This window comes from Blautia massiliensis (ex Durand et al. 2017) (assembly GCF_051861785.1).
GTDB lineage: Bacteria > Bacillota > Clostridia > Lachnospirales > Lachnospiraceae > Blautia_A > Blautia_A luti_A.
In genome coordinates, this window is record NZ_CP146725.1 from 2,787,397 (window position 1) to 2,845,067 (window position 57,671).

The 57,671-nt window shown below is 40.4% G+C and carries 44 protein-coding genes and 3 pseudogenes (2 of these 47 only partly in view); 43 read left to right on the top strand and 4 right to left on the bottom strand.

Features of this window, described 5'->3' with window-relative positions:
* The 13 genes and pseudogenes from V9W66_RS13090 to V9W66_RS13150 all read left to right on the top strand — a co-directional run.
* On the top strand, positions 1-592 hold the 3' portion of the coding sequence (locus tag V9W66_RS13090) for a 4'-phosphopantetheinyl transferase family protein (RefSeq protein WP_173681810.1). Its footprint begins 95 nt before the window's first position; only the last 592 of its 687 coding nucleotides appear in the window; its start codon lies off the left edge, out of view; the stop codon is at positions 590-592.
* Positions 593-598: 6 nt separating this feature from the next.
* Positions 599-2,212 (top strand): (2,3-dihydroxybenzoyl)adenylate synthase, encoded by a 1,614-nt coding sequence (locus tag V9W66_RS13095; protein WP_144094958.1) that lies wholly within the window; start codon positions 599-601, stop codon positions 2,210-2,212.
* Positions 2,199-6,929, top strand: a complete 4,731-nt coding sequence (locus V9W66_RS13100; protein ID WP_144094960.1) for a non-ribosomal peptide synthetase — start codon at positions 2,199-2,201, stop codon at positions 6,927-6,929. Before V9W66_RS13095 ends, V9W66_RS13100 begins: the two co-directional genes overlap by 14 nt.
* A complete protein-coding gene (locus V9W66_RS13105; RefSeq protein ID WP_144094962.1) occupies positions 6,929-9,709 on the top strand; it encodes a methyltransferase in 2,781 nt (926 codons plus the stop codon). The genes V9W66_RS13100 and V9W66_RS13105 overlap by 1 nt, the downstream gene beginning before the upstream one ends.
* Before the next feature lie 3 nt (positions 9,710-9,712).
* Positions 9,713-10,810, top strand: coding sequence for a saccharopine dehydrogenase NADP-binding domain-containing protein (locus V9W66_RS13110; protein ID WP_144094964.1), 1,098 nt, complete (start codon positions 9,713-9,715; stop codon positions 10,808-10,810).
* Positions 10,811-11,144: 334 nt separating this feature from the next.
* The gene (locus tag V9W66_RS13115) at positions 11,145-11,846 is read left to right on the top strand and encodes an alpha/beta fold hydrolase (RefSeq protein ID WP_144094966.1); all 702 of its coding nucleotides are present in this window, start codon (positions 11,145-11,147) and stop codon (positions 11,844-11,846) included.
* A 27-nt stretch (positions 11,847-11,873) separates the two neighbouring features.
* Positions 11,874-12,944, top strand: a complete 1,071-nt coding sequence (locus V9W66_RS13120; protein ID WP_144094968.1) for a helix-turn-helix domain-containing protein — start codon at positions 11,874-11,876, stop codon at positions 12,942-12,944.
* Positions 12,945-13,051: 107 nt separating this feature from the next.
* A complete protein-coding gene (locus V9W66_RS13125) occupies positions 13,052-13,657 on the top strand; it encodes an MptD family putative ECF transporter S component (protein WP_144094970.1) in 606 nt (201 codons plus the stop codon).
* Between the two features lie 9 nt (positions 13,658-13,666).
* Positions 13,667-14,338: an energy-coupling factor transporter transmembrane component T family protein gene (locus tag V9W66_RS13130; protein WP_279230841.1), complete on the top strand. Its 672-nt coding sequence runs from the start codon at positions 13,667-13,669 to the stop codon at positions 14,336-14,338.
* Positions 14,338-15,819: an ABC transporter ATP-binding protein gene (locus V9W66_RS13135; protein WP_144094995.1), complete on the top strand. Its 1,482-nt coding sequence runs from the start codon at positions 14,338-14,340 to the stop codon at positions 15,817-15,819. Before V9W66_RS13130 ends, V9W66_RS13135 begins: the two co-directional genes overlap by 1 nt.
* Before the next feature lie 122 nt (positions 15,820-15,941).
* On the top strand, positions 15,942-17,750 hold the full coding sequence (locus V9W66_RS13140) for an ABC transporter ATP-binding protein (protein ID WP_144094974.1): 1,809 nt from the start codon (positions 15,942-15,944) through the stop codon (positions 17,748-17,750).
* A complete protein-coding gene (locus tag V9W66_RS13145; protein ID WP_144094976.1) occupies positions 17,743-19,491 on the top strand; it encodes an ABC transporter ATP-binding protein in 1,749 nt (582 codons plus the stop codon). The genes V9W66_RS13140 and V9W66_RS13145 overlap by 8 nt, the downstream gene beginning before the upstream one ends.
* A 20-nt stretch (positions 19,492-19,511) precedes the next feature.
* Positions 19,512-19,874 (top strand): annotated as a pseudogene (locus tag V9W66_RS13150) (metal-dependent transcriptional regulator).
* Positions 19,875-20,111: 237 nt separating this feature from the next.
* Here V9W66_RS13150 and V9W66_RS13155 read toward each other — a convergent pair.
* The gene (locus tag V9W66_RS13155; protein WP_144094978.1) at positions 20,112-20,474 is read right to left on the bottom strand and encodes a helix-turn-helix transcriptional regulator; all 363 of its coding nucleotides are present in this window, start codon (positions 20,472-20,474) and stop codon (positions 20,112-20,114) included.
* A gap of 219 nt (positions 20,475-20,693) precedes the next feature.
* Here V9W66_RS13155 and V9W66_RS13160 point away from each other — a divergent pair, with 219 nt between their 5' ends.
* The 7 genes and pseudogenes from V9W66_RS13160 (at position 20,694) to V9W66_RS13190 (ending at position 27,637) form a co-directional block, all read left to right on the top strand.
* Positions 20,694-21,032 carry a hypothetical protein gene (locus V9W66_RS13160; protein WP_262538996.1) on the top strand — a complete coding sequence of 113 codons (339 nt, stop codon included), beginning with the start codon at positions 20,694-20,696 and terminating at the stop codon, positions 21,030-21,032.
* 128 nt (positions 21,033-21,160) lie between these two features.
* Complete coding sequence (locus tag V9W66_RS13165) at positions 21,161-22,105, top strand: DUF6017 domain-containing protein (RefSeq protein ID WP_102365027.1); 945 nt, start codon at positions 21,161-21,163, stop codon at positions 22,103-22,105.
* A gap of 36 nt (positions 22,106-22,141) precedes the next feature.
* On the top strand, positions 22,142-22,615 hold the full coding sequence (locus V9W66_RS13170) for a PcfB family protein (RefSeq protein WP_002604484.1): 474 nt from the start codon (positions 22,142-22,144) through the stop codon (positions 22,613-22,615).
* Complete coding sequence (locus V9W66_RS13175) at positions 22,612-24,396, top strand: VirD4-like conjugal transfer protein, CD1115 family (protein ID WP_070087586.1); 1,785 nt, start codon at positions 22,612-22,614, stop codon at positions 24,394-24,396. Before V9W66_RS13170 ends, V9W66_RS13175 begins: the two co-directional genes overlap by 4 nt.
* Before the next feature lie 63 nt (positions 24,397-24,459).
* Positions 24,460-24,588 (top strand): annotated as a pseudogene (locus tag V9W66_RS13180) (Maff2 family mobile element protein); the annotation flags it as partial.
* 414 nt (positions 24,589-25,002) lie between these two features.
* The gene (locus tag V9W66_RS13185; RefSeq protein WP_144094980.1) at positions 25,003-27,204 is read left to right on the top strand and encodes a HelD family protein; all 2,202 of its coding nucleotides are present in this window, start codon (positions 25,003-25,005) and stop codon (positions 27,202-27,204) included.
* 100 nt (positions 27,205-27,304) lie between these two features.
* Positions 27,305-27,637: a winged helix-turn-helix domain-containing protein gene (locus V9W66_RS13190; RefSeq protein ID WP_227616378.1), complete on the top strand. Its 333-nt coding sequence runs from the start codon at positions 27,305-27,307 to the stop codon at positions 27,635-27,637.
* 354 nt (positions 27,638-27,991) lie between these two features.
* Here the strand turns inward: V9W66_RS13190 and V9W66_RS13195 are convergent, their stop codons facing one another.
* Entirely contained in the window at positions 27,992-28,306 is a 315-nt protein-coding gene (locus tag V9W66_RS13195; protein WP_306418649.1) for a helix-turn-helix domain-containing protein, read from the bottom strand.
* A gap of 397 nt (positions 28,307-28,703) precedes the next feature.
* On the opposite strand from V9W66_RS13195, the gene V9W66_RS13200 reads away from it, so the two are divergent.
* The 23 genes and pseudogenes from V9W66_RS13200 (at position 28,704) to V9W66_RS13310 (ending at position 56,134) form a co-directional block, all read left to right on the top strand.
* Positions 28,704-28,889, top strand: coding sequence for a cysteine-rich KTR domain-containing protein (locus V9W66_RS13200; RefSeq protein WP_003431289.1), 186 nt, complete (start codon positions 28,704-28,706; stop codon positions 28,887-28,889).
* A 16-nt stretch (positions 28,890-28,905) separates the two neighbouring features.
* Complete coding sequence (rlmN, locus tag V9W66_RS13205; RefSeq protein ID WP_006774449.1) at positions 28,906-29,892, top strand: 23S rRNA (adenine(2503)-C(2))-methyltransferase RlmN; 987 nt, start codon at positions 28,906-28,908, stop codon at positions 29,890-29,892.
* Between the two features lie 469 nt (positions 29,893-30,361).
* On the top strand, positions 30,362-30,799 hold the full coding sequence (locus V9W66_RS13210) for a sigma-70 family RNA polymerase sigma factor (RefSeq protein WP_002604474.1): 438 nt from the start codon (positions 30,362-30,364) through the stop codon (positions 30,797-30,799).
* Positions 30,783-31,025, top strand: coding sequence for a helix-turn-helix domain-containing protein (locus tag V9W66_RS13215; protein ID WP_002604473.1), 243 nt, complete (start codon positions 30,783-30,785; stop codon positions 31,023-31,025). Before V9W66_RS13210 ends, V9W66_RS13215 begins: the two co-directional genes overlap by 17 nt.
* A gap of 476 nt (positions 31,026-31,501) precedes the next feature.
* The gene (locus tag V9W66_RS13220) at positions 31,502-31,672 is read left to right on the top strand and encodes a transposon-encoded TnpW family protein (protein ID WP_102365005.1); all 171 of its coding nucleotides are present in this window, start codon (positions 31,502-31,504) and stop codon (positions 31,670-31,672) included.
* A gap of 92 nt (positions 31,673-31,764) precedes the next feature.
* The gene (locus V9W66_RS13225; protein WP_102365004.1) at positions 31,765-32,163 is read left to right on the top strand and encodes a recombinase family protein; all 399 of its coding nucleotides are present in this window, start codon (positions 31,765-31,767) and stop codon (positions 32,161-32,163) included.
* On the top strand, positions 32,160-33,929 hold the full coding sequence (locus V9W66_RS13230; protein WP_102365003.1) for a recombinase family protein: 1,770 nt from the start codon (positions 32,160-32,162) through the stop codon (positions 33,927-33,929). Before V9W66_RS13225 ends, V9W66_RS13230 begins: the two co-directional genes overlap by 4 nt.
* Before the next feature lie 520 nt (positions 33,930-34,449).
* On the top strand, positions 34,450-34,860 hold the full coding sequence (locus V9W66_RS13235) for an RNA polymerase sigma factor (RefSeq protein WP_144094982.1): 411 nt from the start codon (positions 34,450-34,452) through the stop codon (positions 34,858-34,860).
* 8 nt (positions 34,861-34,868) lie between these two features.
* Entirely contained in the window at positions 34,869-35,108 is a 240-nt protein-coding gene (locus V9W66_RS13240; RefSeq protein WP_144094984.1) for a helix-turn-helix domain-containing protein, read from the top strand.
* 382 nt (positions 35,109-35,490) lie between these two features.
* Positions 35,491-35,640, top strand: a complete 150-nt coding sequence (locus V9W66_RS13245; RefSeq protein WP_144094987.1) for an SHOCT domain-containing protein — start codon at positions 35,491-35,493, stop codon at positions 35,638-35,640.
* Between the two features lie 69 nt (positions 35,641-35,709).
* Positions 35,710-37,503, top strand: a complete 1,794-nt coding sequence (locus tag V9W66_RS13250) for a recombinase family protein (RefSeq protein ID WP_144094989.1) — start codon at positions 35,710-35,712, stop codon at positions 37,501-37,503.
* Positions 37,433-37,789, top strand: a pseudogene (locus V9W66_RS13255) (RNA methyltransferase); the annotation flags it as partial. The gene V9W66_RS13250 and the pseudogene V9W66_RS13255, both read left to right, overlap by 71 nt.
* Positions 37,790-37,857: 68 nt before the next feature.
* Entirely contained in the window at positions 37,858-39,249 is a 1,392-nt protein-coding gene (locus V9W66_RS13260) for an SAVED domain-containing protein (RefSeq protein WP_144094993.1), read from the top strand.
* A 132-nt stretch (positions 39,250-39,381) separates the two neighbouring features.
* On the top strand, positions 39,382-40,671 hold the full coding sequence (locus tag V9W66_RS13265) for an IS110 family transposase (RefSeq protein ID WP_144093630.1): 1,290 nt from the start codon (positions 39,382-39,384) through the stop codon (positions 40,669-40,671).
* Positions 40,672-41,191: 520 nt separating this feature from the next.
* Positions 41,192-42,301, top strand: a complete 1,110-nt coding sequence (locus V9W66_RS13270; protein ID WP_144100399.1) for an SMODS domain-containing nucleotidyltransferase — start codon at positions 41,192-41,194, stop codon at positions 42,299-42,301.
* Positions 42,302-44,122: a ThiF family adenylyltransferase gene (locus tag V9W66_RS13275; RefSeq protein WP_144096228.1), complete on the top strand. Its 1,821-nt coding sequence runs from the start codon at positions 42,302-42,304 to the stop codon at positions 44,120-44,122.
* A complete protein-coding gene (locus V9W66_RS13280; RefSeq protein WP_207705799.1) occupies positions 44,115-44,591 on the top strand; it encodes a Mov34/MPN/PAD-1 family protein in 477 nt (158 codons plus the stop codon). Before V9W66_RS13275 ends, V9W66_RS13280 begins: the two co-directional genes overlap by 8 nt.
* Positions 44,592-45,096: 505 nt before the next feature.
* Entirely contained in the window at positions 45,097-46,089 is a 993-nt protein-coding gene (locus V9W66_RS13285; RefSeq protein WP_144096226.1) for a virulence RhuM family protein, read from the top strand.
* A gap of 34 nt (positions 46,090-46,123) precedes the next feature.
* Positions 46,124-46,561 (top strand): helix-turn-helix domain-containing protein, encoded by a 438-nt coding sequence (locus V9W66_RS13290; protein ID WP_330575472.1) that lies wholly within the window; start codon positions 46,124-46,126, stop codon positions 46,559-46,561.
* A gap of 37 nt (positions 46,562-46,598) precedes the next feature.
* Entirely contained in the window at positions 46,599-49,364 is a 2,766-nt protein-coding gene (locus V9W66_RS13295) for a type I restriction-modification system subunit M (protein ID WP_144096224.1), read from the top strand.
* The gene (locus tag V9W66_RS13300) at positions 49,364-50,575 is read left to right on the top strand and encodes a restriction endonuclease subunit S (RefSeq protein WP_144096221.1); all 1,212 of its coding nucleotides are present in this window, start codon (positions 49,364-49,366) and stop codon (positions 50,573-50,575) included. Before V9W66_RS13295 ends, V9W66_RS13300 begins: the two co-directional genes overlap by 1 nt.
* A gap of 15 nt (positions 50,576-50,590) precedes the next feature.
* On the top strand, positions 50,591-54,583 hold the full coding sequence (locus tag V9W66_RS13305) for a type I restriction endonuclease subunit R, EcoR124 family (protein WP_144100397.1): 3,993 nt from the start codon (positions 50,591-50,593) through the stop codon (positions 54,581-54,583).
* Positions 54,584-55,009: 426 nt separating this feature from the next.
* Complete coding sequence (locus V9W66_RS13310; RefSeq protein ID WP_144096217.1) at positions 55,010-56,134, top strand: DUF2971 domain-containing protein; 1,125 nt, start codon at positions 55,010-55,012, stop codon at positions 56,132-56,134.
* A gap of 217 nt (positions 56,135-56,351) precedes the next feature.
* Here V9W66_RS13310 and ilvN read toward each other — a convergent pair whose 3' ends face one another.
* Both ilvN and ilvB read right to left on the bottom strand, forming a co-directional pair.
* The gene (gene ilvN / locus V9W66_RS13315; protein ID WP_015526065.1) at positions 56,352-56,861 is read right to left on the bottom strand and encodes an acetolactate synthase small subunit; all 510 of its coding nucleotides are present in this window, start codon (positions 56,859-56,861) and stop codon (positions 56,352-56,354) included.
* 12 nt (positions 56,862-56,873) lie between these two features.
* Positions 56,874-57,671, bottom strand: the final stretch of a protein-coding gene (gene ilvB, locus V9W66_RS13320; protein ID WP_015526064.1) for a biosynthetic-type acetolactate synthase large subunit. 921 nt of this gene lie beyond the right edge of the window; 798 of the gene's 1,719 nt are visible here — the last part of the coding sequence; its start codon lies beyond the right edge, outside the window; its stop codon occupies positions 56,874-56,876.

The following is a 57,671-nucleotide window of genomic DNA, read 5'->3' on the forward strand; positions in this document are numbered from 1 at the left end:
AGAACTGGAAACATTTTGGGAGTGGCATAAGCCTCTTTTGGAAAAGGAAGAATACCAGAAAGTGAAACATTATCATTTTTATGAAGATCAGATGCGTTACCTTACAGGAAAGATTGCTGTGAGAATGTTATTGAAAGAATATTCAGGCGTGGACAAGATTGTTTTGAGAAAAGGAAAATACGGGAAACTGTACTGGAAAGCGCCGCCTGGACAAAAGGAAATCACATTTAACCTTTCGCATTCTGGAGAATGGGTACTGACAATATTTGCTTGCCAACAGGCTGTGGGAATCGATGTGCAGAAAATAGGAGAAATTCCTGAATATATGGAAATTGCCGAAAAGTTTTTTGCAACAGAAGAAGCGGCGGAAATCCGGGAAGCGGGAAATTCCGAACGGTTCTATCATTACTGGGCAGCAAAAGAGGCATATCTCAAAGCGTTGGGAATCGGCTTAAATCGGGGAATGGGCTTCTTTTCTGTCAGGGGGAACAGGATTATAGAAAATGGAAAAGTAAAATCTGGATGGAAATTATATCCGATTCTGATAAAAGATTATGCCGCATATGCGGCGGTACAGGAGAAAGGAAGGTAATACAAAATGGCAGGCTACAAAAAGAATATGGCACAATATGAAAATCTAGAAGGCTGGGAAAAGTTAAGCCTAGGAATGCAACTTGATAAATGGGCAATACGATATGGAAACAGGATAGCGGTCACAGACAGCGAGGAGGAAATTACCTATTCGGAATTGAATCAGAAAGCAATCGGTACAGGCCAATATTTTATGGAGAAGGGGATTCAAAAAGGAGATAAAGTTCTGGTGCAGTTACCGAACCGGATTTCATTTGTCGTGGTTCTCTTTGCTCTTGCAAAGATTGGGGCAGTACCGATTATGATGTTGCCAGCCCACAGAGAAACAGAATTAGAAGGAATCATAGCGCTTGCAAAGCCGTCAGCATACATTGTAGCTGAAAGATACCTGGGTTTTTATTATGTGGAAATGGCAATGGCTATGCAGAAAAAATTCCCGTGCATACAAAATGTTTTTGTAGATGGAACGCAAAGGGGAGCATGGTATGAGGCGGAAACAGAGAGACAGGGAGTATTTCCGGAAGTAGACAGTTATAGCACGGCAGTATTGCTGTTGTCTGGCGGTACGACCGGTGTTCCCAAGCTGATTCCCCGAACCCATACAGACTATATGTACAATGCAAGAATGTCAGCAAAGCGCTGTCAGTTGGATGAAAGCAGTGTTTATCTTGCGGCGCTTCCGGTAGCGCATAATTTTCCACTTTGCTGTCCGGGGTTGTTGGGAACCTTTGATATAGGAGGAAAAGTTGTATTGGCGCCAACAACCAGTCCGGATGATATCCTGACGGCGATTACTGAGGAGAAAGTAACCATTACAGCCCTAGTTCCGGCCATGGTTACGGTGTGTATGGAAATGCTGGAATACGATGAGGACTATGATATTTCCAGCCTGAAGATTTTACAGGTGGGAGGAGCGATGCTTGAAGACTCCCTTGCAGATAAGATTATAGAAGAATGGCCGTGTACACTGATGCAGGTGTTTGGGACTGCGGAGGGGCTTCTATCTTTTACCAGCCCGGATGATGATGTGACCGTAATAGCAAGATGTCAGGGCACTCCGGTATCTCCTGCAGATGAAGTAAAAATCGTAGATGAAAACGATGAGGAAGTACCGACAGGAGTTTTTGGAGAATTGTTGTCGAGAGGGCCTTATACGATTGACGGATATTATATGGCGGAAGAAACCAATAGGACAAGTTTTACAGAAGATGGCTTCTACCGGACGGGGGACAAAGCCATGTGGACGGGAAAGGGGCACCTCCGCATGGGAGGAAGAATCAAAGAACAGATTAACAGGGCAGGAGAAAAGATCATGCCTGCGGAAATAGAAGCATATTTGTGTAAACACTCAGACATTAAGGAAGCCGCTGTTGTAGGCGTGCCGGATGAGACATTAGGAAACCGGATATGTGCGTTTATTTTGACGGAAAAAGGAAATGCGCTGGATGTACAGGCTGTACACCAGTTTTTGAAAGAAATTGGTGTTGCGTCTTATAAACTGCCGGATCAGGTAGAGATTATAGAAAAATGGCCGTTGACCAGTGTGGGAAAAGTAGATAAAAAAGTGTTAGTACAGATGGCACAGGAAAAACGAGGAGATTATAGAGATGGAATACAGTGAAGTAAAAGAACAGATCAAACAGAAATTGCCGGTACAGAAAGAATTTGGAGATTCTGAAAATCTTTTAGAGCTAGGACTTAGCTCTATCGTGATCATGAGGCTGGTCAACCAGTGGAGAAAACAGGGAGTAAAGGTTGCTTTTGGAACCCTGATGGAGCATCCAACCCTGAAAGAATGGTGGAAGATTATTCAGAAAGGTACGAAGAAAAAGGGAAAGAAAGCAAAAGCAGAAAAACGGGATATCATAATGGAAAGAGATATGCGGAAGCCATTTCCTTTAACAGATGTGCAGTACGCTTATTGGGTAGGAAGAGAGGATAACCAGGTATTAGGGGGAATTGGCTGCCATGCATATTTGGAATTTGATGGATATGGAGTTGTCCCTGAACGCCTTCAAGAAGCTTGGAGTCGGATACAGTATCATCATCCTATGTTGCGAGCTAGTTTTTCTGAAAATGGGATGCAAAAAATAGAGAGTAAACCATACTCTGAAAAGATAAAAATTAACGATTTTTCGTTATTAACAGAGACAGAAGCTGAACAAGAAGCACAGGCTGTAAGACGCCGTTTGTCACACCGGAAATTAAAGATAGAGGAAGGAGAAGTTGCGGGTCTAGAACTTACCTTGCTTCCAGGAAATAAGACAAGATTGCATATAGATTTGGACTTGTTAATTGCAGATGTGCAGAGTCTTCAAATATTATTGCGTGATTTGGCCATGGTTTACAGTGGAGTTGAATTACCGGAAGAATCCAAAGATTGGAATTTTGCTGCCTATTTAGAGCAACAAAATGTGGAAGATAGAGAAGAACGGAAAAAAGCGAAGGAGTACTGGTCTGCTCGTCTTAAAAATTTGCCTCAGGGACCAGATATGCCATTAGCGAAACGACCAGAAGAAGTAAAGAATCCGGTATTTCATAGAAGAGTCGTGAGGATTGGAAAAGAAGAATGGGATTGTTTACAGAGACGGGCAAAAGAGTATCAAACCACACCGGCAATGCTTTTGCTTACTGCATATTCTGCAATTTTAGAACGTTGGAGTAAAAATAAGAGTTTTTTGATTAACATACCATTTTTTAATAGGAAGACAGAATATAAGGGATTAGAGGATGTAATCGCAGATTTTACTACGCTACTACTTTTAGAAATTAATTGTGAGGGGAACCCTACTTTTCTTGAGCTTTTAGACAGGATACAGAAGCAATTACATGAAGATATGAAATATACCACTTATTCCGGCGTACAGGTTCAAAGAGATTTGACACAGATGTATGGGGACATTTCTGCTATTGCACCAATTGTATTTGCGTGTAATCTTGGAACTGAATTGGTAAATAGTACTTTTACGGAAAACTTTGGAAGCTTTTCGTACATGATTTCTCAGACACCACAGGTATGGAATGATTTCCAAAGTTATGAGGATGAAAATGGAGTACAGCTTACATGGGATACGATAGATGAACTTTTTCCAGAAGATATGATAGATGATATGCTGACAAGTTTTGAACAGCTCTTACATAATTTGAGGAAAGAAGATTGGAACCAAAGATTTGATGTACTACCAGAAAGACAGAAGAACTTTGTGAGAAAGGAATGTACAATACCAGCTGCTTCTGAACAGAAAGTATTATTTCAGGAATTTTTCGAAAATGTCGAACGTAGTCCAGAACGTATTGCAATAATAGATACTGGAAAAGAGTTAGAGATTTCCTACAGTAGATTAAAGGAAATGGCACAGAGAGTAGCAGCAGGAATTATTAAGCGGAATATAAAAGAAGAAAGTATAGCAATTACAATACCAAGAGGTTATGAACAGATTGTGGCTGTTCTTGCTGTTCTGATATCAGGAAATGTTTACGTGCCGGTTAGTTGCGAACAACCTTCTGAAAGACGGAAATTAATACATGAAAAAACAGATATTCATTATGTAATTACTACAGCAGAAAAAGAAAAGCAGATAGAATGGCCGGAGAATGTGGAGATTTGGTGTGTAGAAAAGCTGTTGGAAAATGAACTGTTGGAAAATTATCCGAAAATATATCCGGAAGATTCGGCCTATATTATTATGACTTCTGGATCTACGGGACAGCCCAAAGGGGTTGAAATGTCACATGCTAATGCTTGGAATACTATAGAGTATATAAATCGTAAATATTGTGTAGACCAGACAGACGCAATTTTAGCAGTTTCAGCTTTAGATTTTGATTTATCCGTATATGACCAATTTGGTTTATTAAGCGCAGGTGGGAAAATAATTTTAATTCCTGAATCAGAAAGTAAAAATCCCGATTATTGGTTAAAAATGATATTCGAATATCATATTACGCGTTGGAATTCAGTGCCGATTTTAGGAGAGATGTTATTTGAATGCTGGAAAGCTCAAAAAAAGGAAAAAATTCCTTTCCGTACGGCTTTTTATTCAGGTGATTGGACATTATTGTATATGGTTGATATGTTTTATGAGGCTGTAGAAGATGGGACATTGATTGTTTTAGGGGGAACGACAGAAACAGGCATTTGGTCAAATGAACAGATAGTGAAACTGCCACTTCCAGAAAACTGGAAAACTATTCCCTATGGAAGACCGTTAGAGAATCAGGCATATAGAGTAGTGGATGACTTCGGAAGAGATTGTCCGTTTTGGGTAGAAGGAGAATTATGGATTGGAGGTGAGGGAGTAGGAAAAGGTTATAGAGGGGATGAGGTATTAACAAAACAAAAGTATATTATGGATTGCTTTGGACGTTGGTATCGGACAGGTGATAATGGATGCTTCTGGAACGACGGAACAATAGAATATAGAGGAAGGCGGGATTTCCAGGTAAAGGTAAAAGGGCATAGGATTGAATTAGGAGAAATTGAAGCAATCTTAAATAAAATCGCTGGGGTTAAAAAAAGTATAGTGTGTGCAGTAGAACACAATAATCGAAAAAATATGTTGGTGGCAGTTGTTGTAAAAGAGAGCCCCAATATAAATGAGGAGTTCCTTATGCAAAATTTAAAAAGTAAGCTTCCTGTTTATATGCTCCCGACAAAAATAATATTTGAGGATAAACTTCCAGTTGGAAAAAATGCGAAACAAGATAGAAAGGAAGTAGTACGATGGATAAAAGCGCATGAGGATAGAAATATAGAAAATGAGGAGAAGCTTACACCATGCGAAACAAGGATGCTGAAGATATGGAAGCGGTTGCTTGGTAATGATAATATTACGAAAAAGGATAATTATTTTGTATGCGGTGGCGATTCCTTATTAGCGGTTAGAATGACTGCAGAAATAGAGGCAGAATTTGGTGTTAAAGTTAGTATTGGAATCATATTTGAAAATAATACAGTAGAATCCCTAGCAAAAAGAATTTCTAGTATAAAAGAGAAAAGAAAGCCTAATATAGAGGTAGTTCAGCACAACGAGCAGGAACGTTTTCAAGAATTTCTGACTACTGAAATGCAATATGCGTATTGGATAGGCCGGCAAAATGTATATGCATTAGGAAATGTGTCTTCTTATTGTTATTATGAAATAGTCAGCAAAAATCTTTCTATAGAACGATTAGAGAGGGCTTGGAATGAACTGATCATAGAGAACGATGCACTTAGATTGGTCTTTTCAAAAGATGGAAAGAGACAGAAGGTTTTGGAAAGCGTACCTTATTACAATTTAAAAGTATATAATACAGACCTGGATGGCAAAGAAACAGTTGAATCTATTAGGGACGATATGTCGCAACAAATAATGGAAGCATCTCAATGGCCTTTATTTGATATACGTGTTTCTATATGCCAGGATAAGAACATAGTACATGTCGGAATAGATAATTTGATTATGGACGCAAGAAGTGTTTTGTCAATTTTATATCAGTGGACACAGCGATATGTGGGAAATAATAAAAGCAAATTAGAATCCGTAAGTTTTAGAGACTATGTGTGTGCAATGAATGAGAGAAATATGTTGCTTAAAGACCAAGAATATTGGGAAAGCAGAATCAGCCACTTTCCGGCGTATCCGAAAATCCCGACTAAGAAAATGCCACAGGAAATTACTAAGCAAGTCTTTAAAAGGTATACAAAAGAAATGACAAAACATAAATGGGAGCTGCTGAAAAAGATCGGTGAAAAGCAAAACATTACAGCCTCAAATATACTTCTCACAGCATATGCACTTATGTTATGGGAAGAGAGTGGGAGTAATCATTTTGCTTTAAATATTACGATTGATAAAAGATGGAATTTGAGTAAGGAACTAAGACATACTATCGGAGACTTTACAGGAAACATACTGCTTGAAATAAAGATAGATGAGAAAAAGACTTTTATCGAATTGGCTCATGAAATACAGAATCAACTGATGAAAGATCTGGAACATTCTGATTTTAGCGGTATCAAATTCCAGAGGGAATTATCAAAATATGACGGAAAGAAATTCCGGTATGGTATTCCATTTGTGTATACCAGCACTCTAGGTATGGAAAATGAAAATGATAATCTTTTCGGAGAAATTTGTTACAATATTACACAAACGCCTCAAGTGTGGTTGGATTACCAAATCCAAGAGAGACAAGGTGCATTGTATTTAAATTGGGACTATTTGCAAGGATTACTTGATGAAACACAGATAGAAAATATGATATATAAGTATTCTAATCTTCTGGATTGGCTTATAGAAAATGGAGATTTTTTAATAAGTGAAGATAATAATTATCAGGAGGGAATTTTGTGATGCAAGAATTGATAGAAAAAATAAATGAAAGAAAAATAAAATTATGGATTGGTTTAGACGGAGAATTGCATTATAGAGCACCTAAAGGTGCATTATCGTCAGGACTGGCAGGAGAGATACGGCAAAATAAGGTCAAAATTGTAGAATTTTTAAAAAGAAAAGTGTGTGAACGCATAGTGGAGGTTGCGGAGAGAAATGATAAAATAAGAGTAGCAGAAGCTAAATGGGGAGAAGAAGGGCTTCTACTCCAGGTAGAACCAGAGCTGATACGACAGAATTATAAAATATATAATTTGGCTTTTTTGAATGAAAAAATGTCAGAAATTTGGAAAAGCGAAAATGCTGATATCGATGCTACTGTACTAAAGCAATGGATAGAAACGGCAGAAAGAGTAGCTCTTGGCGAAATGTGGAAGGTAATGCTGGAGCATGATTTTTTTGTAGCAGAGGGACAGCACTTCACGGTAGAAGAAATGGAGAGTAAGATAGGGGTTGCTGATAAATACAAACGCTTTTTTAGACGTTGGCTTAAAATTTTCGAAAACGAAAATTTTATCAAGGAAGAACAGGACGGTTTTTGTAGAACCTCTAAAAGTTGGAAAGTTGATGTGGCTGCGGAATGGGATTATTTATGGGGGGTGGAAAAACAACTAAATTATGGAGAAGGTTTTGTAAGGTATTTAGAAAAATGCAGTAAAAGCCTAACGCAATTATTTCGAAATGAAATTGCTCCATTAGAATTACTCTTTCCACATGGTGAAATGACGACGGCAGTTGATACATATCAGAAAACGTTGTCAAGTAAAATACTAAACCACATGGCTGAGTGTGCAGTTTTGGAAGCGTATTCTGAGAAGAAGGGTAAAGTTTTCCGGATTTTAGAAGTGGGGGCAGGGGTTGGTGGAACCAGTGATGGTATTATCGAAAGACTATCAGAGCAAAATGTAGAATATTATTATACAGACGTATCTACATATTTTTTGAATAAAGCGAAGGAACGGTATCGGGGAAAAAATTGGATTAAATATAAAATTTTTGATATTAATAAAGGTGGTATGGAAGAAAACAAGTTTGATCTAATTATCTGTGCCAATGTTCTGCATAATGCTAAAAACGGAATATCTGTGTTGCAACAGTTAAGGGGACTAATAAATGAAGAAGGGCTATTAGTTATTTTAGATGCAATAAAAGAACCTTATTATTTGTTGACATCTATTGAATTTAATGATGGACTGAGTGATTTTGATGATTTTAGGAATGAAGATGATAGTACCTTTTTTGAACGCAAGCAATGGGAGTATATGTTCGGACAGGTAGGGTTAGATATTGTTGCGGCGTATCCTGAAGAAGGAGAGGCTTTTTTCGGTCTGGGGCAGGGAATTTTTGTTTTGGGAGTCCAGAACCATCATATGGAGATAAATACAAAAGAATTGCGTGCGTATTTAAAGCAGCAACTAGAAGAATATGAGTTGCCAAATGAAATTAAAATAGTACCATTTTTAAATAATGGAAAATTAATGAATAAGCTTCCGAAAACAAAAGAGAAAACAGTAAGTGTTGAGCAACCAAAAACAGAACTTGAAATGCAACTAGAAGAAATATGGGGAGAAGTGTTAAATAAGGAAAGCATAGGACGCCATGAAAATTTTTTCGCAATAGGTGGTGATTCGTTATTATTATCTCAGATAATAGCAAAAATGTGGGATAGTCTTCCGGAGACGAAAGCTTGGAGTTGGGGCGACTTGATGAGAGAAATATTAGAAACACCTACAATTGCAGAGATGGCGGATAAAATTGAAACAAAAGAAAAGAGTCATGAGGCGATTACTACTCTCATTGAAGGGACATCTGAAAGCAGGATTGTTTATGTGATTTTTCATGCTGGAACAGGGTCTTTAGTACCCTATCTTGATATGATAAAAATTTTAAGGGAAAGGGAATTTAAGTATACGATACTGGGGATTCCTTGTATAGAACAGGATCAGTATTTGCAACTTCCAGTTGAACATCTATTTGTTGAATTAGGGAAAAAGTATGCTGAGTTGTTAATAAAATACAAGGATTATAAGTTATACTTTATTGGTCATTGTATTGGTGGACTGATTGCGATAGAGACAGCTAAGGAACTTTTAAAACAAGGTACAGAGGTTGATTTGGTTACTATGATTAGTACGAATATTTATGATGGAGATGATAAAAAGCGGGAGGAAAATTTTCAAATATTACAATCGAACTTGATATTAGAAAAGGTATTTGGGCGGCTTATAGGTGCAGATGTCCGTAAAAGTGGATTTACGATAACAGATACCAAGCTTATGGAGGCTATTCGTGTTATTTGTCAAAAAGGAAAGTTTGTAGAAGAAAAATTAGTTGAATTGACAGGGGAGTATCAAGAGGTTGCAAATATGTGTCAAAAATTGTTAGAAAGCTCTCACCAAGAGCGTTTGAGAAGTTTGTTTAGCGCCAGAGAAGGTAAAGTGAGACATGCCGAGAATAAAGAAGATAGAGAGGTACTTTTTGAAATCTTTAAGCATAATTTGTTGGCGGCTTTATATTATGAAGTGACGGATTATTGTGGAAATATAAAGCTTTTAAGGTGCTGTAATCAGACGGAAAATTTTTTTATAAATATGATTGATGGATTTTCAGAAGATGATATGGTGTGGAGAAAATCAAAAGTAAAGGATATAGTGACTGGGGAGGTACAAGGTGACCACATATCCTGTATGGAATTTCCATACATAAAAGAAAACATTAATCTGATAATTGAGGGAATATAAAACATGGAAAGATCACTAATAGGTATTTTAGGTGCTAGTGGTAAAGTGGGACAGTTAGTATGTGATTACTTGGTAAGGAATACAGGGTATATAGTGAAAGCAGGGTATAGGAAAACTATACCCTTCCTTTTTAACGGACGGCTCAGGTGGCAGTTCGTAGATATACAGGATAAACAAAAGTTATTTGAATTTTGCAGAGACTGTAAAATAATAATAAATTGTATAGGCTCTAGTAGAAACATAAATTTAAACCTGGCGTTTATGGCACATGAAGTAGGGGCAATATATATTGATACGTATGGAACAGGCAAATTAAAGAAAGAGCTTGTAAATAGAGATATAGTAAATTCAGGATGCTATATATTAGGAGCAGGGGTTTATCCTGGCCTAACAGGTATAGCAATGAACTATCTGGTAAAGAAATATCCGAGCATTAAGAAGTGGAAGGGCATGGCAGGAAGTTACGAGCCGATAGGCGCTGGAGCAGCAGAAGATTTGCTATATAGCTGTTTATATGGGTTTGGAATAGAAAATGCATATTGGAAACACGGTCAAATAAAAGTGCCTAAAAGAAAAGAGATAGAAGAAATATATATCCCACAACTTCAAAAAACGAAAAATATTGCACTGTTTTTGCCGGATGAAATTCTCCAGATTGCAAAAGAGAATGATTTAGAGACAATACGTTGGTATAATATATTGCCCAATAAAGAGCATATGGCTATTATGAAGAAGGCATATCAGAAGTTGCTACAGAGAAATGATATTGCTACAGAGATCCAAGAGTTTGAAGAAATCACAAGGAAAAGTACGGAGCATTGGAATATTATATCTTTTAATTCAGATGACGCAGAAGTCGGGCAGATATTAGTAAAATTAGAGATATCAAATACCTCTGCGTATAAAATGACAGGAATAGTAGCAGCGTTGCTAGCTATTAGGAGTGCTCAAACAAAAAGAAAAAGCGGAATTTGGAACGCATATGAGACTATTCAGATGCAATATGTATTTGAAAAATTGCAAGAAGAAGGTGTGTTCATAAAGGAAACGCAGGAAGTTTCTGCTGTTTACGAAGAAAGCGAAGAAACAGGTATACTGTGAAAGATAACTCGTGTACCAAAAATATAGTACTCGAAGTACTCGAACTGATGTAAAAGCCAGTTAGAGTACGGTCAAAAGAAAAAGCGTACTCTAACTATATGTTGTGGTGCATAAAGTTATCCTTTCTTCCTTGAATGCCCATGATTTGGGCGAATATAGCCTGTCAAGGGCAAAGCCGCTTAGCGGTGCGTAGCGCCCTTTACAGGGCATGTGAGGTCAAATACCCTACATCTAGGGAAGAAGGAACAGTTGGAGTACGGTGTACTCGAAGTAAAAGTGCCGTGTTTACTGGCTTTGCGGCTGGTATACACGAGATATCATAAGGAGGAGAACTATGTATGTATTAATACATGGAGGTTTTCATAATAATAAGTGTTGGCATGATGTGGAACAGATATTGAGGAAGAATGGAAAAAAGGTCACATCTGTTTTACTTCCAGGACATAATGAAACAGATATAGAACGGTTAAAAGACATCAACGTGACAACTTGTGTAGAAAGTATAATTAATCAAATAGGAGAAACTGATGAAAAATTAACATTAGTATTTCATTCCATGGCGGGAATTTTTATATATGATACATATAAGAAGATTGGAAAAGAACAAATAGAGAGTATCTATTGTGTTGCTTGTTGTATACCAGCTGCTGGAGAAACTATGTCAGATATTCTGAAGGGACCGTTACATTCATTCGCTTCATTTTGTGCAGGAAAAATTCAGGTGGTAAAAAGGTTCCCTAAAATTTTAGCATTAGCCATTTTTGGAAATGGGATGAATAAAAAGCAACGAGAAAAGTTGTATAGTAGCTTATGTGGAGAAAGTACAAATCTGCTTTTTGAAAGAATAAATGAGTGTAAACTAGAAACTTCAATAAAATGGATTTTGCCAACAAAAGATAGGGCTCTAAATCCAAAACAGCAAAGAGTATATATGAATAACATTGGAAATATAAAATCCATTATTAAACTTACGGCGCCACATGATGTTATGATTAGTCATCCAGAAGAAGTTGCAAAAATTTTATTGGAAAATTGAAAAATATACCAAGAGAGGAATGGTATCATGCAAAATGAAGATCGACAAGAAATTTCTGACACACTTAAACTGTTAATTCATAATAACACCAAATGTCAAGATATGTCAGGAAAAAAAATATATGGAAATATACAAAAGGTAGAAAAAAAGAATATTACAGGGATGACTTATCAGCTTTCAAATGAAACTGGACATGGGGAAATTACGGTTTATAGAGTGTTTACAGGAATAGAGCTTTACTATAACGATATGCACATGGAATATTGCAACCAAAACCAGGCCACCGTAAAAAATATGATAGAGATTAACCACTGTTTGATTGGACGTTTCGAGTGCAGTTTTGGTGAAAACAGTTGCTGTTATATGGCGGAAGGCGATCTATCCATCAGCTCAATGATGAAGAAAAAGTCAAATTCGTGTTTTCCGCTGAACCACTATCACGGCATTTCCATTATCATCAATTTGGATGAGTTGTTGCCGGAGGTGCGGCGAATCATGGAGTTACTAAATATTGATTTGCACTACATACAAAAGTATATATGTGAAGGTAACCGCTGCTGCATTATGCGGGCTAACCCGTCTATTGAACATATTTTTTCGGAACTCTATCATGTCCGGGAAAAGAGAAAACCGGGATACATGAAAATTAAAATGCTGGAACTGCTTCTGTTTTTAAGTGACCTCAATACAGCAGAAGAGGTTTTGCAGACGGATTATTTCAATCAAAATCAAGTTGCCTTGATTAAGGCAGTAGCATCATATATCACGGAGGATTTAACGACACACCACACGATTGAGCAGCTTTCTCAAAAATTTAGGATTTCTACAACTGCGCTGAAAAAATGCTTCCGGGGTGTCTATGGAACCTCTGTTTATTCCTATCTCCGTACCTACCGGCTTCAAGTCGCTCAAAAGCTGCTGCTGGAGACAGAGTTGTCAGTGACGGAGATTGCAAGCAAAATCGGATATGAAAATCCGAACAAATTCACTTCTGCCTTCAAGGGAATGTATGGCTGTTCTCCAACAGAGTTCAGAAAGAGTGTCCGTTTGGATAGAAGCGGTCTATATGGAGTGGCGAAGAAGTCTGAGCTATATTAAACTATCCTTTGTCAGATAAAAGCAGAAAGAACGCTTGAAGCTGGCCTATTTTTTGAATAGCCGGTTAGATAGTGCTAACTTTCTAAAAGACAAAGGAGGATTTCCAAATGGAAAATGAAAAATCGACAGGTAACAAATATACTGTCAAAGATGCGGCTATCATCGGTATCTTCTGCGCGGTTATGTTCGTGGTATTTATGGTTTACTCAACCCTGACCGGCGCTTCTCTGTTCTACTCCATGATTTTCAATGCCGCTGGCGCAGCACTTATCCTCGCGCCGTTTTATATTTACATGTGCATGAAAGTCGGCAAGCATGGCCCTGCCCTTGTTTACAATATCATGTGGGCGATTATCGCCGGACTGATGATGGGGCCGTTTATGATTCCGTGGTTTTTGGGCGGCGGCATCATTGCAGAACTTTCCATGTGCGGAAAGAATGCTTACCATGACATTAAGCGTGTGTCTATTTCGTGGGTAATCACGGCGTTGGTTCGTGCTGCACATGGTATGTCAGAAATCTGGTTTTTCAGAGATGCGTTCCTTGCCACTGGTGTCAGCGAGCAGCAGGTTCAGGTCCAGACCCAGTATTACACCGATCCGAAGTACGTCCTTTTGAGCCTGGCTGTTACCGCTATTCTAGCCGTCCTCGGCTGTATGATTAGCAACAAACTGATTGTGAAGCACTTCAGAAAGAGTGGCGCGATTAAATAAGCTATGAACATGAAATTTGATTTCCGAACCAAATTGCTTGTCATAGTTCTTACTATGTCGCTTGTGGCGGTGCTCACAAGCGACATTTTGATATACACGCTTTTGGGAGTTTTAAGTGTGTATCTGATTATTCAGGGCTTTGGCAGGCAGACTATAAAATATCTGATTGTCTGCGGTGTTTTTATTGTACTGAGGCTGATTTCAGGAGGACAAGGCATTACGATTCTTATGCCAGAAATGTTCTTGTTCATGGTACTTCGTATTTTAATGATGGTTATGGCGGCGCAGCCTGTGATTGGTATGTCGCCAGGAGAAGTAGTGGCCGTTTTCAAGAAAATACATGCTCCCGATGGAATTGCTTTACCCGTGACCTTTATGCTGCGCTTCTTTCCCACCGTCCGTAGCGAGTTCGCCGATGTTTTTGCCGCCCTTCGGCTGCGGAAACTACTGTCATGGAAACACCCTCTGGACGCGATGGAGTATATTGTTACACCTGTTATTTTCCGCTCATCCAGAATAGCAGAAGAACTTGCTGCTTCTGCTGAAAGCAGGGGAATATCCAATCCAGGGAAACATACCTGCCGCAGAAAGATAGAATTTCAAAAACGGGATTGGATCATGAGCGTGATTGCTGTTTGCGTAACAGTACTCTATTTTGTGCTGGAAAGGACGGTAGCGTAATGGAAAATTTCAAGACAAGACGATCCGTTATCCAGTTTGAAGATGTATCTTTTGAATATCCGGGAGCGGAAACAGAAAGCATCCATCATATTGACCTTGATGTAAAAGAAGGCGAGTTTCTTGTACTGACTGGCGGAAGTGGTTGTGGAAAGACAACACTAACACGGCTGATAAACGGATTGGCTGAACAATTTTACGAAGGGACGCTGAAAGGGCGCGTTACATTGCTGGGGCGTAGCATATCTGAATATCCTCTGTATGAAATTGGTAAAAAAGTAGGCTCGATTTTTCAAGATCCCAGGAGCCAGTTTTTTGCCAGTATTACAGAGGATGAAATTGCGTTCGGCTGTGAGAATTACGGCGTTCCTTATGAGGAATTGGATGGGCGAGTTTCAAATGCCATCAAACGCATTAACGGAGATATGCTGCGTGGGAAAGAGATTTATCCCATGTCCAGCGGTGAAAAGCAGAAAATAGCGGTGGCCTCCGTCAACGCTGTTGATCCGGAAATTTACGTGTTTGACGAACCATCAGCCAATCTGGATATGTATTCCGTTGAGGCGCTGAAAAATCTGATGCGTGAACTGAAAGAAGAAGGTCACACAATCATTGTCGCTGAACACAGGCTTTATTATCTTACTGGCCTTGCTGACCGCTTCCTCTACATGGAAAACGGGAGCATAAAAGCAGAGTGGACACCTGAAGAACTGCTTTCCATGCCAGAGGCAAAAAGAAAGGATATCGGAATACGGGCTGCGGATTTACGCCACATTGAAGTAGACATTCCTTCCAGGAAAGAAAAGGATGTGACTTTGGAGGTAAAGGGACTGGCTTTTTCCTACCGTAAACATCCGGTTTTCCATGACATATCTTTTCAGGCGTATGCCGGTGATCTGATTGCGATTATAGGACATAATGGAATAGGAAAAACCACTTTGTCAAACATCCTTTGCGGAATGCAAAAAGAAAAAGCAGGACAGATTTTATATAGCGGGAAAGATGTTTCTAAAGGCAGACGAAAAAACTTTGCCTATTTTGTTATGCAGAATACAGATTGCCAGTTATTTGGGGACAGTGTAGAGGAAGAATTACTCTTGAACGGAAAAGGTAGCACGCAGGAGCAGAGGGATGATCTGCTGAAAATGTATGGTCTGTTTGAGTGGAAAGAAAGGCACCCAGCTATCCTTTCCGGCGGGCAGAAGCAACGGCTCACTCTTGCTGTATCTGATTGGATAGATACACCCATTTTGATTTTAGATGAACCCACCAGCGGTCTTGATTACAAAAATATGGTGCGAATATCCGAGCATTTGAAGGCGCTGGCTCAAAAAGGAAAGACAATTTTAATCATTACCCATGACTATGAATTTGCCGCTATGACTTGTAATCGAGTTCTTCACTTCATTGATGAAGGTCATGCAGAAACATTTCCCTTGCAAGGAAGTCTGCCCCGGTTATATTCCTGTCTCATGTGTCAGTGAGTTATGTGTCTGATTGGATAGGCGCGCCCTGTATGGAGTGGCAAAAACAACTGAATGATTTTATAATAATAGGTGAGTTAGAAAATGCTAACCCACCTATTATTGCGAAAGGAGCCTTGCTTATGGATAAGCAAAAAAATGGAGAGCTGTCCAGAATGTTCAGTTACGCAGGGAATTACCATGTTCTGACCATTTTGGGCTGTGTCCTCTCCGGGATTAGTACCATTTTTTCTATGCTGCCTTTTGTTTGTATATGGCTTGTTATCCGTGATTTGATCCAGGCATTCGCTGCGGGGGATATATCTCGTGCAACGGAAAGTACTCGTTATGCGTGGATAGCAGTCGTGTTTGCAGCAGCAAGTATTTTAATTTATTTCATCGCTTTGAACTGTACCCACCTGGCGGCGTTTCGTACAGCGACCAATATGCGGAAAACAGCAATTCACCATATTGTGACACTGCCGTTGGGCTATTTCAGCCAAAATGCCAGTGGACAGCTGCGGAAAATCATTGATGATAATGCAGGACTTACAGAAGGGTTCCTGGCCCATCAGCTCCCGGATTTGACCGGTGCAGCCGTCATGCCGGTTGCGGTTATTGTTTTGATTTTCCTCTTTGACTGGCGGCTGGGAATTTGCTGTCTGATACCTATGGGGATCAGCGTCATCTTTTTGAAACAGATGATGGGTGGAGATAATGCACAGTTTATGGGCAAGTATATGACCGCATTGGAAACAATGAACAAAGAGGCCGTGGAATACATTCGCGGTATCCCTGTTGTAAAGGTGTTTCAGCAGACAATTTACTCCTTCAAAAATTTCCATGCAGCGATAGAAGAATATGAGAAATTTGCTTCCGGGTATGCTTTGAAATGTCGTATTCCTCTTACCGGATTTACAGTAACGCTGAACGGCACATTTGTTTTGCTCATTCCGGTGGTTATGTTTATTCTATCTGGGATCAGCGGACAGGCGGCTTATGAAAATGTTGTACTGGATTTCCTGTTTTATAGTCTGTTTACCCCGGTCTGTGCAACTATGATGAACCGTATCATGTTTGCCAGTGAGCAGCTTATGGCCGCAAAAAGCGCAGTCAGCCGAGTGGACGAAATTTTGCAGGAAAAGCCATTAAAGGAGCCGGAGCATCCTATGATTCCGGCAGACGCTTCGGTTGTGTTTTCGGATGTGTCTTTTTCCTATCCAGGTGCCAAAGAAAAAGCCTTAGACCATATCAGCTTTGTGGTTCCAGCAGGGAAAACGGTTGCGCTTGTTGGAGCTTCTGGCAGTGGTAAAAGTACGGCGGCAAGCCTCATCCCCCGATTTTATGATGTTCAGTCAGGTTCCGTTACGATTGGCGGCGTGGATGTCCGCAATATTGAAAAACGAGAACTGATGAAAAGAGTTGCTTTTGTGTTTCAGAATACCCGCCTGTTCAAAGATACCTTACTTAATAATATTAAGGCGGCCCGTCCAGACGCCACCAGGGAAGAAGTGATGAAAGCGGCCAATGAAGCACAGTGCAAAGATATTATTGACCGGCTCCCGGATGGACTTGATACGCTCGTTGGAACAGGAGGTACTTATCTTTCAGGCGGCGAAAACCAGAGGATTGCGTTGGCAAGGGCTATCTTAAAAGATGCTCCTATTATCGTGCTTGACGAAGCCACAGCATTTGCAGACGCCGAGAACGAACATCAGATACAGCTTGCCTTTGAGCGGTTGACCCAAAATAAAACTGTTCTGATGATAGCCCACCGGCTTTCTACAATACAGGATGCAGACCTCATTCTGGTCTTTAAGGATGGACAGATTGCAGAAAGGGGAACACACGAAGAACTATTAAACTTAAATGGAATTTATTCCTCCATGTGGAAGGATTACCAGACATCAATTGCATGGAAGGTCGGAAAGGAGGGCGAACAGCATGATTAAAGCATTGAAGAACAAGTATGCGTTAAGCAATCAGGGTGCAAAAGACCTGCTGAAAGGAATTATTTATTCCGTACTGGCAAATATCAGTCTTATGTTTCCGGTTATTCTGCTGGCAATCGTCCTTAATCAACTTCTTGCGCCCATTTTGGGAACAACTGCACCGGAGATTAGCGCCGTCGTTTACACGGTGATTGGAATAGTGATTTTAGCCGTAGTTTTTATATTCCACTATTGCCAGTACACTGCAACATATCTCGGAACCTATGACGAAAGCGCACGGCGGCGTATTGGCCTTGCGGAAAAATTGCGTACCCTTCCGCTGACCTTTTTCCATCAGCGCGATCTTGCTGATCTGACAAGTACAATTATGGGGGACTGTGCAAATTTTGAACACGCATTTTCCCATACAGTTCCGCAATTCTTTGGAGCTGTTATCTCAACAGGCATTGTTTGTATTGGCTTGTTGATCTTTAACTGGCAAATGGGTCTGGCCCTTCTTTGGGTAGCTCCGATTTCCTTTGCAATCGTAATCCTGTCCCGGAAATGCCAGGAAAAACTTAGCAAAAAGCACATGAACGCTAGATTAGAACTGGCCGAAGGCATTCAGGAATGTTTGGAAACCGTACAGGATATAAAAGCTTGCAATCAGGAGGAAGATTATCTCCGCAAACTGGATGCGAAGATGGATGCTGCGGAAAAGGCACAGATTTCCTCTGAAATGACGACAGCAAGCCTGCTGACAACTGGACAGATGTTCCTGCGGCTTGGTTTGGCAACGGTAATTGTTGTGGGTAACAGTCTTGTGGTAAATGGAGATACATCCCTGTTTACCTATATCCTGTTTTTGATTGCTGCATCCCGCCTGTATGATCCGCTTTCCGGGGCAATGGCAAATATGGCAGAGCTGTTTTCCGTACAACTTCAAGTGGATCGCTTGAAAGAAATTGAAGAATACCCAGAAGAGACCGGCGAGATTGAGATTCACACAAACGGATACGATATTACTTTCGACCATGTCCGGTTTTCTTATGAAAAAGACAAGCCAGTGCTGCGGGATGTTTCATTTACCGCAAAGCAGGGACAAGTCACAGCATTAGTCGGCCCATCCGGCGGCGGCAAAAGTACCGTTGCAAAGCTGGCAGCAAAATTCTATCCGCTGGATGGAGGAAGAATACTTTTAGGCGGAACCGATATTGCCCCACTCAATTCAACCATGCTGATGAAAAATTTCTCTATCGTTTTTCAAGATGTTGTACTTTTTAACAACACCATCATGGAGAATATTCGTGTTGGCAAAAAAGACGCTACGGACGAGGAAGTGATTGCTGCAGCTAAAGCGGCTCAGTGTGATGAATTTATTTCAAAATTGCCGGACGGCTATCAGACGGTGATTGGAGAAAACGGTTCAACATTATCTGGCGGTGAGTGCCAGCGCCTTTCTATCGCCCGCGCCCTTTTGAAAGATGCTCCTGTTATTCTCCTGGATGAAGCTACTGCCTCTCTTGACGTAGACAATGAAACAGAAATTCAAAATGCAATTTCAAAGCTGGTCAAGGGAAAGACGGTTCTTATTATCGCTCATAGAATGAGAACGGTTGAAGCTGCTGATAACATCGTTGTACTGTCGGATGGCATTGTAGTCGAAAATGGAACCCATGAGGAACTTATGAAGGAAAACGGGCTATATCACAGGCTGGTCGATTTGCAGACGGCTTCTGCAAATTGGAAGTTAAGCGTTTAGCTTGCAATAAGGAGGTACTGATGAAACTTCATGCGTCTGGAGAGGACTATCTGGAAACCATCCTTGTTCTCCAAAAGAAACTCGGTATGGTGCGCTCCGTAGATGTGGCTCGGCACATGGGAGTGTCGAAGCCGAGTGTATGTGTGGCGGTCAATACCCTAAAAGATGGCGGCTTTATCACAATGGACGAAGATCACTTTAGCCATCTGTCCAATGTGGGCCGCAAGGTTGCCGAAAAAATCTACGAGCGCCATTGCTTCTTTACTGAGTAGCTTATCGCCGCAGGCGTTGACCCTGAAATTGCGGAGGCGGACGCCTGCCGGATGGAGCATGTAATTAGTTCAGAGAGTTTTGAAAAAATGAAAGCAGCAGTTAAAAAATGAGTATATTATGGACAGATTCTTTAATTGAAAAGAGAGGATACAGAAAATTGCGAAAAGTTCTTTTAGAATTATACCGAAATTAAAGAAATTTTGCGCTGAAAGGACACAAATAAAATTTATAATATATGTTTGGTTATGTGACAGATTGTGTAAGAACTGCAATCTAAAAGATTTTGAAAATGGGATATAGAGCAAAAGAAACCAGCAGTAATAAGATGAGTCTTTGCACTGCTGGTTTTACTCTAAATTCTCACTGGGATTATGCTGAAGTGTTAGAAGTTGTTCCGCCAGATAATCCAGTGTGTTTAATAGGATCTTTCGATTTTCAGGGATACAGGCTTGGAATTTCCCTATGAACCGCTGGATCTCCTCGTCCGCATCAGATATTTCCGGGTTAAACAAAGTGTTGGCAGAAATACCAAGACGTTTGATTAATGGATAGAGGATCTCGTAGGAAGGATTTATTTTTCCTTTTTCAATCATCTGGATTGTTTTAATCGCCACATGGGATTGATCTGCGAGATCTTGTTGTGTAAGATTACAATCGTTTCTTGCCTGGCGAATACAGTTTCCCAGATAACTCAGTTTATCTTTCGGCATAATCATTCACATCACATATATTCTATCTTGCCGATTAAGGTTTTTACATAACCTTATCTTGCATATTTAATAGGCAATATTATGCTGATATAAAATGAATTTATAGCCCTGGTGAAAGGTCAATTAAAAAAAAACGGCTTTTAAGCGCGGTGAGATAAGAAAACAAGCAAAAACCCTTATATCATCGCGTTTTAAGGACAGCGGGCAAACAGGTTACAAGTGAATAACCAAGCAAAAGGGACGTTATCGAAAGATAGCGTCCCTTTCTGCATACTACGCCGCAGCTTCAAAGAAGTTGTGGCGTTTTTTTATGCCCGCAGGAAAGGAGGCGCAGCCGGAATGTATTTCACAGAGGGCAAGCAGCGGGCGTTTGAACTGCTCATGCAGCAGAAGCCGGGATTTGACCGCTATCAATCCGGTTGTGCCAGAGGTAATGAAGATTGCGGCACTTGCCGTTTCTACCGCCCACAATGGAAATATGAGTTTTGCGTTTTCAAAGAGTGTCCCTATTGCCACGGCAAAAGGACGCGGAAAACGACTACCAGCATGGACAAATAGACGGGCAAAAGCCCTTGTGCCATGCGGCTTTGCAGACGCGAAAACGGCAGAGGGCATATTGCAATACCAAAACCGCCGAAAACGGCTTTCTAATATTCCACGCAGACCAAGAGAGGAAGTGAGAAAATATGGCAGTTTTCAGAGTGGAGCGAAATACGGGATATACTGTTATGAGCAACCACCACTTGCGCAACAAGGAACTCACCTTAAAGGCAAAGGGCTTGTTGTCGCAAATGCTGTCCTTGCCGGAGGATTGGGATTATACCCTTGCGGGCTTATCCCATATCAACCGGGAAAAGATCGACGCAATCCGCGAAGCGGTAAAAGAACTCGAAAAAGCCGGATATATCGTGCGCAGCCGGGAGCGCGACGAGAAAGGACGCTTGCGGGGTGCGGATTATGTCATATATGAGCAGCCGCAGCCGCGAGAGCCGGAAGCAGCTACCAGCGGCGAACAGCCGCCTATATTGGATTACCCTACATTGGAAAATCCAACATTGGATAATCCAACGTTGGAAAAACCTACGCAGGAAAAGCCTACGTTGGAAAATCCAACGCAATTAAATAAAGATATATCAAGTAAAGAACAATCAATTACTGATTTATCAAGTACCCATTCCATTCCTTTCCATTCCCTAAATCCCTTGCCCTTTGCACAGGGCGAAGCGGCTACGCCGCCGGAAAGGAAAAGAACGGAAGCGAAAAGCAATAACGCAGTAGAGATTTACAGGGAAATTATCAAGGACAATATCGAATACGATCATCTCATTCAAAACTGCAAAATTGACAAAGACCGTTTGGACGAGATAGTTGACCTTATGCTGGAAACCGTCTGCACAGCACGAAAGACAATCCGTATTGCCGGGGACGACTACCCAGCCGAACTTGTCAAATCCAAGTTTATGAAGCTGAACAGCAGCCATATTGAGTTTATTTTGGACTGCATGAGGGAGAACACAACCAAGGTGCGCAACATCAAGCAGTATCTAAAAGCGGTGCTGTTCAACGCGCCGAGTACCATTGACAGCTACTATACCGCCCTTGTCAATCACGACTTATACGGCGGCGAATGAGCATAGCCGCATTTTACCGGGAAAGGAGTTGATACCTTGCAGGAGGAAGTAACCCAAAAAACGATTGCCCTATACGTCAAAGTGGGAAAAGGCGCGGCGCGGCTTACCGAACAGGCGTTGCAGAAAGCAATCCAAAAGTTTTTGGAGCAGAAAAGCAAGCCCGCGCATGGGAAACAGACCATGCGGCAGCTTATGAAGCAGAACGCGGGTGTTTCCAACATCGAGATCACCGACAGCAATATTAAAGCCTTTGAGAGTACGGCGAAGAAATACAACATAGATTTTTCGCTGAAAAAGGTTAAGGGCGAGCAGACCCGCTACCTTGTGTTTTTCAAAGGCCGGGACGCAGACGTTATGACCGCAGCGTTTCAAGAGTTTTCCGCAAAGAAGCTGAACAGGGAGAAAAAGCCCTCTATCCGCAAAGCCCTTGCCGCTGCAAAGGACAAGGCAAAGCAGCTTAACGCCGCCCGCGACAAGGTAAAGAAAATGGACAGGGGGCGCGAGATATGAAGCAGATTAACTACAAAAAGCTAATACTTCCGAATATCCCCTATGTGTTCTTTGTCTATCTCTTTGATAAAGTCGGACAGGCGGTGCGGCTTGCCCCCGGCGCGGATATTTCCGCAAAGATACTGAATATCACGCAGGGATTTTCCGCAGCCTTTGAAAGTGCCTTGCCGAGCATTTACCCGCTGGATTTGCTTGTCGGCATTGTCGGCGCGGTGATTATCCGCTTGATTGTCTATGTCAAAGGGAAAAACGCGAAGAAATACCGCAAGGGCGCGGAGTACGGCTCTGCCCGATGGGGAAACGCCGAAGATATTAAGCCCTACATAGACCCGGAGTTTCAAAACAACATCATTTTGACACAGACGGAACGCCTTACCATGAACAGCCGCCCGAAGCAGCCGAAGTACGCAAGAAATAAGAACGTCGTCGTGATCGGCGGCAGCGGCAGCGGAAAAACAAGGTTTTTCGTCAAGCCGAATTTAATGCAGCTTCATTCCTCTTACGTCTTGACAGACCCGAAAGGTACGGTTTTGATTGAGTGCGGGAAGCTGCTGCAACGGGCGGGCTACCGCATTAAGGTACTGAATACGATTAACTTCAAAAAATCTATGCACTACAACCCCTTTGTGTATATCCGCAGCGAGAAAGATATTTTGAAGCTGGTAAACACGTTGATAGCGAATACCAAAGGCGAGGGAGAAAAAAGTGCGGAGGATTTTTGGGTAAAAGCGGAAAGGTTATTGTATTGCGCATTGGTTGGCTACATCTGGTATGAAGCCCCCGCCGAGGAAATGAACTTTATTACCCTGTTGGAACTTATCAACGCCAGCGAAGCCCGCGAGGACGACGAGGAATATCAAAGCCCCGTCGATCTGCTGTTTGCCGACTTGGAAGAACGCGACCCCGACCATTTCGCGGTGAAGCAGTACCGAAAATATAAATTGGCGGCGGGCAAAACAGCAAAATCAATCCTCATTTCTTGCGGTGCGAGGCTTGCGCCTTTTGATATTAAGGAATTGCGCGATCTCATGTCCTACGACGAATTAGAACTTGACACGTTAGGCGACAGAAAGAGCGCACTTTTCCTCATAATGAGCGATACGGACAGCACGTTTAATTTTGTTATCGCTATGCTGCAATCGCAGCTTTTCAATTTGCTTTGCGACAAAGCGGACGACGAATATAACGGCAAATTGCCTGTTCACGTCCGCTTTTTGCTTGACGAGTTTGCGAACATCGGACAGATACCCCGATTTGATAAACTGATTGCCACAATCCGCAGCCGGGAAATGTCCGCTTCTATCATTCTGCAATCGCAGAGCCAGCTAAAAGCCATTTACAAGGACGCGGCAGAAATCATACTTGATAATGCCGACAGCACCTTGTTTTTGGGAGGACGTGGGAAAAATGCAAAGGATATTTCGGATAACTTGGGACGGGAAACAATTGACAGTTTCAACACTTCCGAAAATCGCGGCACGCAGGTTTCTCATGGACTTACTTATCAAAAATTAGGAAAGGAGTTGATGACACAGGACGAAATAGCAGTTATGGACGGTGGGAAATGTATTTTGCAGCTACGCGGTGTACGTCCCTTTTTAAGCGACAAATACGATATAACGAAACACCCGAACTACAAATACCTTTCCGACTTCGACAAGAAAAACGCTTTTGATGTGGAACGGTATATGTCTACCCGCCCGGCAATAGTAAAGCCCGATGAAGCCTTTGACATATACGAAATAGATTTGTCCGACGAGGACGCAGCCGCCGAGGAATAACGGCGGCATTTTCATTTTCAACAACATTTTTTGAGCCGCAAAGCGGCAGAAAGCGAGGTTTATATGGATTTCTTTAACAGCGCAGTTGGTGTATTGCAGACTTTGGTTATCGCGCTTGGCGCAGGTCTTGGCATTTGGGGGGCTATCAACCTCATGGAGGGTTACGGCAACGACAATCCGGGCGCAAATGCTCATGTACGGTAAAGAAGCAAGCAACCGAAAACAAGAGATAGACCGCCAGCACCACACTATTCCGAACAAAAGAACCAAAGACAAGCATTATGGAAATGTGCATAACAGGCTATGGAATCATGGATAACTCTATTCACAGGACATGGAAAAGCTAAGGTGCAGCTTTCCCACGTTCTGTAAGAAGAATTTACTGGGCTTGTATTCCTGTCTGCTGAAGATATGGGATAATGGGAAAGGCTACTGACCTTTTTACTATTGCATATACAATATTTTTGTATTCTCTCTCCCACCATAATAGTATCATACAAATTTCATGATTACAAGACTGTTTATATAGGCAAACGTGTGCTAAACTAGCCTAGCAATGTATCAGTGAGAAATTTTCTGTTGTTTTTATCAAGGAGGGTATTTTTTATGGGAAATAATCAGTTAGAAAGAGAGTACGAAGAAATAAGATTAAAGCAAACTATATCTTTAGCCGAGGAACAATTAAAACAAGCAAAAGAAGCAGCAGAAAAAAAGAAATCACAAATTATTGAAGTAAAAAAAGAAGTTCGTGAAAACGCAGCACATGGAGTTACAAATCTATACACTTCGGACGGATTTGAGGCACTTGTTGAGTTAAGTCAATATATGAACCCTGTTATAGATAAAATTGTAGATTATGAAGAAGAAGAACACAAAATACTTTTACTGGAAAACATGACAAAATCACCATATTTTGCCCGTATTGATTTTAAATTTGATGATGAGGAAGAATTTGAAAAAATATATATCGGACGTTCCTCTCTACGGAAAAACAGTTATCAGGAGATGTATGTTTATGATTGGCGGTCACCGATTGCAAGTATTTTTTACCGCTTTATGAAAGGAGAAGCATTTTATGACGCTCCATGCGGGCGGGTAACAGGTGAACTCAAATTAAAACGTCAGTATGAAATCAAGAATGGAGCGTTAAAATATTTTTTTGATACAGATGTGCAGATTGTTGATGAATTTTTAAGACAACTATTATCACAGAATACCACCGCCAAAATGAAAGCGATAGTTGAAACAATACAACAAGAACAGGACGCTGTTATCAGAGATATGGAAAATGACCTGTTAATGGTGCAGGGCGTAGCAGGAAGCGGTAAAACTTCCATTGCCCTTCATCGGGCAGCTTATCTTATGTATCAAGGATTACAGACAAAGTTGTCCGCAAATAATATTATAATTATTTCCCCTAATGCTATATTTGAGCAATATATTTCTAATGTGTTGCCCGAATTGGGAGAAGATAATGTTATCTCCGTTGTATTTGAGGATATTCTAAATATGCTGTTAAAAGGCAGGAAAATTCAGTCCAAGAATGATTTTTTAGAAAAAATAATTGCTCCCTCACAATACAAAAAACTTTATAAAGACAGTATCGAGTTTAAAACGTCAAAACTTTTTGGGGAAATATTAGACAAATTTATTTATGATATTCCATGTCAATGGATAGAATTTGATGATGTTTATTATGAGGGAACATGTGTTGTAAGCAGGCAGACTTTACAGGATAAGGTATTGGGAAGAACAGAAACTCCATTAGGCATAAAGTTAGCGCAATTAGAAGATTATATTTTAGAACTAATATTTGGAACAGGAAAGGGACGGGGACATAAAGCAGAAAAAAATTTAGTAAAGCAGGAAATACAAAATTTTATAAAAATTGATATATTTGAGTTGTATAAAATATTATTTAGCAATGAATCCTATTTTTTCAGTTTATTGCATAATAATAATTCCTCAGAGAGCATAAAGGAAATCCGGGAATATACGAAAGAAAATCTGGAAGCAGGCTGTATATACTATGATGACGCAATAGCAATGCTTTATTTATATTTAAAAATATACGGAACGAATGAATATAAAAATATCAAGCAGGTTGTCATTGATGAAGCTCAAGACTATTACCCGCTTCAATATGAAATATTCGGCTTATTATTTCCAAATGCTAAATTTACAATCTTAGGGGATATGAAACAAACCCTTGCCAAAAAAGAGGATATATCTTTCTATGAAGAAATTCATAAAATACTGAATAAGAAAAAATCTTCTCTTATCGTGTTAGACAAAAGTTTCCGTTGCACGAATGAGATATTAAATTTTAGCTTAAAATTCATAGAACAAAGTCCACAGATAAAAAGTTTTAATCGGAAAGGGGATAGCCCGGAAGTATTTATTGCGGATAATTCCGAAGTCTTTATTGACAAGATTGTTGAAGAGGTAAAATCATGCCAGGAAAAAGGATTACAGTCAATAGGATTAATTTGTAAAACTGAAAATAATTCGATCTGCTTGTTTAACAAATTAAAGCACAAACTAGATATACAAATAATCAAAAATGGAAGTGCAGCAGAGTTACAAGGTGTATTTATTATACCAGTATATATGTCAAAGGGGTTGGAATTTGATGCTGTCTTAATATGTGATGCAGACAATCAAAACTACTATGATGATGATGATAAAAATCTCTTATATGTTGCCTGTACTAGAGCACTCCATAGGCTTAGCTTATTTTGTGAAAAAGAAGTTAGCCCATTGCTATATGCAACTTCTAAACATACAAAACCAGAGCAGACAGAATAGGTCATGAAAACACATGGATAAATTAATAATAATTCGGACAGATAATCAGAACAACTTATATGAACAAATTATATCGTTAATAACTGCCAATCAAGCTAAAATGGAAACCATGTCTTTTGGTGTTTTTCCTACACTCTTTTTTCCGGGACTGGAAATAAGGCAGCACCAACGCCGGGTATTTAGGGACGGGGAGGAAATAAACCTTACCCGCCTTGAATACAGTACCCTTGTATTCCTTGCTTCCAATCCCGGCAATGTCCTCACACAAGAACAGATTTTTGAAGCCGTTTGGAACATGGATAGCGATAGCTGCCATTCAAGCGTTGTCAACGTGATTTACAACCTACGGAAAAAGATAGAGCCGGACAGCAAAAACCCCACCTACATAAAGACCGTTTTAGGCATAGGCTACAAGTTTGCTTCCGGGGAATGACAACCGAATAACCGCCGCCATTTTAGGCAGTCAGTAAACAGGAAATCAGAAAAAGGTTTCCTGTTTTTTTGCGCCCGTTTTTGTCAAATACTGTTACGAAAACACGAAAAGATTTTCCGGGGGACTTTGCCATATTTTTCTTCCAGTGCGTAGTAATAATGACGGGAAAAATATTGCCGCAAAGTTGGCAGAAGCCCCGCCCTCTCCGTCGAGAGTATCAGCAAAAGCCTACACAGCGGAATCCGTCACTTTTTTAGAGCAAGATTCTACCACAGTACCAAATTTCGCTAATCGCTCATTTTGTCCTGCGGGAATCTTGTTGGGGTTGCCACCCCAAGCCCGCCTTTTTGCGGCTTACGCCGCTTGAAAAAATCCACCCATGAAAGGAGGTTCACAGCCATGAAAAAATACAATACGCCCCACCGCCACCGGGTAATCAAGACACGCTTGACCGAGGAAGAATACCGAAATATGATACCGGGTTACAAGGTCATAGAATACCTGTAAACTCGGCTGTTGTCCCTTGTTCTCGATATTCGCAAGGTAGCGCGGGGAAATATATAACTCGTCGCTTACCTTTTTGCGGCTCTCGCCGTATTCATTTCTCGCGGCTTTTATAGCTGCCCCGAAAGCCTTAAAGTCGTACAATGGTACGGGTCTTTTTGCCATTTTCATTCACCCTGTTACATTTTACAGTTCACCTTTCTTTTTGGATATGTCCACACAATTCATATCATTAGGTTAAATACTTCCTGTTGTGTATTGACAGTAGACTGATTTTCTGATAAAATAAAATTTATGTAAAAGGAGGCGGCGTTTATGTTGCATAGCATGCGTATTAGATAAGCATTGAAAAAAGGATTTTCCCATTTTCAACATGGGCTTTTTTGTCATGCTTATTTTGCGGATGCTATACAAAAAACTAACGACGTATAGATATAGTATAGACATAGTGCAAGCTATGCCTTAGTTTTGTTGTACTGCTCTGTGCATTATAAATGCAGGTCAATGCTCATGTTGAGGATTGACCTGCATTTTTTTGTGTAAAAAGGACGAGTGAAATATAATGCTTAAAAAATATTGGATAAAATGTCCGATTTGTAACGGAAAGACGAGAGTTCAAGTATTTCATAATACTGTATTAAAAGATTTTCCTCTTTTCTGCCCTAAATGCAAATTGACGCATATCATTGATGTAGAAAAATTAGAGATTGTAATCAAAAATACAGAAAAACAAACTTTTATTATTTAGAAGAAAGGATATAAAAATGAAACGTTTACCTAAATATACGCCTGCGGAAGTACGGAATGATCCATACGGATTTACTTACAAAGAAATGTCGGAAGTTATTGGCGAGAATGAAGCAAAAGCCTTATATGAAGAATTATATAAGCAATTACCACGCAAAAAAAATCTATCAATGTTGGTAAAAAATATTTGCAAAAGCAGTGATACTGAAAAGTATGTTTACGAACTGAAAGACAACAAATACATTGAAACGGTTTTTATCAAGCGGCGAGATGGTGGAACTGTTTGCGTGAGCACACAAGTCGGTTGTCCTGTTGGTTGTATTTTTTGTGAGTCCGGGCGAAATGGCTTTGTTCGTAATCTAACATCGTCAGAAATCGTACAACAGATTATATTGTTGCGTCGAAAAGTAAACCGTATCGTTTTTATGGGTATGGGAGAGCCTTTATTCAATTATGACAACTTGATAAAAGCAATCCATATTCTCCGAGATAGATATGGGCTCAACTTTCCAACCGACGGCATTACCATATCAACAGTTGGTCCGGTCGATCAATTAAAAAAATTGCGCGAGGAACATCTTAAAATTCAGTTGACAATATCTTTACACGCAGCAACACAATCTGCAAGAAATCGTATTATTCCTCACATGCGCATATATGCTATTGAAGATGTTGTTAAGCAAGCCTTATCCTATTCTGAAAGGCATAATCGCAAAATTGTCTTTGCGTATTTGCTTTTACCGGGTATAAATGACCGGCCCTCAGATGTAAGACAACTTGCAAAATGGTTTCGGGGCAAAAAAGTTATGATTAACGTGTTACAATACAACCCAACAAGCAATTCAAGAATTAAAGCACCACAGAAACGGGAAATAGTTGCATTCAAACATCAATTAGAGCAAGCAGGACTTGAAGTTACTATGAGAGTTTCTCATGGCAGAGAGATTAACGCGGCTTGTGGACAGTTAGCTAACACATATAATAAATTCAAAAAAAATGATTAAAAGTGCCAGACGCATAGACGCAGAGCCGATAACGCATTAGGTCAAAAAACCTATGTGTTATCGGCTTTTTTATTTAATATTGAGCAAAAGCCGCTGTTCCCTATTATAGAATGGATTGCGGGTAGTGTATTAAAGTCGCCCTTTTTTAAGGATACGGCGGTATCTGGGAGGTATCGTCGTGTCTATTTTTATTTACTGTAACCCGCCTAATGCTTTGCGGTCAAAAAAAGCCATTACCCGCCAGCGGGATATTCCGGCTATGAATACGAACTGTCAGTACATCTAAATATTGCTCACAATTCCTTTGCGCTCGTCCGCGTCTTGCGGGCGGGCGCATTTTGTTTATTTCAATATATTTTTGAAAGGAGCAACAAAGAGCCATCTCCCGAACGGGTACAGAGCGAAAGGGGCAGAGAGGACAAGCCTTTAACTCCCGTCCTCTACTCCACGCGGGAAGGAGGTGAACTCTATGGAGCTATCTTCTTCCGACAAGGAAAGAATACAACATCAGTACGACGCATTAGCAAAGAAAACTTTGGTCGGCGAAGCGAAAAGCCACCGCCGCACTCTTGCGAAACGCGCAGCACGCGAAGTTACTTTTTCGGATTTGAGCGAAAGCGAACTCGCGCAGCTTTTCACAACGGACGAATACGAAAGCGATTATTTCCGTTTTCAAGTGTCCGGCTTTGATGTACTCGTCAAAAATGAACTGCTTGCCGAAGCCCTTAACGCTTTGCCCGAAAGGAAACGCGACATTATCCTTTTGTCCTACTTCTTGGATATGAGCGACGCGGAAATTGGCGAACTGCTGAATGTTGTACGCACGACGGTTTTCCGGCACAGGAAATCCGCGCTTGCGAAAATCAAACAGTATTTGGAGGGAAAAGCAGATGATGAATACCGTTAGGAAGTCTGAAAATCTGTTGCCGTTCCCTGTCATTTCCGCAGCGGCAAACGGCGACACAACCGCCATGTGCGCGATCTTGAAGCACTACGAGGGTTACATAGCGAAACTTTGTACCCGCACGCTGAAAGACGACGCGGGCAATACCTATTCCTATGTGGACGAGGAAATGCGTAACAGGCTGCAAGTGCGCCTTATTACCCGCACCCTTGCTTTTCATGTAGGATAATCTTTTAGCCCATGCGGGGAGCGTGTACCCCTTTCCACGCTTCCCGTTATGGGCTGTTTGTCGTTCCGTAAAAGCATATCCGCTGTTGATGTGCTTTTGCAGGCCGACAAAGCCTTATTGTTCCTTGATAAAGAAAGCCCGCAAGATAACGGCGGTGCAGTATAACAGGCAAACGAATACATACCGCTTATATCGAGCCGAACAGCGGGTACGCCAGGACAGCTTTTCACACAGGGAAAGTCGAGCGAGAAATACCGCGCTGCAAAACAGGTTTAGCAGCTTGTGGGCAACGACATATAGGCGGGACAAAACGCCTTTATAGCCATAGTCCGAGCGTTAAGAGCGTCGCAGGCATTGGGTAAAGCTGCCTTAAATGAGCAGGGGTGAAACTCCCGCGGTGCTGCCGCTGACAGCCGTTCGTTTCTGCCTTTCATTTTTAATCTTTTTGTTATCCCACGAAAGGGGGATTTTACATTATGGAACAAACAAAGCAAACAACAAAATCACCGGTTGTGCGCGAATACAAAATCGGGGATATTACCTATATTGTCAAAGCCGTTGTTAAGGACGGTGTAAAAGAGGACGCCGCGACAAAGGTACGCCGCTTAATCCATAATGACTTAAACCGGGGAAAAAGCCCGGTATAATGCCGAAAATGTAATCCTATTGCAGACGGACGACGGGTTTTGTGGTATAATACATATAACCTGTTTGTCCGGCTGTCGGAATAGGAGGTAACATGAAACAGTCGGATAAATTGACCGCATACTATTTTCGTGCGGCGCAACAAATAGATACTTTGTACCTTGACAATCAAATGCAAAAACTTCTTTACCACGCAAGCCAAAACGGGATTGCCGCCTTTGCGCTGTATGTGGATAACGGTTATAACGGTTTGAACTTTAACCGTCCCGCATTTTCCCTCATGCAGCAGGATATGAGCGACGGGCGCATTAGTAAAATCGTTGCTACGAGCCTTGACCGTATTTCCCGTAACAGTTTAGATGTGCTTGCTTTTGCAGATTACGCCGTTTCTACGGGCATTTCTCTGGAAACAATCAACGGCGACCATGCAACGCTGGATTGGAACAGACAGCTATATGCTGCACTTGCCGCGAAAGGTGGTGAGTGCAAATGACAAAGACCTTTTCTTTTCAGCAGATTGCTGTCCCCAAAGTGTTAAGCGAAGAAGTCCGCGAAGCCATTTCAAATAATGTTTTGCAATTCTATGTGCGCGATCAGCAGCAGGAAGCGCAGGACGAGGGCATAACGGCTTTATATGAACGCCTTTCACAAGAGGACAAATTAGAGGGTGAGAGCAACAGTATTGCCAACCAAAAGAAGATATTGGAACGGTACTGCCGGGAGCATGGAATTACCGCTTATCGACATTATGACGAGGACGACGGGTATTCCGGTACAAACTTCAACCGCCCCGGATTTCAACGTATGCTTGCCGATATAAAAGCTGGAAAAATCAAGCGCGTTATCGTCAAAGATATGTCCCGTTTCGGGCGTGATTATCTGCAAGTCGGTTTCTACACCGATATGCTGTTCCCCGATTTTGGCGTGCATTTTGTCGCGGTTAATGACGGAGTTGACAGTACGCGGGGCGAAAACGAGTTTACCGCAATCCGCAACGTGTTCAACGAAATGTATGCCCGCGATACTTCAAAGAAGATACGCGCTACTTGGCAATCAAAGGGAAAATCCGGCGAACACCTTACTACAATCCCGCCTTATGGCTATATGAAAGACCCCGACAACAAAAAGAAGTGGATTATTGACGAGGAAGCCGCAGCCGTTGTGCAGCAGATTTTCGCATTGTGCGTTTCCGGCATGGGACCGACACAAATTGCAAAATGGTTAGAGAAAAGCGAAATCCTCAATCCTACTTTCTATTGGTTGTCAAAGGGTATGAAAGTCGGCAACAAGCCGAAGCCGGGGGCAAACCCGTACAAGTGGACGAATGAAACGGTTTCCCGTATGCTTGAAAAGATAGAGTATTTAGGGCATACCGTAAACTTCAAGACCCGAAAGCAATCCTACAAGAGCAAAAAGAAGTTGTGGAACGACCCGTCCGAATGGGTGATCTTTGAGAACACGCAGCCGCCGATTGTAGAGGAAAGTGTATTTCTCATTGTGCAGAACATACGCAAATCCCGCCGCCGCCCCACCAAAATGGGCGATATGGGTATTTTCTCCGGGCTGCTTTATTGTGCAGAGTGCGGCGGTAAAATGTATCAATGCCGAGCAACGAACTTCACCGAAGAACAGAAGTATTTTATCTGTTCAACCTATCGGAAAGGCAAAGACTTGTGTACGACCCATTCAATCAAAAATGTTGTTCTGTATGAAATCGTTTTGAAAAACCTACGGGAAGCAATCGACTATGTAACAGAGCATGAAGCCGAGTTTGTGCAGGAAGCAGCAGACAGCCGTTTGCGAGAGCGCGACGCAGAGTTTTCCCGCAAGCGCGAAACACTTTCCAAAGCTGAAACCCGTATTGCCGAGTTGGATAATCTGTTTAAGCATTTATATGAGGACAATGTAACCGGGAAATTGTCTGACGAACGGTTTATCAAAATGTCCCATGATTACGAATTGGAGCAGAGCAATCTAAAAGCTATGGCAGAAGTGCTACGGGAAGAAATCAAGCAGCAGGAAAAACAAAAGACCAACGTTAAAGCGTTTATCAGCGCGGTAAAGAAGTACACCGATATGCAGCAGCTTGACGCTGCTATGCTACGGGAGTTTATAGACCGTATCGAAGTTTCCCATACCGACAAAAAATCCAAGACAAGGGAAATCACGATTGTATACAACTTCATCGGTGCATTTGATTTTGAACGGGCGAAAGAAAAAGCCCAAAATACAACGGAAAAACAGCAAAGAACGGCATAGCCGTTTGGCTACACCGTTCCTTGCTAAAATGTTTTCTTAATTCACCGCCCCATTCACGGCAGGGCTTATTTGTGTTTCCCATCTGTGTTCTGCCGTCAGGAGAAACATGGATGGTTTTGTTTTGAAAAAAAGAAAAAGGCTTAGCCTAGATGATCAGTTAAAAAAATTTTATCTGCGGGTGGACTACCGTACACTCTTCAAAGAGCATTATCATACCTATTTCACTGGCATAAAATCCCATATGAAATAAAGCTAAAAAGTAGCGTCAGGAAGCTCAAAAAACTCCCTGGCGTTATTTTTTGTCGAAATTTGTGGAACTTTCTCCATAAACCACGGAACCGTGGGCCACCAGTCATCGGAAAAAGATTCTGATGAAAGGTTTTGGAGAAGTTGGAGAAAAGTTTTTTTAAATACTTTCCCGCTTTTTCGATTTTTTATCAGTTTACCTCCTGTCCTCGCTGTGAAAGGGAGGATCAGACGTCTTTTACTACGGCTTTAAGCAGAGGGGAGGTGATCCCCTTTGAAACTGAACCGTCAGGAAAAAGAAATCGTGCGGAGAAAATTTTGTGCTTACTGCATTAAAGTTCTGCGTGGTGAGGCACTGAATTATCTTGATGAATTGGAGCGGCAGAGAAAGCGGGAAGTAAATTTTTCTGAAATTCTTCAGAAAGATCTGGAGACGCTGTACTGTTGCGATGATTATGATATGGCAGAGAATTTTACAGTGATGGGAAGGCAGGTTCCAGTCCGTGATGAATGGATATGTAAAGCATTGAAGAAACTTCCTATAAAAAAACGGGAAATTATTCTGATGCTTTATTTTCTGGATATGACGGAAAAAGAAATTGCTGCCTGCCTAAAATTAGTGCAGAGTACCGTACATTATCACAAAGATGATTCTTTAAGGCTTATGAGAAAATTGATGGAGTGAATCTACATATGAGATCTAAGAAGCATAGAGAACCGCCGGAGTTTGAAACCATCCAGGCGGCTATAGAGGGTGACGCCGAAGCAATCAATCAGGTGCTTTCCTATTTTCAGCCATTTATCAACAGTGAGTGTAAGAGAGAATACAAGGATGAATTTGGGAGAGTTCATTATGTGGCTGATGAATATATGAAAAGGCGGATGGAGACAAAGCTGATTACAAAAATTCTGGATTTTAAGATCCGGCTATAACCACAGGACAGAAATATTCCCTTTCTATTTCTGATTCTGAACGCACTGTACATTGAAAACTGAATATTTTATCCTGCAGGACGAAAGGAAACAGTAGAGCCGGGCAGCAGATACGCCAGGATGATTCAATCTCAATTTTCGCTTTGCGACATTATGGCGTAAAGTTCATGTTTATAGACAGATACGGAATTTGAAGATGGATAGGAGCGAAGAAATATCATGCTGCGGGCAGAGTGTGGGAACTTTGTGGCGAAGACACTGTTTCTCATAATGATACTTCCGGGGAGGCTGCTCCGGTCTGAAAAGATGGTGAGATACCAATGAGGCTGTTCCCCGACAGCCGCCTGCAGGATTTTTTGCAGTGGCGAAAGGGGAGAATGAAATGGATATAAAAAAATTACTGCGATATACAATGCAGTTGGCTATGTTAAAACAGCTTTTAACAAAGAAATTGATTGATGAAAATGAGTATTCGTTGATACAGAAAAGACTGATGAAAGATTATGGCATTGTTTCCAATATTACCGCTTGACGAATCTTTTGTGCTGATCTATAATAAAATCAACACTATGATAGGAATACAAAAATAAAGGAGCGGAAAATGGAAATAGAGTTGATTAAGGCAAATGAATTTTCTGAAGGCTCTGCCAGAAAACGTGTCGAGCGATTAAGAGTTGCCGCTTATTGCCGTGTAAGTACGGACGATGAAGATCAAATAAAAAGTTATAATTCTATGGTGAGATACTATACGGATCTCATTCAAAATAACAAAGAGTGGATTTTTGCAGGTGTTTATGCCGATAAAGCCATTACAGGAACTAAAACGGATAAGAGAGATGAATTTCAACGGCTGATTCAGGATTGTATGGATGGGAAGATTGATCTAATCATCGCAAAAAGTATCCCACGATTTGCTAGAAATACGCTGGATACTTTAAAATATGTCCGTATGTTGAAAGAGAGAAATATCGCAGTCTACTTTGAAGTAGAAAAAATCAATACCTTAAAAGACGGCGAATTTCTTATGACGATCCTAAGTTCTGTGGCGCAGCAGGAGGTTGAAAATACTTCTGCTTATGTGAAAAAAGGATTAAAGATGAAAATGAAACGAGGAGAACTTGTTGGTTTTCAGGGCTGCATGGGATATGATTATGATGTAGCAACAAAATCCATTTCCATTAATGAGGAAGGCGCAAAAGTTGTCCGCTATATATTTGAACGGTATGTAGCGGGAGCAGGAAGCACTATGATCGCCAGAGAACTAAATGAACAGGGGATAATGACAATTAAAGGAAATCCCTGGGTGTCATCCAGTGTTATGGGAATTATAAACAACGAGAAGTATAAAGGTGACATTTTATTAGGAAAGACATTTACGGTTGATCCGATCTCGAAAAGGCGGTTGGAGAATTTGGGTGAAGAAGATCGGTATTATATACATGATCATCACGAACCGATTATTTCAGAAGAAATGTTCGCCAGAGCGCAGGAAATCAGAAGCCGTAGAAACGGAAACCGTAAGCATGGTGTTACACCGGGAAAAAGAGAAAAATTCAGCCGACAGTATGCTTTTAGCTGTTTGCTGGAATGTGGATTCTGTGGAGCTAATCTTTCACGCAGACGTTGGCACAGCAATTCAAAGTATAAGAAAACGATATGGCAGTGTGTGAAAGCTACGAAAGATGGTAAGCGTTTCTGTCCGGATAGTAAAGGAATCCCTGAGCAGGTGATCGAGGAAGCTTTTGTTGAGTCATATCGGATGCTTTGCAGAGACAATAAGGACGTATTGGAAGAATTTTTGAAGCGTACCGAAAAGGCTCTTGGAGAAAATTCCGTAGAAGATCAGTTAAACAAGCTGCAAAAAAAGATTGATAATCTTTCATACAAGAGAAAGAAGTTGTTGGATAATTATTTGAGCGGCATTGTTGAGCAGGATATTTATGAAGAAACAGACGTAAGTCTCAAAACAGATTTAAGTAATGCAAAGGCTAAGTTGGAGTATTTTCAACAGCAGGCGGATGAAGAAAGTTCGCTGCAAAAAAGGATTGCAGACTTTAAGAAAGCACTGTCTCATAATGAGGTACTGGAAGAATTTGACAGAGGCATATTCGAGAGTATAATTGAAAAGGTAATTGTTGGCGGTTACGATGAAAACGGAGAAAAAGATCCCTATAAAATAACTTTCATATATAAAACAGGATTTAAGAATGAAATTGGAAACGCAAAGGAACGTTTCGACAAGTCTAAGAGCGTAGGGGACAAAGCTAAAGAATTGTGTTCCCATATCGTAAACGAGGTAAAAGATGTGTGTTCCTATGTTAGTGACAACACATGTGGAGACGGTAGTACTGCTTTCCTGCAAAAAGCCAGACGGACATATCAACGTAAAAGTTGAGTTTGGCGAGGGTGAGGGAAAAGTTCCGCTTGATAATATTGCTAAAAGAGCCGAAGAATATAAGCCCAAAGAACGAGTGACCTACAAAATGATAAAGGAGTACATAGAAGCTAAATACGGCTTCAAGGTACATACCGCATATATCGCAGAGGTAAAGAGAGATTTAGGCTTGCCAATGTACGATGCTCCTAATGCGGTAGAGGAATTGAAACAGCCGAGGAAGCATCCTACAGCGGAAAAGGTAGAAGCAATCAAAGATGCTTTGAAATATTTTGGGGTTATTTAATAGGTAGCCTGTTTATAGAATATCACATGGATTAGTAAAGCAAATAAATGATGGAAAGGGTGAGGATTATGGGTGGAAAAGAAGCATCACGGGGATTTTTATACCAGGGGTTTGCTTCAGTATTAGAGGCCTTAACTGATAAAGGTAACTGGGATAAGATATATGTCGAATTTCCAACATCAAATGATAAGGTTGATATAGCATTAGAGCAGCAAAATCAAATTGTTAAATGCATACAAGTAAAATCAACGATAAATACTTTTACCAAATCAGACATCAAAATATGGCTAGATGACCTTATAAAGGATATAGAAAGTCCTGAATATGAATTATTTTTAATCGGGCAATGTGATAAGTCCGCCAACACATTTATAAAGTCAATCGAAAAGTATTATGGGAAAGTGCTTGATAAAGAAGCAAAATCGTCGCTAAATGGGTTTGATACAGATTTGCTTGATAATAAGAGAATACGGTTTTTTATTTTGCCGTTTGAAATAGAAGTTTTAGAAAAAATTGTAAGAGATTCGTTGCATCAGTATATTTCAGATAGCAATCAAATGATGACGTTTGACCAAATTAGGTTTATTGCTTCAGCGACTGTAAATGATCAGATGATTTCTTCAACACATGGTAAAGGTATTGATAGAAAAGACTTTGATGGAGAAATGGAAAAACGCATTTTTCTTGTTGCCGATAAGTATTCCCCTAAAAGAATATCTATTGGTGTGAAAAGCTTTACCCGTGGAGCAGAAAACTTGGAAAAAGACACAGAGAGTTGTTTATCATTCATTAATAAGTTTGATGGTCGCAATATAAAGGGTGAATACGATTGGAACAAAGATATTTATAGAAATTTGGAGGAATTTTTGCTCACAAATACAAGCAACAAGTATGCATATCAAATATTTTTAGATACACATGCGTCTATAGCCTTTGCAGCAGGAAGAATTCTTGATAGCAAATCAGGTATCAACGTATTTCCGATACAAAAATCGTCGACCAATGGCACTGTATTATGGGATGTGAAACTGTCATCTAAAAGGAACTATACTAATTGGGATATTTCCCACGAAAAGTTTAATGAGAATCAATATGATTCTGCATTAGTATTAAATGTCACTCGTAACATTTACAATGACGTGGTAAAATTCATAAAAGAAAACAATCTATCAATTGGATGTATCATTAATTGTACGCCAAGCGATGTTGGTGCTACAAATTTTTCGATAGAAGATGGAACACATGCAACTGCTTTAGCAAATTCAGTTTATAACGCTATTGGCAGAAGAAGCACTGTGGAACGGCGTGCAACACTACATATTTTTGCTGCTGCTCCAAATGCATTTATGTTTTTCTTAGGTCAAAATTCAGTTGGATTTGGCAAATGTATTCTATATGAATATGATTTTGAGCAAAGGCATTCTTGTACGTATTCACAATCAATAAGTTTTACTAATTAAGGGAGCTTCTTGTATAATTCAAATATAGGGAATTCCGAGAAAGAAGGTTGAGAAAAAAATACCTCAGAGTAAAATAAGATTACTGACTTTGCACGGTTAGTAAAAATCTTATTAAACAGTGAGGTACTTGAAATGAATTATAACACACAGAATGCAAAAATTGCATCTATTACGGAAAAAACTTTAATCATTGGTATTGATGTGGGAAGTGAAACCCATTATGCAAGGGCTTTTAACTGGCGCAATTATGAGTACTCAAAGAAACCGTTTGCTTTCAGTAACGATGAAACTGGATTTGCAGCATTCAAAAAATGGATGAACGATATAGCAGAGAAACATGGAATGGAAGTTATTATTCCAGGAATGGAGCCAACAGGTCACTACTGGCTGAACCTTGGAGCGTACCTGCAGGAACAGGGAATGAAGCCGGTACATGTGAATCCGCATCATGTCAAGAAATCCAAAGAGCTGGATGACAATAATCCAAGTAAAAATGACCGTAAAGATCCAAAAACAATTGCAAGTCTGGTAAATGAAGGAAGATTCTCATATCCATATATTCCAACCGGGATCTATGCAGAGATCAGAAATCTGTCTAACCTTCGAATTCAGACACAGGAAGAAATCACAAGGATCAAAAACAGGATGGCCCGCTGGTTCAGCATTTATTTTCCGGAGATCAAAAACGTTTACAGGAATCCGGATGCAGTAAGCGGACTGATGGTAATCAAACAGGCACCGCTGCCCTGTGATATCAGGGAACTTGGAGTGGAAGGTGTAAACAAAATATGGAGAGATGCAAGGCTGAAAGGCGCTGGGATTAAGAGGGCAACGACCCTGGTAACAGCAGCGGAGCACAGCATTGGAAATACGGAAGCACCAAGAAGTGCCAGAAAAGAGATCCGAAACCTGCTGGAAGATTACGAAGGATATAAGAAACGGATGGATGAACTTATGGAAGAGATAGAGAAAACGCTTTCTGAAATTCCCTATATAGATAAGCTGATGGAGATCAATGGGATAGGGATAAAGACGGTGAGCTGCTTTATTGCAGAAGTAGGAGACATTGGACGTTTTGATAATCCGAAACAGGTGCAGAAGCTTGCCGGTTATGCGATTGTTGCGGACAGCTCTGGGAAACACAACGGAGAAAGCCGGATCAGTCACAGAGGAAGAAAGCGTTTGAGATATGCATTATATGAAGCTGCGATATCCGTGATCGGAAAAAACAAGGAGTTTAAAGAGATCCATAGTTATTACCGGACAAGGGAGAAAAATCCACTGAAAAAGATGCAGTCAGTGATAACGGTGGCATGTAAGCTGATCCGGATATTTTATACGATACTAACCAAAGGTGTGGATTATGATGGTCAGAAGATGCTGAATGACATCGTAAGACCAGAAATACAGCCAGCGGCATAAAGAGAAAGAAACAGTGTATCATGGCCGGTCTGAGCCCTTCAGAGAGGGAAGTGGAAGGCTGAGACCAGCCATGATAGCTGTAATTAAGAAGTAAATGGAATGTAACAGGAAAACGTCCACCGGAAGGTGCTGTTACAGGAAAGAAGTCAGTAATACAACAAACAAAGAATGAGCCAGTAGTCGGCAGGAATATATTCCAGAGGGCATGACCCTGTAAAGGAGCTGAGCTGACACCCTGGTTATGGACAGGCGGGACGAGAGAAGTTAGGACTCGGCATAGACTGATGATCCTGGTAGACATGGGAGGTTCGCTGCCGTAGATGGATGGGTACACACAAGGCCATGTAAAACGAAATAAGAAGACGTTTTACTTCGTGCACCCAAAATCCACTATTTTCGTACCAGATACAGAGAAATGTCCATTCCTATGGCTCCTTCTTCTGAGATATTTATTGATGAAACACTAAAAAATCCTTGATTTTCAAGGAAAAAAGACTTGACTATATAGGGAGGATTATTTATGTCTACTGTACCGTCATATTTTAAAGATTTTCTATCTAATATTCGTTTGTCTGACAATCAAGTGAAGGATTTGAAAACAGGGCATACGACATTAAGAAGGAGATTAGAGGAAGATGAAACATTATCAAAGATTATTATTAGTACTTTCTTACAGGGAAGTTACCGACGTTCCACAGCAGTAAAACCCAAAAACGGCAATAAATCAGATGTCGATGTAATTGTTGTAACGAAATTAGACTCTGAAGAGTTTACACCAGAGGAGGCTTTGGATTTATTTGTTCCATTTTTAGAAAAACATTATAAAGACAAATATAGAATTCAAGGCAGGTCAATTGGTATAAGTTTAAGTTATGTTGATTTGGATATCGTACCTACTTCTGCACCTGGTGAAAGCGAAACAAGAGTACTTCAAGATGAGGCGATTATTTCGGAATATACAATTGAAGATTTCCAACAAAAGTTACTTACAAAATCGTTCAATAATGACTTACTTAAAAGTGCATATAACATATTTTATAAATCAGATAACGAACCTCAATGGAAATCCGAACCGTTGCTAATTCCTGACCGTGAAGCGGAAAAATGGGATAAAACACATCCACTTGAGCAAATTCGATGGACGGTTGAAAAAAACAAGAATTGCAATACCCACTATATAAATGTTGTTAAGGCATTGAAGTGGTGGCGCAAAACACAATATCCAGATATGAAACATCCCAAGAGTTATCCGTTGGAACATTTTATTGGTGATTGTTGTCCAGATGATATTAAAAGTGTTGCCGAAGGTGTTGTATTAACTCTTGAAAATATCGTTTCCCAATACACTAATAAACCTTTTTTAGCTGATAGAGGCGTTCCTGAACATGATGTTTTTGCACGAATTACAGATGAAGAATATTCTGATTTCTACGATACGGTTTGTGATGCTGCTAAAATAGCTCGTGAAGCTTTTGATTGTGAAGAATTATATGATAGTGTTTGCAAATGGAGAGAGCTATTTGGTAATGAATTTCCACCAGCTCCAAAGCCATCAAAATCTAATTCTTCAACGGGATTTACAACCCGTACTGAAAAATCGGCAGCCATTCCAGAAGGAAGATTTGCATAGATGGAGTCAAAACAAATCCTTGATAAATTAAATCAGGCTCGAAGGGCTTTAGATTCATTATCTCAAGTTGAGATAATGGATGAGTGGCAATTTGATAATGAATTAAATGTTTGGTATTTACACTTAAGTATTGTGATTGAATGTGAAACACCATATTTCCCCCAGAAATCTCAATGGTTTTTCGTTGTTGGATCCGAATACCCAAAGGGAAAAATTAAAGTATATCCAGACGTCGAAAACAGTATAAAGGTTACATTGTATCATCAAGCTAACAACTCCAAAATTGAAAGAAACGGATTGTGGAGAAAAGGAGTATTATGCCTTGAGGTGAATACAATACCTAATTATCAATCGGAACCATATAGTGTAGATGAACGCTTGTTGTATCATGCAAAACGAGCAATTTGTTGGCTAGAGCTAGCGGCAAAAGAAAAATTAGTTACAGAAAGCGAGCCATTTGAACTGCCCGAATTTTCTATGAGCAATATTTTAGAAATGCAGTTTGCTTTCTCGGAAGATGTGGTTACCTTCATGCAATGGGAGAGTGTCGAATGTCGGTATGGAATAGCAGAATTAGATGTGTATAAAAGTAAACCATTTGTATACTATGTTAAGGTGTTTAAATCGCTAAGTAACAACATCCAGCATTATACAGAATGGGGAAAATATCTTTCAAAAACAACTATATCACCTCCAATCATTGCCCCGTGGATACTTATGAATCAGATCCCAGTTGTTAATGAGTGGCAAGCACCAGAAACATTTGGCGAATTGTTAGTTGCCTGTGAAAAACAACATATTAATATAAAGTGTATCCTTCAAAATATTGTCTCAAAAATTCGGGACGGAAAACGGCATTTGCTTTTAATTGGTTTCCCTGTTCCCCGAATTTTTGGTGGAGACCCCGAGATAATTTCTTGGAAAGCTCTGTATTTACCGACTGTATCATATGGCAAAAGGACAGCAAAAGGATTCAGAAATAATCAACAGGGATGGTGGATGCGTGATAGATGTGAGGTATTCACTAAAAATGCAAAATTGGATTGGATTGTTTCAGAAAATTGGAACCAACACGAAATATCTCAACGAGGTAAAATGAGCGACCTGTTACTAAGAAAAAGAATATTGCTCATTGGAGCAGGTTGCATTGGAGCATCAATCGCAGAAATATTTGTAAGAGCAGGAGTGTATAATATTACTATTGCAGATTCAGATATATTTGAAGTCGGGAACTTATCCCGCCATATCTTAAATCTAAATAATATTGGTGAATTTAAAGAATTATCGGTATGTAATTATCTTAACTCCCTAAATCCACACGCAAATGTTAAAGTTATAAATGATACTCTTTCAAATGATGACTCTTTTAAAACAAATATTGATTTGGATAGATATGATGTTATTGTTGATTGTACTGGGGAAAATAATGTACTTGATATTCTTCAAAGAACTAATTTTAAGAGAACCCATATTATAGCTTCAGTCTCTGTTGGATTGGGTGCAAAACGATTATATGTTACACTGATGAATGGTAACACTTTTAATTTTAATGCTTTTTATAATTTGATTTCCCCGTACCTACAGGCAGAAAAAGTCTTATATGATGATTACGACTTGCCAAGGAATGGAATTGGTTGCTGGCATCCGACTTTTCCTGGAAGAAGTGATGATATTTGGATTGCTGCTGCAACTTCCGTGAAGGTAATTGAAAATTACATTATATCAAAATCTCAAAAGACGCTTTCACTCATTTACGAGCAAAAAGAGAGCGATGGGATATTTGAAAGCTATGAGGTGGTGGAGAAAAGAGAGAATGGATAATTTGCTTTTTCAAGATAAGAATCAATCATATAGTGTAAAGTTCGACACAAAGGCTTATGAACAAATGCTTTATTATTGTGCTATTTCTAATCCTTATGAAACAGGGGGCATTTTAATTGGAAATTATTCTTCCAACCAAGCAATAGCCAACATTTTGCAAATAACACCACCACCCAAAAATTCTAGACATTCAAAGTGTACTTTTTATAGGGGTATAGATGGATTGAAAAGAATTTTAGACTTGGCATGGGACCAAGGCCAGTATTATTTAGGAGAGTGGCACTATCATCCAAATGTATCGTCGGCACCAAGTAATATTGATAAAAATCAAATGATAGTTTTATCTCAAGACCAAAAACTAAAATGTCCAGAACCTATATTAATTATTGTTGGAGGTTATCAAGACAGTTGGAATATAAATGCTCGGTTATTTGTTAATAAGCAAGAAATTATTCTCAATAAGCGGTAGCACTAGCCTCTTGATAAGACGCAGATTTTTGTGTCAAATTATAAGCTGTACTTGTCGAGTGAGGAAGAATTATTACGAGGATTGAAACAGGAGTATCAATCGTTAGAAGCGGAAAAGATGGAAGAAGATAATGATACTGAAGTAATGAAAAAAAGTAATTGTGCCATAGGCTGTTGCACAATTAGTATGGTGCAAAATTAGTACCATCCATGATTTTGTGGGAAAAGGTTGCACGAACGGTATTAGTACTGTAAAAATATTGTCCAGATATCCATAGTTTTGTGGGGATATAATTTGAATTTGTACGCATGTGGAGACCGTGTGCCTCTTGAGCAACCGAAAAACAGATACCACGGTAAAACTCAGCGTGGATATGGATGATTACTACCGTATTATAAATGGTAAAGATGCAGAATAATGATTTTGTCATAGTGGCTGTGTTGAATTTCTATTCTTTAAATTGTTCACATTGATAATGTATCTGATTTTGGAGGAAAATTAATTTATGGACAAAGAAAAAGCAGATATGATTATTTATACGACAGAGGATGGTCTGACGAAAGTTGAAACTACTTTTGATGGTGATACCGTCTGGTTGTCCATTGATCAGATGGCAGAATTGTTTCAGAGAGATAAATCAACCATTTCCAGACATATTAAAAATATATTTATAGAAGGTGAATTACAGCGGGATTCAGTTGTTGCAAAATTTGCAACAACTGCTTCTGATGGAAAAGTTTACAATGTAGACTATTACAATCTTGATGTTGTTATTTCTGTTGGCTATCGTGTAAAATCAAAACGGGGAACACAGTTCAGAATTTGGGCAACTGGGATTTTAAAAGAATACATGAGAAAAGGTTTTGCTTTAGATGATGATCGTTTGAAAAATCTAGGTGGCGGTGGATATTTCAAGGAATTGTTGGAGAGAATCCGTGATATTCGTGCATCCGAGAAAGTTTTTTATCGTCAGGTTCTGGAAATTTATGCAACGAGCATAGATTATGATCCGAAAGCGGAAATATCCATTGTATTTTTCAAAAAAGTGCAAAACAAAATTCACTACGCAATTCATGGACAAACTGCAGCAGAAGTAATCTATAACAGAGCAGATGCAGAAAAAGAATTTATGGGACTTACTACTTTTAAAGGAAATCAACCAACATTAAAAGAAGCTGTAGTTGCAAAGAATTATTTATCTGAAAAAGAATTACGTGCAATGGGACAGCTGGTATCGGGATATCTTGATTTTGCAGAACGTCAGGCAGAACGGGAACAGGCTATGACAATGAGGGACTGGGCAGAGCATCTGGATCGGATTCTAACAATGAGCGGTGAACAGCTTTTGCAGGGGAATGGAAGTGTATCACACAAACAGGCTGTTGATAAAGCAACGGGTGAATATAAAAAATATAAAGAGCGAACACTCAGCTCGGTGGAAGAAGACTACCTGAATTCAATAAAAATATTGGAGAAGAAAACAGATAAAAAACAGTGAGAGCGTCATCGGAATTAGTGGTCTGGCATTTCCAGTGTATTATGAAGGTTTTGAAGGCGAAGCAATTTGGTTGCTCAACGAAAACACAGTCGAGACGGTTGTCTTACTTTCCAAGGGAATGGTCGACAGCAGGAAAGTGAAGGTTGATTTCTCGTTGGAGGATATGGATCTAGCTGAATTTAAGGGAAAAGCAACTTATGAGCAGATAAAGGCATATGTGTTGGAACAGACTGGATTTAAGGTTTCTTCGCTGTATATTGCACGGATTAAGCAGAAATGCGGACTGGATGTGGGAGAAAACTGGGTAGGTACAAAAGAAGCAGCAGAATTCCTGGGTGTTAAGCCAGCAACAATTCGCGACTGGATTCGTAAGGGTAAAGATATTCCAAGAATGAAGATCGGCAAGGCGTGGAAATTTAAGTATTCAGAACTTGAGGAATGGGCACGTAGTGGTAGAGCTGCCGATAAATAATACTTATAAAATATAGGCACTACAGGAGGAAAACATAATGAATAAACATCAACTTGCATCAACGATTTGGGAATCAGCTAATCAGATGCGGTCAAAGATAGAGGCTAATGAGTATAAGGATTTCATCCTTGGATTCATCTTCTACAAATATTTGTCGGAGTGTGAGCTGAATCTGTTTCAAAAGGAAAAACTCAGTGAAGATGAAATCAAGAAGGTTGACGAAAAGGACGTCAAGTATGCGAAGCACGTGCGGGAGACACTTGGGTATTTCATTGCCTATGACAATTTGTTCTCAACATGGTTGGTAAAGGGAAATGATTTTGATGTGAAGGATGTCAGGGATGCACTGTCCGACTTCGATCAAAATATCGATGAGGTTTACAAGAAGGTATTTGAGAAAATCTTCAATACCCTTCAGACGGGGTTATCGAAACTGGGAGAGACTTCCGGTTCGCAGACTAAGGCAGTGAAGAAGCTTCTGAAGCTGATCAAGAAGATTCCAATGGACGGCAAGCAGGATTACGATGTCCTTGGCTTCATCTATGAATATCTGATCAGCAACTTTGCGGCAAATGCCGGAAAGAAGGCTGGTGAGTTCTATACACCACATGAGGTATCTGTGCTGATGTCCGAGATCGTAGCGGAGCATCTTAAGGACAGGAAACAGATCAAAATATATGATCCTACATCCGGTTCGGGGTCGCTGCTAATAAACATCGGCAGATCAGCGGCAAAATATATTAGCGGTGATGGAAAGATTGATTATTATGCGCAGGAACTGAAAGAGAATACATTCAACTTGACCAGAATGAATTTGGTCATGAGAGGAATCAAGCCTGCCAATATCAATGTGAGAAACGGAGATACGCTGGAAGACGACTGGCCTTTCTTTGAAGAGAACAAGAAAGAGACTACTTATGAGCTTGTGAGGGTGGATGCTGTGGTCAGCAATCCGCCTTATTCCCAGAAGTGGGATCCGAAGGACAAAGAGTTCGATCCAAGATATAAGGATTTTGGCGTTGCGCCAAAGGCCAAGGCGGATTTTGCATTCTTGCTCCATGATCTCTATCACCTAGAAGATGACGGTATCATGACCATAGTCCTTCCTCACGGTGTGCTTTTTCGTGGTGGTGAAGAGGCAAAAATCCGTGAGAACCTGATTGAGAAAAACCGTATTGATGCAATTATCGGTTTGCCGGAGAATATCTTTTTCGGAACAAATATTGCGACAATCATTATGGTTCTGAAGAAGAATAGACCCACTTCGGATGTTCTTATCATTGATGCGTCCAAGGGTTTTATAAAGGCAACAAAAAATAACAAATTGAGAGCGTGTGATATAAAGAAAATCGTGGATGCAGTTAAAAACCGATCAGCTATAGAGAAGTATTCGGTTTTGGTGTCTAAGGAAACGATCAGGGAGAATGAATATAATTTGAACATTCCGAGATATGTAGATTCCACAGATGACCCGGAAAAATGGGATATCCGTGCGACAATGTTTGGCGGTATTCCCGTAAGTGAAGTTGATGAATTTGATGATTACTGGGATGCGTTTCCGGGGCTTAGAGAAGCACTGTTTAAGGAGGCTTCTCAGGGATACCTTCAGCCAAGAACAGAGGATATCAATGGCACGATAGATTCCTTTGAGTCAGTTGAAGCATACAGAGTCGCATTTATCGAAGCATTCGATGGCTTTTACGAGACGCTTCAGGAAGATCTAGTAGATGGTGTGCTGGATGTGGTCGCAGATAAGGAAAAAGAGAAGATTACAGAGGATATTTTCCGAAGAATAGATCCCATCAAGTTAGCGGACAGATATGCAGCTTATCAGGTTTTTGCTGAATACTGGGAGATCATATCTGCAGATATTGAGATGCTTCAGACGGAAGGATTCGAGGTTATTACTCAAGTAGATCCCAATATGGTCATTAAGAAAAACAACAAAAATGATGACGATGATGAAGTGACGGAAGTACAGGATGGATGGAAGGGGCATATCTTACCATTTGAACTTGTACAAGAAATGCTCATGCCAGATGAGGTTGAAGCAATACAAGTTTTGGAAGAACGCTTGTCAGAGATTGCTGGGGAGTATACGGAGATTATTGATTCCCTTGATGAGGATGAAAAACAGGGTAGCTTCTTAAATGATAGTAATGATGCGTTTGTTTCCAAGGAACTGAAAGCGACCTGTGATGAAATATTGCAGGGCGTGGAGAGCGAGGAGATTAACGCTCTGAACAAGTATATGACCATGCCGAAAAAAGAGCAACTGGCATTTATCAAAACCTGTATGGATGCGGACTGGGATAAAATCGAAAAGAACAAGGACGGATCTTGCAAGAAGCCGTCATTAACAAGTCGAATACAGCAACTAAAGATGGAGTATGAGTTCCCAGAAGATTCGTATGAGGGGAAGTTATTATCTGCTCTGCGCTTATCTGATGAAGAAAGCGCCACCAAAAAAGATTTGAAGCAGAAGAGGGAAGCACTTCATATAAAGACAAAAGAGACTATCGAAGGCCTTTCTGAGAAAGAGGCTTTGCAAATTGTGGAGCAAAAGTGGATTGAACCATTGATATGTAATCTGAAAATGCTTTCTTCTAATATTGTTTTTGAAGTCATTTCGTCAATGGAGTATATAGCTAAGAAGTATGCCACTACTTTTCATGAACTGCAGACTGAAAAGATTAGTACAAAGAGTTGTTTAATTGATATGGTTAATATGCTTAAGGCAGAGAGGGTAGCTGATGCAGAAGGTCTCCAAGAATTCAATGCTATCTTAGGGGGGCAATTATAATGAGTGACGATAAAAAAATACCAGAAATAAGGCTGGATGGTTTTACAGGAAACTGGGAATACAAAAAACTTGGCTCTTTATATGAAAATAATAACGAAAGAAATGTTGATTTGATTGGATTTGATAGGACAATTTCTATTGCCTCTATGTCTTTTAAGGATGAGGGAAACGGGGCTTCAGAAAAATCCTTATCAAATTACAAAGTCTTGCGAGAAGGAGATATTGCATTTGAAGGGCATACGAACAAGGAATTTCGTTTTGGGAGATTTGTGGCAAATGATATAGGGACTGGAATAATGTCTCCAAGATTTACTGCTTTAAGACCAATTTCGCCTATACCGGTTTCGTTCTGGAAAAACTATATCCACTATGAACCAATAATGCGAAAAATCCTAATAAATTCAACCAAGGCTGGAACAATGATGAACGAACTTGTTGTTCTAGAGTTCTTGGCTCAGAATATTCTTGTCCCAAACGTAGATGAACAGACTGAAATAGGGGATTTTTTTGAAAACTTAGATCGGCTTGTTGTTAATCATAAGCGTGAAATCGAAAGATTACTGAGCTTAAGGAAGGCTATGCTCGATAAAATGTTTCCTCAAGGAAATGAGAATGTGCCTTCTGTGCGATTTATGGGTTATAAAAAACCATGGCGACACTGCCATTTTTCAGAAATATTCTGGGAACGTCATTGTATAGATACAATTTCGGAAGAATATCCACAGCTTTCATTTACTATTGAGGAAGGTGTAATACGACCGGAAGATAGAAAAACAAATCAACGCGATTTTCTGATTTTGGATAAGAAAAATAAAAAGTACCTGAAGACGGAGTATGATGATATTATCTATAATCCGGCGAATGTAATATATGGTGCGATTCATCGGAATGCTCTGGGCAAGGGATGTGTATCTCCGATATACAAGATTTTTTGCACTGATCAGGATTCAACCTTTATGGAGTGTATCGTAAGACATCCGCGCTTTATCAAGGAAATTTCACGGAGTATGGAGGGTACGGTCAAGAAGCTTAGGACATTGAAGCCGAAGGCATTCCTGGAAATGAGTGCTTATATTGCGCCGACAATAGAGGAACAGCAGCAAATTGGTGAATATTTCCGTCAGATGGATCGGCTTATCGAAATTGAGAAGGAAGAGCTGGAGAAGATAAAGCATATAAAGAGTGCGTGCATGGAGAAAATGTTTGTATAAAGGGAGGTGTCGGACGTGATCTTTGATAAAGAGAGCGATTTTGAAGAAGCCGTCATAGGCGTCTTAGTAGAGCGTGGATGGGAGTCAGAGGTGCTCCGTCATCCATCGGAAGCAGATCTACTTAAAAATTGGGCGGATATTCTGTTCAATAACAACAGACAGAGAAACTGTCTGAATGAGTGTCCGCTGACGGATGGCGAGATGCAGCAGATCATGGAACAGATCATCAATCTGCGGACACCACTGAAGCTGAACAGCTTTATCAACGGTCGGAGTGTATCTATTACCAGAGACAATCCGGATGATGAACTGCACTTTGGAAAAGAAGTCAGTCTGAAGATTTATGACCGTCAAGAAATCGCATATGGTGAAAGCAGATATCAGATTGTACAACAGCCGCATTTCAATACGAAATCGCCTATTCTGAATGACAGAAGAGGGGATCTGATGCTCCTGATCAATGGTATGCCTGTCATCCATATCGAGCTTAAGAGAAGCGACATTCCGGTAAGCGATGCATATAACCAAATTATAAAGTATTCGCATGAGGGTGTGTTCCGGGGGATCTTTTCTCTGATACAGGTATTCGTCGCAATGGAGCCTGAGGAAGCGGTCTATTTTGCAAATCCGGGAGAGGATGGTGTTTTCAATTCGGCGTTCTTTTTCCATTGGGCGGACTTTGACAATGTGCCTATCAATGAGTGGGATAAGGTTATGGCAGGACTTCTAAATATTCCTATGGCTCATATGTTGATCGGATTCTATACGATTGCTGATACAGATGACAACCTGCTTAAGGTAATGAGAAGTTATCAGTATTATGCTGCAATCGGCATTGCCGATCGGGTAACAAAGAGGAACTGGAAAGAAGATACGCCTGAGACTCAAAGGGGCGGACATGTCTGGCATACAACGGGCAGCGGCAAAACGATGACGAGTTTCAAGTCCGCTCAGCTGATTGCAAGTTCGCATGATGCGGATAAGGTTATATTTCTTGTGGACAGAAAAGAACTGGGTATCCAGTCGCTCAAAGAGTACAGGTCATTTGCTACAGAAACGGAGAGCGTACAAGCTACGGAGAATACAGACATTCTGATATCGAAGCTGAAAAGTGATGATCAGGATAATACGCTCATCGTTACATCCATCCAGAAACTCAGCAATATTTCAGAGGATATGGCAGGGTTGAAGGATGCTGACCTTAAAAAGATTAGGTCTAAGAGGCTGGTCATAATAATCGACGAATGCCACAGATCTACTTTCGGTGATATGTTAACGACTATAAAAGATACCTTCAAGCATGCTATTATTTTCGGATTTACCGGTACGCCGATCCAGGACGTTAATATTAAAAAGGACAGCACGACCACAACTATTTTCGGTAGTGAAATCCACAGATATACACTTGCGGATGGCATTCGGGATAAGAATGTCCTTGGCTTTGATCCTTATATGGTCAAGATATATGACGATGATGAGCTCCGTCAGAAGGTAGCCTTGGAAAAAGCCAAGGCCGAAACGGTAGAAGACGTTATGAAGGACGAAAAGAAAAAGAAGGTCTTCTACAAATGGATGGACTCTTCCCAGGTAAAAATGTACGGGAAGAAGGTTGGCGATAAGTGGGTAAAGGGCATTGAAGATTTCATTCCGAATGAGCAGTACCAGACGGATGAGTACATAATGGGAGTTATTTCGGATATTAAGAAGAAGTGGCTTATATACAGCCGTGGTGGTAAGTTCCATGCGATATTTGCTACATCCAGTATCCCTGAAGCGGTACGGTATTGGAGGCTGATGAAAAAGGAAATGCCGGATCGGATGATAACGGCAATGTTTGATCCTACGATTGATAATGAGAGCGGCACCGGCTCTCTGGATAAGGAAGACGGTATCGTGGAGATGTTGGAAGATTATCGGGATCGGCTGGGGCAGACATTTACAATACCGACGTATGACAAGTTCAGGAAAGATGTGAGCCTGCGGCTTGCACATAAGAAGCCGTATGAAAGATTGGAACCGGATCAGCAAATAGATATTCTGATTGTTGTAAATCAGATGCTTACCGGATTTGATTCAAAATGGGTGAACACTCTTTATCTGGATAAGGTGATGGAGTATGAGAATCTGATTCAGGCATTTTCGAGAACCAACCGACTGTTCAATGAATCGGAGAAGCCTTTTGGTATCATAAAATATTATCGAAGACCGAATACGATGGAGAAAAACATCGAAGCAGCGGTAGAGGCTTATTCCGGCAATATTCCTATGGGATTGTTCGTGGACAAGTTGCCGAGGAATCTGCGTAATCTTAATAGGACATTTGAAGAGATTAAGGAAATATTTGATTCTGCCGTCATTAAAGATTTTGAGAAGCTGCCTGAGGAACAGTCCGAGAAACGGAAGTTTGCTAAGGCATTCAATCAATTTGACACCTATCTTCAGGCGGCCAAGATACAGGGCTTCAACTGGAAACAGCGTGTGTATTCTGCTGAAGACGGAACGGACATCGAGATGCTATTCGATGAAATAACATATCTGATCCTATTAGCAAGATATAAGGAGATGGCAGGAGGTGGTGGCGGAGGTCACGGCGGGGATGTTCCGTATGATGTGAAAATTCATATCACGGAGTATGACACGACAAAGATTGACGCCGAGTATATGAATACTCGTTTTGAAAAGTTCCTCAAGCTGATTCAGGGCGAGTATGATCAAGAAACGCTGGACAAGACGTTGACTGATTTGCATAAGTCATTTTCCATGTTGTCAGCAGAGGAACAAAAGTATGCAAAGGTTTTCCTTCATGATGTGCAAGCCGGTAATGCAAGAATCATTCCGGGTAAATCTTTCCGAGAGTATATATCTGACCTGATGAAGGGGGTCGAAAACGCAAGGATCAAGCGGGTGGTTCGCAGACTGGGATGCTATGAGAGGCTCTTGCGCGAAATGCTGGCAAAGAAAGTTACGAAGGAAACCATAGAGGCACATGGTAAATTTGATGAACTGAAGGCGAGCGTGGATAATAGTAAGGCAACAGAATTTTTTACTGTTGTGGAGCACCAGAATTTCCGCCAGTCAAGGCTTGCAATGTTAGTGGATGCTTATCTGCGGTATTTTCTCCTTTCGGGCGGGCAGGATCCATATCCTGAGAATGAATTTGACAGGAAGCATAAGACGAAAGTCGAAACGGTATCTATGGAAACCGACAGTAATTCGAAACCGGTGGGAGTTGTGCTGACAGATGAAGTGATGGAAGGGAAAACTATCACAACATCCGTCAAAAAAGCAAAGCTCAAAGAATGGTATTCAGAGAGTAAGGCCCTTGCCTGCATGGTTGATACCGATTGTTTCGCATATGTGGATAATAAGCTCTGTGTTTATAATAAGAAATATCTGGAACGAGATGATAGGGGAAAACTGTTTTTTACGGAATATGCCAAAGCACATGAGGAAGAATGCTTCCTGCAGTTTGTAATGGATAAAGAGACGGGTGAGCTCCACTACATTACCCTTCCGAGCTCTATGGCAAGCAAGACCTTCAATTATTATGATGAGCTTTCGGCATTGTCGGATGATGAGAAATTGAGCCTTGGTCTTGTGAACGAGATTGCGCGAGAGATGCTTGCTGCGATTAATGGCATGGAATTCGGAGAAGCACTTGCGGCGTTGATGGATAAGAAGATTTGTAATGTATCGTTCCGGACGATTAAGTCGGTAACTGGACTTGATAATACGACTGTCAGCAATATGAAGAAAGGAAAGAATCTCACAAAAGAGAATGTCGTTTCCTGTTGTTTGGGAATTCATATTCCGTTCAGATTAAGTAATAGATTGTTGCAGTTAGCGGGGAGACCGTTGGACTTGACGATTCCGGGAGCTAAGGGTGAAGAGAATACCATATATGACCAAATACTGCATCTGTATTGGGCAGAGGATTATTCTGATACTTATGCAGAACTGGTAGCGATTCATTATGAACATTTAATACATCAACCACCCATCAGATAATGATAATAGATAAGAACAAAAGTAGACTGGAGAAATCCAGTCTATTTTTTAAATTGAAAATTTTTTTGTAGAACTTTCTTCAACAGTCTAATGCCAATTTATAGGGCTTTGCGGAGTAATTAGATTTCGCAGAGCCTTTTTTACATCATTTTTCCGTAGAACTTTCTACAACGGGCAAAAAAAACAAATATGGTAACTTTCAAATGTAATCAATAAAACAAATCTCATTTAGTCCGAATAGCGCTATTAGGACGATGGGATGCATAAGAGTTCCAAACACAGCAATAAAAGCTGTGTTTGAAGCGAAGATGCACCCACCGTTGCTTTTGTGCGCCTATTTCGGCAAATCAGAGCCTGTGGTTCATCTTTAACCACAGGCTCTTTTTGTGTCCCACCGTCCTCCACTCGGACGGAAAGGACACTGCAATGAAGAACAATGAAACAAAGAAGCGCAAGAGAGGGTTTAATCCTAACCGTGGCTGTTATTTTACAGCAGATGGAAAATATTACTGCTACGAACGCTGGGACGATGAGAAGAAGTGCATCGTTCATCATAAACTAGAGGTCGGTAAAGACCTTTCACTTGAACCGACCATCATGCTTGATGTGTACGACCATGAAATGGATTTACAAGATCGATATGAGGATGAACAGCTCAATCCATTGTTTGATACAAAAGTAGTAAATTACAAGGCAAAAAATTCTATGGGAAGAGATGACTATAGGGAAGAACGAGTGAAAAGGGCGGTAAAAAAGTATGGAAAAACACTATGGCATTATACAGATATAAATGCATTATGTGGGATTATTGGCGAAAAAGAGATTTGGTTTGGCAGTGCAGAACATATGAATGATCGAGAAGAATTAATAGGGTTTATAAACGATCTGGAAAAAGAGGTATATGCATGCATTGATTCAGCTAATAAGGAAAAAGCCAATGATGTTTTTGGGCAAATCAAAGATAGATTGCAAAAAGAATATCCATATATATTTTGCGTATCCAAAGCACGTAATGATGCAGCACAATGGGATAGGTATGCATGTGGTGGACAAGGAGTAGCGATTGTATTTAATACAGCAACGTTATTTAAGCTTATTTTTTACAATCAGATCATTATGAATGAAGAATATTATGGTTATTGTGCCAAGCAACATAAAATGAAAGAACTGTTACAAGATTACATTCAATATGATAAGATGGACGATTTTTCGAATTTAAACGGTTTGATTGATAATTTGTTGTTATGTGCAATGCTTCATAAGCATGAAAGTTTTTCAACGGAGCAAGAAATAAGGATTTCTCCACTTTTGGTTAATGAAAATGATAAGCATCTTCAATGTAAAATACTTAATACTATTAGACAGGTCTATATTTTGAATTTAACAGAATTGTGTGAAAAAGAAGGAATAGACTTTGAAGATTTATTCGACTCTATCGTTATTGGACCTACATCAAAACAAACCGTAAGAGATTTGCAGTTTTATTGTAAAAATAACGGGTTGTTGAAACTTGCAAACAAAGTGAAGAAATCAGATTGTCCATTAAGATAAGGGCAAATAAGATGTGCATATATTTAAGAATCATAGAAAACAGAGTTTGTCAAGTAAAGTGTGGGGGAAGAAAGTATTTGTATGTTTTGGTCCATATCAGCCTATGGGAGGACATGGATGTTCAGTAATTGTTATGAATGGTAAAATCTAATCTACTATGGAATGCCTGTTCCGCTACTGCGGAACGGCCATTCCATTTTGTGGTATTATTCAGTTTTTATCTCTCCATCATACTGATAGATTCAATTCCGACACTTCCGCCGCGGACAACTTCGATATGCTTGAACTCTTCTTTGATAAGCTTGATGACCGCGTCATTTTTGGTTGCGGTCTGGACGAATTCCAGAAGGAGGCTGTCTTTTCCATAGTCGATGACACGTGCCTTGAAAGTCTCAGCAATCTGGAAAAGTTCTACTTTATCTTCCGGGGAGCAGCCCTTTACCTTGATGTAAAGGATCTCCTTCATTCGAACGAACACGTCTGTAAAATCAATAACCTTGATCACCTCGATCATACGGTTCAGCTGTTTTTTGATCTGCTCAAAGGTTTCATCATCGCTGACTGTGGCGATGGTCATTCTGGAAACTGTTGGGTCCTCCGTGGTTCCAACTGTAAGACTGTCCAGGTTATAGGACTTTCCGGAGAAAAGACCGGAAATCTTGGAAAGAACACCGACCTGGTTTTCAACGTAGAGAGAGATCCATCTTTTTTTCATTCCTTTATCCATCATTCATTCCTCCTAACAATCCATGATCAGATCAGCCAGGGTGCCGCCCGGCTTGACCATCGGGTAAACCATTTCCTCCGGATCAATGATAAATTCGATGATCGTAGGAGTTTTTGTATTCTTCTTAGCCTCTTCGAAAGCAGCCGCAATCTGATCCTTCTCAGTTACGCGGATACCCTTTGCCCCATAGCTCTCTGCGAGACGGATGAAATCCGGTGTGTATTCCGGATATTCCTGACCGTCTGTGCGGCGGGAGAGTGCACCGGCCTTCAGATTTGTCATGGCGTAACGTTTTCCGTAGAAAAGCTTCTGCCACTGGCGGACCATTCCGAGATATTCATTATTAAAGATACAGCAGATGATCGGAAGCTCCTCCAGAACTGCGGTAGCCAGCTCCTGAATGTTCATCTGCATGCCGCCGTCACCGGAAACGGAGATGACCGGTGTATCCGGATTACCGATCTTGGCACCGATAGCACCTGGAAGGCCGTAACCCATGGTTCCAAGTCCGCCGGACATGATCAGCTGACGGTTCTCGGTGATGTCCGCATACTGGCTCACCAGCATCTGATGCTGACCTACATCGGTAACAAGAATGGCCTTGTCAAACTGGCGGTTGATCTCGCCGATGATATCCAGCGGGCCCATAATACCACGGTCTTTCATGGTAAGAGGATGCTCTTCCTTCCATTCCTGGATCTGCTTCAGCCATTTGCCGGTATTACAGTCCTGTACATATTCATTCATTTTTGTTATTGCCTCTTTTGCATCGGCAACGATGGGGATGTCTACATGGATATTTCTGGAAAT

Excerpts from the sequence above, each read along its gene's own strand:
- V9W66_RS13095 (WP_144094958.1), top strand. The coding sequence starts at position 599 with ATGGCAGGCTACAAAAAGAATATGGCACAATATGAAAATCTAGAAGGC.
- V9W66_RS13100 (WP_144094960.1), top strand. The coding sequence starts at position 2,199 with ATGGAATACAGTGAAGTAAAAGAACAGATCAAACAGAAATTGCCGGTA.
- V9W66_RS13105 (WP_144094962.1), top strand. The coding sequence starts at position 6,929 with ATGCAAGAATTGATAGAAAAAATAAATGAAAGAAAAATAAAATTATGG.
- V9W66_RS13110 (WP_144094964.1), top strand. The coding sequence starts at position 9,713 with ATGGAAAGATCACTAATAGGTATTTTAGGTGCTAGTGGTAAAGTGGGA.
- V9W66_RS13115 (WP_144094966.1), top strand. The coding sequence starts at position 11,145 with ATGTATGTATTAATACATGGAGGTTTTCATAATAATAAGTGTTGGCAT.
- V9W66_RS13120 (WP_144094968.1), top strand. The coding sequence starts at position 11,874 with ATGCAAAATGAAGATCGACAAGAAATTTCTGACACACTTAAACTGTTA.
- V9W66_RS13125 (WP_144094970.1), top strand. The coding sequence starts at position 13,052 with ATGGAAAATGAAAAATCGACAGGTAACAAATATACTGTCAAAGATGCG.
- V9W66_RS13130 (WP_279230841.1), top strand. The coding sequence starts at position 13,667 with ATGAAATTTGATTTCCGAACCAAATTGCTTGTCATAGTTCTTACTATG.
- V9W66_RS13135 (WP_144094995.1), top strand. The coding sequence starts at position 14,338 with ATGGAAAATTTCAAGACAAGACGATCCGTTATCCAGTTTGAAGATGTA.
- V9W66_RS13140 (WP_144094974.1), top strand. The coding sequence starts at position 15,942 with ATGGATAAGCAAAAAAATGGAGAGCTGTCCAGAATGTTCAGTTACGCA.
- V9W66_RS13145 (WP_144094976.1), top strand. The coding sequence starts at position 17,743 with ATGATTAAAGCATTGAAGAACAAGTATGCGTTAAGCAATCAGGGTGCA.
- V9W66_RS13155 (WP_144094978.1), bottom strand. The coding sequence starts at position 20,474 with ATGCCGAAAGATAAACTGAGTTATCTGGGAAACTGTATTCGCCAGGCA.
- V9W66_RS13165 (WP_102365027.1), top strand. The coding sequence starts at position 21,161 with ATGGCAGTTTTCAGAGTGGAGCGAAATACGGGATATACTGTTATGAGC.
- V9W66_RS13175 (WP_070087586.1), top strand. The coding sequence starts at position 22,612 with ATGAAGCAGATTAACTACAAAAAGCTAATACTTCCGAATATCCCCTAT.
- V9W66_RS13185 (WP_144094980.1), top strand. The coding sequence starts at position 25,003 with ATGGGAAATAATCAGTTAGAAAGAGAGTACGAAGAAATAAGATTAAAG.
- V9W66_RS13190 (WP_227616378.1), top strand. The coding sequence starts at position 27,305 with ATGGAAACCATGTCTTTTGGTGTTTTTCCTACACTCTTTTTTCCGGGA.
- V9W66_RS13195 (WP_306418649.1), bottom strand. The coding sequence starts at position 28,306 with ATGGCAAAAAGACCCGTACCATTGTACGACTTTAAGGCTTTCGGGGCA.
- V9W66_RS13200 (WP_003431289.1), top strand. The coding sequence starts at position 28,704 with ATGCTTAAAAAATATTGGATAAAATGTCCGATTTGTAACGGAAAGACG.
- rlmN (WP_006774449.1), top strand. The coding sequence starts at position 28,906 with ATGAAACGTTTACCTAAATATACGCCTGCGGAAGTACGGAATGATCCA.
- V9W66_RS13210 (WP_002604474.1), top strand. The coding sequence starts at position 30,362 with ATGGAGCTATCTTCTTCCGACAAGGAAAGAATACAACATCAGTACGAC.
- V9W66_RS13215 (WP_002604473.1), top strand. The coding sequence starts at position 30,783 with ATGATGAATACCGTTAGGAAGTCTGAAAATCTGTTGCCGTTCCCTGTC.
- V9W66_RS13220 (WP_102365005.1), top strand. The coding sequence starts at position 31,502 with ATGGAACAAACAAAGCAAACAACAAAATCACCGGTTGTGCGCGAATAC.
- V9W66_RS13225 (WP_102365004.1), top strand. The coding sequence starts at position 31,765 with ATGAAACAGTCGGATAAATTGACCGCATACTATTTTCGTGCGGCGCAA.
- V9W66_RS13230 (WP_102365003.1), top strand. The coding sequence starts at position 32,160 with ATGACAAAGACCTTTTCTTTTCAGCAGATTGCTGTCCCCAAAGTGTTA.
- V9W66_RS13240 (WP_144094984.1), top strand. The coding sequence starts at position 34,869 with ATGAGATCTAAGAAGCATAGAGAACCGCCGGAGTTTGAAACCATCCAG.
- V9W66_RS13245 (WP_144094987.1), top strand. The coding sequence starts at position 35,491 with ATGGATATAAAAAAATTACTGCGATATACAATGCAGTTGGCTATGTTA.
- V9W66_RS13250 (WP_144094989.1), top strand. The coding sequence starts at position 35,710 with ATGGAAATAGAGTTGATTAAGGCAAATGAATTTTCTGAAGGCTCTGCC.
- V9W66_RS13260 (WP_144094993.1), top strand. The coding sequence starts at position 37,858 with ATGGGTGGAAAAGAAGCATCACGGGGATTTTTATACCAGGGGTTTGCT.
- V9W66_RS13265 (WP_144093630.1), top strand. The coding sequence starts at position 39,382 with ATGAATTATAACACACAGAATGCAAAAATTGCATCTATTACGGAAAAA.
- V9W66_RS13270 (WP_144100399.1), top strand. The coding sequence starts at position 41,192 with ATGTCTACTGTACCGTCATATTTTAAAGATTTTCTATCTAATATTCGT.
- V9W66_RS13275 (WP_144096228.1), top strand. The coding sequence starts at position 42,302 with ATGGAGTCAAAACAAATCCTTGATAAATTAAATCAGGCTCGAAGGGCT.
- V9W66_RS13280 (WP_207705799.1), top strand. The coding sequence starts at position 44,115 with ATGGATAATTTGCTTTTTCAAGATAAGAATCAATCATATAGTGTAAAG.
- V9W66_RS13285 (WP_144096226.1), top strand. The coding sequence starts at position 45,097 with ATGGACAAAGAAAAAGCAGATATGATTATTTATACGACAGAGGATGGT.
- V9W66_RS13295 (WP_144096224.1), top strand. The coding sequence starts at position 46,599 with ATGAATAAACATCAACTTGCATCAACGATTTGGGAATCAGCTAATCAG.
- V9W66_RS13300 (WP_144096221.1), top strand. The coding sequence starts at position 49,364 with ATGAGTGACGATAAAAAAATACCAGAAATAAGGCTGGATGGTTTTACA.
- V9W66_RS13310 (WP_144096217.1), top strand. The coding sequence starts at position 55,010 with ATGAAGAACAATGAAACAAAGAAGCGCAAGAGAGGGTTTAATCCTAAC.
- ilvN (WP_015526065.1), bottom strand. The coding sequence starts at position 56,861 with ATGGATAAAGGAATGAAAAAAAGATGGATCTCTCTCTACGTTGAAAAC.